47 protein-coding genes (1 of these 47 running past the window's edge) are annotated in these 57,008 nt (G+C 73.0%); 22 read left to right on the top strand and 25 right to left on the bottom strand.

Annotated elements, in window-relative coordinates; all coding sequences use genetic code 11:
• Both ACIQR3_RS24805 and ACIQR3_RS24800 read left to right on the top strand, forming a co-directional pair.
• On the top strand, positions 1-137 hold the end of the coding sequence (locus ACIQR3_RS24805) for an alpha-amylase family glycosyl hydrolase (protein ID WP_403542563.1). Its footprint begins 1,444 nt before the window's first position; only the last 137 of its 1,581 coding nucleotides appear in the window; its start codon lies off the left edge, out of view; its stop codon occupies positions 135-137.
• A 93-nt stretch (positions 138-230) separates the two neighbouring features.
• A complete protein-coding gene (locus tag ACIQR3_RS24800; protein WP_403542562.1) occupies positions 231-2,384 on the top strand; it encodes a discoidin domain-containing protein in 2,154 nt (717 codons plus the stop codon).
• Here the strand turns inward: ACIQR3_RS24800 and ACIQR3_RS24795 are convergent.
• From ACIQR3_RS24795 to ACIQR3_RS24755, 9 genes are all read right to left on the bottom strand, one after another.
• Positions 2,356-3,171, bottom strand: a complete 816-nt coding sequence (locus tag ACIQR3_RS24795) for an ABC transporter ATP-binding protein (protein ID WP_403542561.1) — start codon at positions 3,169-3,171, stop codon at positions 2,356-2,358. The two genes, ACIQR3_RS24800 and ACIQR3_RS24795, sit on opposite strands and share 29 nt — an antisense overlap.
• Before the next feature lie 25 nt (positions 3,172-3,196).
• Positions 3,197-3,973 (bottom strand): ABC transporter permease, encoded by a 777-nt coding sequence (locus ACIQR3_RS24790; RefSeq protein ID WP_403542559.1) that lies wholly within the window; start codon positions 3,971-3,973, stop codon positions 3,197-3,199.
• The gene (locus tag ACIQR3_RS24785) at positions 3,970-4,743 is read right to left on the bottom strand and encodes an ABC transporter permease (protein ID WP_403542558.1); all 774 of its coding nucleotides are present in this window, start codon (positions 4,741-4,743) and stop codon (positions 3,970-3,972) included. Before ACIQR3_RS24785 ends, ACIQR3_RS24790 begins: the two co-directional genes overlap by 4 nt.
• Positions 4,740-5,708, bottom strand: a complete 969-nt coding sequence (locus tag ACIQR3_RS24780; protein WP_403542555.1) for an ABC transporter substrate-binding protein — start codon at positions 5,706-5,708, stop codon at positions 4,740-4,742. Before ACIQR3_RS24780 ends, ACIQR3_RS24785 begins: the two co-directional genes overlap by 4 nt.
• A 135-nt stretch (positions 5,709-5,843) precedes the next feature.
• Positions 5,844-6,779 (bottom strand): PDR/VanB family oxidoreductase, encoded by a 936-nt coding sequence (locus tag ACIQR3_RS24775; protein ID WP_403542552.1) that lies wholly within the window; start codon positions 6,777-6,779, stop codon positions 5,844-5,846.
• The gene (locus ACIQR3_RS24770; RefSeq protein WP_215172189.1) at positions 6,776-6,940 is read right to left on the bottom strand and encodes a hypothetical protein; all 165 of its coding nucleotides are present in this window, start codon (positions 6,938-6,940) and stop codon (positions 6,776-6,778) included. The genes ACIQR3_RS24775 and ACIQR3_RS24770 overlap by 4 nt, the downstream gene beginning before the upstream one ends.
• Positions 6,937-7,989, bottom strand: coding sequence for a Rieske 2Fe-2S domain-containing protein (locus tag ACIQR3_RS24765; RefSeq protein WP_403542549.1), 1,053 nt, complete (start codon positions 7,987-7,989; stop codon positions 6,937-6,939). Before ACIQR3_RS24765 ends, ACIQR3_RS24770 begins: the two co-directional genes overlap by 4 nt.
• Positions 7,990-8,090: 101 nt before the next feature.
• Positions 8,091-8,714: an NAD(P)H-dependent oxidoreductase gene (locus ACIQR3_RS24760; RefSeq protein WP_403542548.1), complete on the bottom strand. Its 624-nt coding sequence runs from the start codon at positions 8,712-8,714 to the stop codon at positions 8,091-8,093.
• A gap of 92 nt (positions 8,715-8,806) precedes the next feature.
• Positions 8,807-9,739 carry an AraC family transcriptional regulator gene (locus tag ACIQR3_RS24755; RefSeq protein WP_403542545.1) on the bottom strand — a complete coding sequence of 311 codons (933 nt, stop codon included), beginning with the start codon at positions 9,737-9,739 and terminating at the stop codon, positions 8,807-8,809.
• A 532-nt stretch (positions 9,740-10,271) separates the two neighbouring features.
• Between ACIQR3_RS24755 and ACIQR3_RS24750 the strand changes: the two genes are divergently transcribed.
• The 6 genes from ACIQR3_RS24750 to ACIQR3_RS24725 all read left to right on the top strand — a co-directional run bounded on the left by ACIQR3_RS24750 (position 10,272) and on the right by ACIQR3_RS24725 (position 15,853).
• Positions 10,272-11,483 carry an LLM class flavin-dependent oxidoreductase gene (locus tag ACIQR3_RS24750; RefSeq protein WP_403542544.1) on the top strand — a complete coding sequence of 404 codons (1,212 nt, stop codon included), beginning with the start codon at positions 10,272-10,274 and terminating at the stop codon, positions 11,481-11,483.
• A 26-nt stretch (positions 11,484-11,509) separates the two neighbouring features.
• On the top strand, positions 11,510-12,883 hold the full coding sequence (locus tag ACIQR3_RS24745; protein ID WP_403542542.1) for an NtaA/DmoA family FMN-dependent monooxygenase: 1,374 nt from the start codon (positions 11,510-11,512) through the stop codon (positions 12,881-12,883).
• A complete protein-coding gene (locus ACIQR3_RS24740; protein WP_403542539.1) occupies positions 12,880-13,971 on the top strand; it encodes an LLM class flavin-dependent oxidoreductase in 1,092 nt (363 codons plus the stop codon). Before ACIQR3_RS24745 ends, ACIQR3_RS24740 begins: the two co-directional genes overlap by 4 nt.
• Before the next feature lie 82 nt (positions 13,972-14,053).
• A complete protein-coding gene (gene ssuE, locus ACIQR3_RS24735) occupies positions 14,054-14,611 on the top strand; it encodes an NADPH-dependent FMN reductase (protein ID WP_403542537.1) in 558 nt (185 codons plus the stop codon).
• Between the two features lie 83 nt (positions 14,612-14,694).
• Positions 14,695-14,850, top strand: a complete 156-nt coding sequence (locus ACIQR3_RS24730) for a putative leader peptide (RefSeq protein ID WP_403542534.1) — start codon at positions 14,695-14,697, stop codon at positions 14,848-14,850.
• 163 nt (positions 14,851-15,013) lie between these two features.
• Complete coding sequence (locus ACIQR3_RS24725; RefSeq protein ID WP_403542532.1) at positions 15,014-15,853, top strand: glutathione S-transferase C-terminal domain-containing protein; 840 nt, start codon at positions 15,014-15,016, stop codon at positions 15,851-15,853.
• A gap of 30 nt (positions 15,854-15,883) precedes the next feature.
• Here the strand turns inward: ACIQR3_RS24725 and ACIQR3_RS24720 are convergent, their stop codons facing one another.
• Positions 15,884-16,297: an arsenate reductase ArsC gene (locus ACIQR3_RS24720; RefSeq protein ID WP_403542530.1), complete on the bottom strand. Its 414-nt coding sequence runs from the start codon at positions 16,295-16,297 to the stop codon at positions 15,884-15,886.
• A 132-nt stretch (positions 16,298-16,429) separates the two neighbouring features.
• Here ACIQR3_RS24720 and ACIQR3_RS24715 point away from each other — a divergent pair, with 132 nt between their 5' ends.
• Entirely contained in the window at positions 16,430-16,738 is a 309-nt protein-coding gene (locus ACIQR3_RS24715; protein ID WP_403542527.1) for an ArsR/SmtB family transcription factor, read from the top strand.
• Positions 16,735-17,823 (top strand): ACR3 family arsenite efflux transporter, encoded by a 1,089-nt coding sequence (gene arsB / locus ACIQR3_RS24710; protein ID WP_403542524.1) that lies wholly within the window; start codon positions 16,735-16,737, stop codon positions 17,821-17,823. The genes ACIQR3_RS24715 and arsB overlap by 4 nt, the downstream gene beginning before the upstream one ends.
• 45 nt (positions 17,824-17,868) lie before the next feature.
• Here arsB and ACIQR3_RS24705 read toward each other — a convergent pair whose 3' ends face one another.
• Positions 17,869-19,248, bottom strand: coding sequence for an NAD(P)-binding domain-containing protein (locus tag ACIQR3_RS24705; protein ID WP_403542522.1), 1,380 nt, complete (start codon positions 19,246-19,248; stop codon positions 17,869-17,871).
• A 195-nt stretch (positions 19,249-19,443) separates the two neighbouring features.
• Between ACIQR3_RS24705 and ACIQR3_RS24700 the strand changes: the two genes are divergently transcribed.
• On the top strand, positions 19,444-19,803 hold the full coding sequence (locus tag ACIQR3_RS24700) for an ArsR/SmtB family transcription factor (RefSeq protein ID WP_403542519.1): 360 nt from the start codon (positions 19,444-19,446) through the stop codon (positions 19,801-19,803).
• Positions 19,804-19,813: 10 nt separating this feature from the next.
• Here the strand turns inward: ACIQR3_RS24700 and ACIQR3_RS24695 are convergent, their stop codons facing one another.
• Positions 19,814-20,674 carry an alpha/beta fold hydrolase gene (locus ACIQR3_RS24695; protein ID WP_403542517.1) on the bottom strand — a complete coding sequence of 287 codons (861 nt, stop codon included), beginning with the start codon at positions 20,672-20,674 and terminating at the stop codon, positions 19,814-19,816.
• Positions 20,675-20,791: 117 nt separating this feature from the next.
• Positions 20,792-22,087, bottom strand: coding sequence for an MFS transporter (locus tag ACIQR3_RS24690; protein WP_403542514.1), 1,296 nt, complete (start codon positions 22,085-22,087; stop codon positions 20,792-20,794).
• A 128-nt stretch (positions 22,088-22,215) separates the two neighbouring features.
• Here ACIQR3_RS24690 and ACIQR3_RS24685 point away from each other — a divergent pair, with 128 nt between their 5' ends.
• A complete protein-coding gene (locus ACIQR3_RS24685) occupies positions 22,216-24,270 on the top strand; it encodes a phosphocholine-specific phospholipase C (RefSeq protein ID WP_403542512.1) in 2,055 nt (684 codons plus the stop codon).
• Positions 24,271-24,295: 25 nt separating this feature from the next.
• On the opposite strand, the gene ACIQR3_RS24680 is transcribed toward ACIQR3_RS24685, so the two are convergent.
• Both ACIQR3_RS24680 and ACIQR3_RS24675 read right to left on the bottom strand, forming a co-directional pair.
• Complete coding sequence (locus tag ACIQR3_RS24680) at positions 24,296-25,471, bottom strand: hypothetical protein (RefSeq protein ID WP_403542511.1); 1,176 nt, start codon at positions 25,469-25,471, stop codon at positions 24,296-24,298.
• The gene (locus tag ACIQR3_RS24675) at positions 25,468-26,277 is read right to left on the bottom strand and encodes a phosphatase PAP2 family protein (RefSeq protein ID WP_403542508.1); all 810 of its coding nucleotides are present in this window, start codon (positions 26,275-26,277) and stop codon (positions 25,468-25,470) included. The genes ACIQR3_RS24680 and ACIQR3_RS24675 overlap by 4 nt, the downstream gene beginning before the upstream one ends.
• 250 nt (positions 26,278-26,527) lie before the next feature.
• On the opposite strand from ACIQR3_RS24675, the gene ACIQR3_RS24670 reads away from it, so the two are divergent.
• Positions 26,528-27,142, top strand: coding sequence for a TetR/AcrR family transcriptional regulator C-terminal ligand-binding domain-containing protein (locus tag ACIQR3_RS24670; RefSeq protein WP_403542505.1), 615 nt, complete (start codon positions 26,528-26,530; stop codon positions 27,140-27,142).
• A 153-nt stretch (positions 27,143-27,295) separates the two neighbouring features.
• On the opposite strand, the gene ACIQR3_RS24665 is transcribed toward ACIQR3_RS24670, so the two are convergent.
• Positions 27,296-28,618 carry a DUF2510 domain-containing protein gene (locus ACIQR3_RS24665; protein ID WP_403542503.1) on the bottom strand — a complete coding sequence of 441 codons (1,323 nt, stop codon included), beginning with the start codon at positions 28,616-28,618 and terminating at the stop codon, positions 27,296-27,298.
• 271 nt (positions 28,619-28,889) lie between these two features.
• On the opposite strand from ACIQR3_RS24665, the gene ACIQR3_RS24660 reads away from it, so the two are divergent.
• The 4 genes from ACIQR3_RS24660 to ACIQR3_RS24645 all read left to right on the top strand — a co-directional run bounded on the left by ACIQR3_RS24660 (position 28,890) and on the right by ACIQR3_RS24645 (position 39,957).
• Positions 28,890-31,568 carry an ATP-binding protein gene (locus ACIQR3_RS24660; protein ID WP_403542500.1) on the top strand — a complete coding sequence of 893 codons (2,679 nt, stop codon included), beginning with the start codon at positions 28,890-28,892 and terminating at the stop codon, positions 31,566-31,568.
• A 219-nt stretch (positions 31,569-31,787) separates the two neighbouring features.
• Complete coding sequence (locus ACIQR3_RS24655) at positions 31,788-37,295, top strand: glutamate synthase-related protein (protein WP_403542498.1); 5,508 nt, start codon at positions 31,788-31,790, stop codon at positions 37,293-37,295.
• On the top strand, positions 37,292-39,049 hold the full coding sequence (locus tag ACIQR3_RS24650) for a sulfite reductase subunit alpha (protein ID WP_403542495.1): 1,758 nt from the start codon (positions 37,292-37,294) through the stop codon (positions 39,047-39,049). The genes ACIQR3_RS24655 and ACIQR3_RS24650 overlap by 4 nt, the downstream gene beginning before the upstream one ends.
• A 2-nt stretch (positions 39,050-39,051) precedes the next feature.
• Complete coding sequence (locus ACIQR3_RS24645; protein ID WP_403542492.1) at positions 39,052-39,957, top strand: hypothetical protein; 906 nt, start codon at positions 39,052-39,054, stop codon at positions 39,955-39,957.
• Between the two features lie 16 nt (positions 39,958-39,973).
• Here ACIQR3_RS24645 and pcaD read toward each other — a convergent pair whose 3' ends face one another.
• Genes pcaD through pcaH form a run of 4 tightly spaced genes read right to left on the bottom strand, consistent with a single transcriptional unit; the run spans position 39,974 to position 43,811 of the window.
• Complete coding sequence (gene pcaD / locus ACIQR3_RS24640) at positions 39,974-41,089, bottom strand: 3-oxoadipate enol-lactonase (protein ID WP_403542490.1); 1,116 nt, start codon at positions 41,087-41,089, stop codon at positions 39,974-39,976.
• Positions 41,086-42,429 carry a 3-carboxy-cis,cis-muconate cycloisomerase gene (gene pcaB / locus ACIQR3_RS24635; RefSeq protein WP_403542487.1) on the bottom strand — a complete coding sequence of 448 codons (1,344 nt, stop codon included), beginning with the start codon at positions 42,427-42,429 and terminating at the stop codon, positions 41,086-41,088. Before pcaB ends, pcaD begins: the two co-directional genes overlap by 4 nt.
• A complete protein-coding gene (pcaG, locus tag ACIQR3_RS24630) occupies positions 42,426-43,031 on the bottom strand; it encodes a protocatechuate 3,4-dioxygenase subunit alpha (RefSeq protein ID WP_403542485.1) in 606 nt (201 codons plus the stop codon). The genes pcaB and pcaG overlap by 4 nt, the downstream gene beginning before the upstream one ends.
• 6 nt (positions 43,032-43,037) lie before the next feature.
• Entirely contained in the window at positions 43,038-43,811 is a 774-nt protein-coding gene (gene pcaH, locus ACIQR3_RS24625; RefSeq protein ID WP_403542481.1) for a protocatechuate 3,4-dioxygenase subunit beta, read from the bottom strand.
• Between the two features lie 196 nt (positions 43,812-44,007).
• Here pcaH and ACIQR3_RS24620 point away from each other — a divergent pair, with 196 nt between their 5' ends.
• Positions 44,008-44,466: a MarR family winged helix-turn-helix transcriptional regulator gene (locus ACIQR3_RS24620; protein WP_403542478.1), complete on the top strand. Its 459-nt coding sequence runs from the start codon at positions 44,008-44,010 to the stop codon at positions 44,464-44,466.
• Between the two features lie 12 nt (positions 44,467-44,478).
• On the opposite strand, the gene ACIQR3_RS24615 is transcribed toward ACIQR3_RS24620, so the two are convergent.
• Positions 44,479-45,558: a DUF3048 domain-containing protein gene (locus tag ACIQR3_RS24615; protein WP_403542475.1), complete on the bottom strand. Its 1,080-nt coding sequence runs from the start codon at positions 45,556-45,558 to the stop codon at positions 44,479-44,481.
• Between the two features lie 193 nt (positions 45,559-45,751).
• Here ACIQR3_RS24615 and ACIQR3_RS24610 point away from each other — a divergent pair, with 193 nt between their 5' ends.
• Positions 45,752-46,942: a zinc-dependent alcohol dehydrogenase gene (locus ACIQR3_RS24610; protein ID WP_403542472.1), complete on the top strand. Its 1,191-nt coding sequence runs from the start codon at positions 45,752-45,754 to the stop codon at positions 46,940-46,942.
• Here the strand turns inward: ACIQR3_RS24610 and arr are convergent, their stop codons facing one another.
• Positions 46,943-47,371, bottom strand: a complete 429-nt coding sequence (gene arr, locus ACIQR3_RS24605) for an NAD(+)--rifampin ADP-ribosyltransferase (RefSeq protein WP_403542469.1) — start codon at positions 47,369-47,371, stop codon at positions 46,943-46,945.
• Between the two features lie 88 nt (positions 47,372-47,459).
• Complete coding sequence (locus ACIQR3_RS24600) at positions 47,460-48,530, bottom strand: ATP-dependent DNA ligase (protein WP_403542466.1); 1,071 nt, start codon at positions 48,528-48,530, stop codon at positions 47,460-47,462.
• Positions 48,531-48,604: 74 nt separating this feature from the next.
• Here ACIQR3_RS24600 and ligD point away from each other — a divergent pair, with 74 nt between their 5' ends.
• The gene (ligD, locus tag ACIQR3_RS24595; RefSeq protein WP_403542465.1) at positions 48,605-49,627 is read left to right on the top strand and encodes a non-homologous end-joining DNA ligase; all 1,023 of its coding nucleotides are present in this window, start codon (positions 48,605-48,607) and stop codon (positions 49,625-49,627) included.
• 86 nt (positions 49,628-49,713) lie between these two features.
• Here ligD and ACIQR3_RS24590 read toward each other — a convergent pair whose 3' ends face one another.
• Together ACIQR3_RS24590 and ACIQR3_RS24585 are read right to left on the bottom strand one after the other, a co-directional pair.
• Positions 49,714-51,897 (bottom strand): OmpL47-type beta-barrel domain-containing protein, encoded by a 2,184-nt coding sequence (locus ACIQR3_RS24590; protein WP_403542771.1) that lies wholly within the window; start codon positions 51,895-51,897, stop codon positions 49,714-49,716.
• 14 nt (positions 51,898-51,911) lie between these two features.
• On the bottom strand, positions 51,912-54,398 hold the full coding sequence (locus ACIQR3_RS24585; RefSeq protein WP_403542463.1) for a ThuA domain-containing protein: 2,487 nt from the start codon (positions 54,396-54,398) through the stop codon (positions 51,912-51,914).
• 236 nt (positions 54,399-54,634) lie between these two features.
• Here ACIQR3_RS24585 and ACIQR3_RS24580 point away from each other — a divergent pair, with 236 nt between their 5' ends.
• Together ACIQR3_RS24580 and ACIQR3_RS24575 are read left to right on the top strand one after the other, a co-directional pair.
• Positions 54,635-55,627 carry a multicopper oxidase domain-containing protein gene (locus ACIQR3_RS24580; RefSeq protein ID WP_403542770.1) on the top strand — a complete coding sequence of 331 codons (993 nt, stop codon included), beginning with the start codon at positions 54,635-54,637 and terminating at the stop codon, positions 55,625-55,627.
• Positions 55,628-55,687: 60 nt separating this feature from the next.
• The gene (locus ACIQR3_RS24575) at positions 55,688-56,749 is read left to right on the top strand and encodes a LacI family DNA-binding transcriptional regulator (protein ID WP_403542461.1); all 1,062 of its coding nucleotides are present in this window, start codon (positions 55,688-55,690) and stop codon (positions 56,747-56,749) included.
• Positions 56,750-57,008: the final 259 nt, after the last annotated feature.

Below are 57,008 nucleotides of genomic sequence, written 5' to 3'. Positions count from 1 at the left end.
GTGGTGACGTCACCGTCGTGGTGAATCTCTCGGACTCGGCCGTCGATCTTCCCGCGCACACCAGTGTCCTGCTGCGCAGCGGGTCCCTGGACCCGGACGGGCGGTTGCCCGAGGACGTGGCCGTGTGGCTGCGCTAGAGGCTCGGCTGCGGACCGGCTGAGGCTGGTCGCGCAGTTCCCCGCGCCCCTGACGGGGCGCTTCCCTGACCCCCACTTGAAAGGGAACCGCACATGCACCTCACCAGATCCGCTCACCTCGGTGTCGCCGTCGCCCTCGCCGCCGGCACCCTCGTCGCCCTGGCCCCCGGTGCCGCTCAGGCCGCCGCCGGGGCCACCCTCCCCTTCACCTCCGTCGAAGCCGAGGCCGCCGCCTCCACCGGCACGAAGACCGGGCCGGACCACACCCAGGGCACCCTCGCCTCCGAGGCGTCCGGGCGGCAGGCTGTACGCCTCACCGCCGGGCAGCGCGTCGAGTTCACCGTGCCCCGCGCCGCCAACGCCGTGAACGTCGCCTACAGCGTCCCCGACGGCCAGTCCGGCTCGATGAACGTCTACGTCAACGGGCAGAAGCTCACCAAGACCCTCCCCGTCACCTCCAAGTACTCCTACGTCGACACCCCCTGGATCGCCGGCTCCAAGACCCACCACCTCTACGACAACGCCCGCCTGTTGCTCGGCCAGGACGTCCAGGCCGGTGACAAGGTCGCCTTCGAGGCGGTGAACACGCAGGTCACCGTGGACGTGGCCGACTTCGAGCAGGTCGCCGCCGCGGCCACGAAGCCCGCCGGTGCCGTCTCCGTCACCGACAGGGGCGCCGACCCCGCAGGCCAGGGCGACTCCACCCAGGCGTTCCGGGACGCCATCGCCGCCGCGCAGGGCGGGACGGTGTGGATACCGCCGGGGGAGTACCGGATCACCTCCTCCCTCAACGGCGTGCAGAACGTCACGATCCAGGGCGCGGGCGCCTGGCACTCCGTCGTGCGCGGCTCCCGCTTCATCGACCAGCAGAGCAGCGCGGGCCGCGTCCACCTCAAGGACTTCGCGGTCATCGGCGAGGTCACCGAACGCGTCGACTCCGCCCCGGACAACTTCGTCAACGGCTCCCTCGGCCCGGACAGCTCCGTCTCCGGCATGTGGCTCCAGCACCTCAAGGTGGGCCTCTGGCTGACCGGCACCAACGACAACCTCGTCGTCGAGGACAACCGCATCCTCGACACCACCGCCGACGGCCTCAACCTCAACGGCAGCGCGCGGGGCGTCAAGGTCAGGAACAACTTCCTGCGCAACCAGGGCGACGACGCGCTCGCCATGTGGTCGCTCAACCAGCCCGACGTCGGCAGCAGCTTCACCGGCAACACCATCACCCAGCCCAACCTCGCCAACGGCATCGCGATCTACGGCGGCACCGACATCACCGTCAGCGGCAACCTGATCTCCGACACCAACGCCCTCGGCAGCGGCATCGCGATCTCCAACCAGAAGTTCCTCGACCCCTTCCACCCCCTCTCCGGGACCATCACCGTCGACGGCAACACCCTCGTGCGCACCGGCGCCATGAACCCCAACTGGAACCACCCGATGGGCGCCCTGCGGGTCGACTCCTACGACAGCGCCATCGAAGCCCAGGTGAAGATCACCGACACGACGGTCACCGACAGCCCGTACAGCGCCTTCGAGTTCGTCTCCGGCAGCGGACGCGGCTTCGCCGCCAAGAACACCACCGTCGACGGGGCGACCGTCAACAAGGTCGGTACGGTCGTCGTCCAGGCCGAGACCCCGGGCGCCGTCACCTTCCGCGACGTCACGGCCACCGGCGTCGGCTCCGCGGGCGTCTACAACTGCCCCTACCCGGCCGGCTCGGGCACCTTCACGCTCACCGACGGCGGCGGCAACTCCGGCTGGGACAGCACCTGGGCCGACTGCTCCACCTGGCCCCAGCCCGGCCAGGGCAACCCCGACCCCGACCCGGACCGCAACCTGGCCGCGGGCCGCCCCGCCACCGCCACCGGCTCCCAGGACGTCTACACGCCCGGCAAGGCGGTCGACGGCGACCCGGACACCTACTGGGAGTCGGCCAACAACGCCTTCCCGCAGTCCCTCACCGTCGACCTCGGCTCCCAGCAGCCCGTACGGCGGCTGGTGCTGAAGTTGCCGCCGTCCGCGGCCTGGGGCGCCCGCACCCAGACCCTGTCCGTGCAGGGCAGCACCGACGGGTCCGCGTACACCACGCTGGTGGGCGCACAGGGCCACCGGTTCGACCCGGCCACCGGCAACACGGTGACCGTGCCGGTGAACGGCGACGTCCGCTACCTGCGGCTGCACGTCACCGGCAACACCGGTTGGCCCGCAGCCCAGTTCAGCGAGGTGGAGGCGTACCTTTCGTGACCTCCGGCCGACCGGCCGCCGCCCCGCGCTTCGCCGCCTGGATCTGCTCGTACACATGGGTCCGCAGTTCGGTGAAGCGCGGGGCGGCGCGGGTGCGCACCTGGTCGCGCTCGGCCGGCAGATCCACCGTGAGCTGCTCACGGACCACGGTGGGGGAGGCGGAGAGGACGACGACCCGTTCGCCGAGGTACACGGCCTCGTCGATGTCGTGGGTGACGAACAGGATGGTGACCCCGCGCTCCCGCCACAGCCGCCGCACCAGGTCCTCCAGGTCGGCGCGGGTCTGCGCGTCCACCGCCGCGAACGGCTCGTCCATCAGCAGCACGTCGGGCTCGTAGGCCAGCGCCCGGGCGATGGCGACCCGCTGCTGCATCCCGCCGGAGAGCTGCCACGGGTAGGCGCCGGCCGCGTCCGCCAGACCCACCGAGGCGAGCGCGTCCGCGACCAGTTCCCGGCGCCGCGCCTTGGCCATGTTCTTCTGCTTCAGGGGAAGTCCGACGTTCTCGCCGACCCGCATCCACGGGAAGAGGCTGCGCCCGTACTCCTGGAAGACGAACGCCATCCCGGGCGGCGGCCCGTGCACCGGCCGCCCGGCCAGCATCACCTCGCCGCCCGTCGGCGCGAGCAGCCCGCCCACGCACTTCAGCAGCGTCGTCTTGCCGCACCCGGAGGGCCCGACCAGACACACCAGTTCACCGGCCTCGACGGTGAACGTCAGATCGCGCACCGCCTCGATCCGGCGCCCGGATCCCTCGTACACCTTCCGCAGGCCGCGTACGTCGAGCATGGACCGCCCTTTCGGGAGCTGGGGCTCAGGGCCGCCGGGAGGCGGCGCGCGAACCGTGGTACCAGCCGAGCACCCGCCGCTCGACCAGCTGGAAGAGGACCGAGAGCACGAAACCCAGCAGACCGAGCAGCAGGATGCCGGTCCACATGTCGGGGATCGCGAACGAACGCTGGAACTGCACGACGGTGAAGCCGAGCCCGTTGCTCGCGGCGAACATCTCGCTGATCACCATCAGGATGATGCCGATCGACAGGGCCTGCCGCAGCCCCGCGAAGATCTGCGGACTCGCCGACGGCAGCACGACGGTACGCAGCCGCGCCACGCCCGAGATGCCGTAGGAACGGGCCGTCTCCGCCATCACCTGGTCGACCGCGCGGACGCCCTCGACCGTGTTGAGCAGGACCGGCCACACCGAACCGGCGGCGATGACGACGATCTTCATGGTGTCGCCGATCCCCGCGAACAGCATGATCACCGGCACCAGCACCGGCGGCGGCACCGCCCGCAGGAACTCCAGGACCGGTTCGCACACCGCCCGCACCCGCCGGTACGACCCGATCAGCGTGCCCAGCGCCACCCCCACCACGGCCGCCAGGGCGTAGCCCGCCAGCAGCCGCAGCACACTGGGCAGCACGTCCCCGCGCCACCGCTCGCCCGTCCACACGTCCGGGAACGCGGTGACGATGGTCCGCAGCGGCGGCCAGTACACGTCCCGGCTGCCGTCCGACGCCACCCACCACACGGCGACCAGCACCGCGGGCAGCGCGAGCGTGAACACCAGCCGCAGCAGCACCGTCCTCACACCGCCACCTCCCCGCGTACCGACTGGTGCCAGGCCAGCGCCCGCCGCTCCACCGACCGGGCACCCACGTTGATCAGCAGCCCCAGCAGACCGGCGACGACGATCAGCGCGTACATCTCCGGCACCGCCTGCGAGGTCTGCGCCACCGCGATCCGCGCGCCCAGCCCCGGTGCGCCGATGACCAGTTCGGCGGTGACGGCGAGGATCAGCGCCACGGCCGCCGCCAGCCGCACCCCGGTCATCACGTACGGCAGCGCGGTCGGCCACAGCACGTGCCGCACCCGCGCCCACGCCCCCAGGCCGTACGACCGTGCCGTCTCCTCCGCCACCGGGTCGACGTCCCGGACGCCGTACAGGGTCTGGATCAGCACCTGCCAGAAGGAGGCGTAGACGACCAGGAGCAGCACCGAGCGCAGTCCGGTGCCGTAGAGCAGGACGGCGAGCGGGATCAGCGCGACGGACGGGATCGGGCGGAGGAACTCGATCGTGGAGGCGGTCGCCTCGCGCAGGTGCGGCACCACGGACAGCAGGACCCCGACGACGATGCCGGCGCCGACCGCGATCGCCAGGCCCAGCGCCCAGCCGGTGAGGGTGTCGCCGAGGGCGGTCCAGAAGGAGCCGTCGGTGACCTCGGTGACGAACGCGTCCGCGATCCGGCTGGTCGGCGGGAAGTACTCCTCCTTCACCAGGCCGAGCCGCGGCACTGCCTCACCGAGGGCGAGGAAGGCCGCGAGCCCGGCCGCGCCCAGCGCGGCGTTCGCCCCCTTCACGGCAGCAGCTCGTCCAGGTCGGGCTCCTGCTCGAACAGGCCGCCCTCCCGGCCCAGTTCGGCCAGCGCCTCGATGGAGGCACGGTTCGCCTCGGCCGGCCACTTCGGCAGGGTGACCTCCGCCAGCACGTCCGGGGGGATCTTGGTGTACGTGGTGACGATCTCGCGGACCTCGTCGGGGTGGGAGTCGGCGTAGGCGAGCGACTCGGCGGTGGCGTCCTGGAACCTCTTCACCACCTCCGGGTTCCGCTGCGCGTACTGGGTGGAGGTGAAGTACATGGCGACGGTCAGGTCGGGGGCGATGTCCACCATCGAGGAGGCGATCTCCCGGCCGCCCTGGCTCTTGATGGTGGCCAGCGCCGGTTCCACCACCATCGCCGCGTCGATCCGCCCGCCGTCCAGCGCGGCCGGCATCTGGTCGAAGGCCAGCTCGACGAAGTCCACCTTGTCCGGGTCGCCGCCCGCCTTGCCGACCGAGGCCCGCACCGCGGTCTCGTTGATGTTCTTCAGCGTGTTGATGGCGACCTTCTTGCCCTCCAGTTCCTTCGCCGACTTGACCGGGCTGTCGCCCTTGACGGTGATCGCGCCGAAGTCCTTGCCCTCCTCACCGGTGGAGGCGATGCCGTTGGCCACCGCCTTCACCGGCACGTTGTTGGACTGGGCGATCAGCAACGACGTGGTGTTGGAGAACCCGAACTGGAACTGACCGCTCGTCACACCCGGCACGATCGCCGCGCCGCCCTGCGCGAGGGTCAGGGACAGCTTCAGGCCGTGCTTCTCGTAGAAGCCCTTCTTCTGCCCCAGATAGAGCGGGGCGACGTCGACGATGGGGATGAGGCCCACCTTGACGGAGGTGGTGGAGCCGGAGGCGCCGGAGCCGTCGGACCCCCCGGAGCCGGACGAGCCGCAGGCCGTCGCGACGACCAGAACGGAAACGGCCGTGAGGCCGACGAGCAGACGACGCATGACTCCCCCTGTGAGAGTGTGTGCGCGAACAGCACGAACGTGCTGAGCGGGAACGTAGGGCCCAGGGGAAGTGACGGTCAATGCCCGTGCACTCACTAAGTGTTGACAGCTTTGTTGACAGTGGCTGGGGGCAGATCACAGATCCAGGACGAGCCGCCTTCCCCGGCAGCGGGAGACGCAGATGAGCATCGTCTCCCCGGCCGCCCGCTCCTCCTCGGTGAGCACCGAGTCCCGGTGGTCGGGGACGCCTTCGACCACGTCCGTCTCACAGGTGCCGCAGGTGCCCTCCGCGCAGGAGTACAGCACCTCGGCGCCGGCCGCGCGCACGGCGTCGAGGACGGAGACGTCCGGCGGGACGGCGACGGTGCGGCCACTGCGGGCGAGGACGACCTCGAACGCGCCGTCTGCCGAAGGGAGTTGCTCCTTGGGCCGGAACCGCTCGGTGCGCAGGACGCGCGGCGGGCACCACTCCTCCACCGCGTCGAGCAGCGGACCGGGACCGCAGCAGTAGACGAGGGTGCCGTCCGGTACGCCGTCCAGCACGGAGGCGAGGTCCAGCAGCCCGGTCTCGTCCTCGGGGGCGAGGGTGACCCGGTCGCCGTAGCGCGCCAGTTCCCCCGTGAACGCCATGGAGCGGCGGCTGCGTCCGCCGTACAGCAACGACCAGTCGGCGCCCGCCCGTTCGGCGGCGGCCAGCATCGGCAGGAGGGGGGTGATGCCGATGCCGCCGGCGATGAACCGGTAGCGGGCGGCGGGCTCCAGCCGGAAGTGGTTGCGCGGCCCGCGCACCCGCACCGTGCCGCCCCGGCCCAGGTGCTCGTGCACGTACGCCGATCCGCCCCGCCCGGCGCCCTCCCGCAGCACGGCGATCCGCCACGCCTCCCGGTCGGCCGGGTCGCCGCACAGCGAGTACTGCCGCTCCAGCCCCGGGCCGAGGAGGACGTCGATGTGCGCGCCGGGCTCCCAGGCGGGCAGCGGTCCGCCGAGCGAGTGGCGCAGGCTGAGGGCCAGCACGCCGTCGGCCGCCGGCCGGACGTCCGCGACGACGAGTTCGCTTTCGTACAGGGTCATGAACCGTTTCCTCGGGGATCGTGTCCGTCCGGGTGGGCGAGCATCCACTCCCACATCGCGACCGGGTCCTCGGCGGTGTGCTCGGCGCCGCAGTGACAGGTGCCGTGCAGGACGTCGGTGCCGGGCAGCCAGTCGACGCGGTACACCTCACCGGTGGTCACGCGTCACCCTCCTCGGCCAGCCGGGCCAGGATGCGGCGGGCGGCCAGGCCGCCGGTGTCGATGTTGATGCTCAGCTCCTGGTAGCCGGCCCGCTCGGCGCCCAGCGCGCGCTGGAGCAGGTTGAGCGCGTCGACGTCCTGCATCACGACGGTGTGGTTGTTCTTCCGCAGGAACTCGGTGACCTCCGCGTCGTCCGTCGCCCAGTCCCGGGAGACCGCCCAGAAGTCGTACACCTCGCCGTCGCCCGACGGGGTGATGGCATACGTGATCTCGGTGTGGAAGGCGTGCGGATCGCTGCCGTCGGCCTCCGGCCGCACGCCCACCGGGGCGACGCGGCTGTGCAGCAGATACAGACAGGGCGCGTGGTACTCGATGTCCTGCCACCGGTCGATCCGGCCGCGGACGCCGGTCGACTTGGCGTAGAACGGCGGGCACTCGGCGTCGTCCATGTGCCGGCTGACCCGGACGATCCCGGCGCCCTCGTCGACCTCCGTGGTGATCGGCGTCTCGGCGACCTCGGGGGTGCCGATGTAACCGCCGTGCAGATACGTCTCGTGGGACAGGTCGAGGAGGTTGTCGACCAGCAGCCCGTAGTCGCAGTGGATCGGCTCCATGCCGCGGACCGTGACCCAGCCGGGGGAGTCCAGGTGCCGGGCGCGCGGCACGGCCCCGGGGTCGGCGAGCGCCGGGTCGCCGATCCACACCCACACCAGCGAGTCGCGTTCGGCCACCGGGTAGGAGGCGACGCGTGCGGTGCGCGGCACCCGTTTCTGCCCCGGCACGTACACGCAGGTGCCGGTGGTGTCGTACGTGAACCCGTGGTAGCCGCACACGATCCGGTCGCCGTCGAGCCGGGTCGGGGCCTCGGAGAGCGGGTAGCGGCGGTGCACGCAGCGGTCGTGCAGGGCGACCGGCGTGCCGTCCTCCGCGGTCCGGTACAGCACGAGCGGCTCCCCGAGCACGGTCCGGCCGAGCAGCTCACGCCCGACCTCGTGGGCGTAGGCGGCGACGTACCACTGGTTCCTGGCGAAGGCGGTGGTGTGAGGCATCGTTGCGGCTCCCGTCCGTCTGCTGTGATGGCATCGTCCGGAAGCGCGCTGCCGCGCCGCAACACGTCTTCCGCCTCACGGAAGGAGGACCGGAGACATCGCTACGTGGGGGCGGGAGCCCGGACAGCCGCGCTGATCATGCTCACCGCGCGCTCGACCTTCTCCGCCGTGGCCGCGGGGGAAGGCAGTTCGGATTCGTAGACGAAGGCGGTGGCGCCGCGGCGGCTTCCGCAGTAGTCGACGATGCCGTGCTCGATCTGCGTCCGCAGGGCCTTCTCGTATCCGTGCCGCTCCAACAGGCCAGGATCGCTGCCCGCGACGGGCAGCAGATGGATCGTGAGCTGCTGCAGCTTGGGGCGCAGCCCTGAGTCCGCCGAATACTCGAAGGCCCAGCCGTTGACGAAGACCCGGTCGATCCACCCCTTCAGCAGCGCCGGCATCGACCACCAGTACACGGGGAAGACCAGAACGACGTCGGTGACCCGCTCCAGACGACGGTGTTCACGGACGACGTCGGACGGGTGGTCGCCGCCCTCCTGGTACGCACGGCGGTCCGCCGGGCCGTACCTGGGGTCGAACTGCTCCTGGTGCAGGTCGGCCACTTCGACCGGCAGGGGGTGCAGGGCCGACGCGAGTCTGGCCGACACATGATGCGTCAAGGACCGGGGGTCCGGGTTCGCGGTGATCAGCAAGGTTCGCGGCGTGCGACGGGTGTTCTCGCTCATGACCTCCAGGCAACCTGACCGGGCCGTACGATCCCATGGGCAAGGAGCCGAAGAACCTGTCCGTTCGTCTACCGCGTGCCGGTCGACAGGCCCTAGACGAGTTCACGCCGGAACTCCGTCGGGTTGACGCCGCGGACCCGTTTGAACGCGGCACTGAAGCCGAAGGCGTCCGAGTAACCGACCTCGTGGGCGATCTCCGCGAGGGTCGCCGTCCTCCGTTCCCGCATGAGGTCGGCCGCGATCATCATGCGCCGGCGGGTGAGGAAAGTCAGCGGCGGCTCGCCCACCAGGTCGGCGAAGCGTTTCGCGAAGGTGGCGCGTGACACCCCAGCCCTTCTGGCCAGGGAGGAGACCGTCCACGGCGCGGCCGGTTGCTCGTGCAGCAGCTTCAGCGCGTGGCCGACGACCGGGTCACGGTGTGCGGTGTACCAGGCTGGGGGGTTGCCGCCGGGCCGGTCGAACCAGTCGCGCAGGGAGCACACCAGCATCCAGTCCAGCAGCCGGTCGAGCACGATCTGCTGGCCCGGAGCATCGACGGCGACCTCTGCGGCCAAGAGGGCCCGCACGGCGTCGACCGTGCCGTCGCCCGCGATGCGCAGGACATCGGGCACCGCGTCGAGCAGTTGCCGACCGATCTCGCCGCGGACCGGGTAAGCGCCGGTGACCAGCGTCGTCGCGTGTTCCGAGTCGCCGGGAGCGGCGTCGTGCCAGCCCAGCCGGTGGCGGGTTCCGCCCTGATCGGGCGTCGCGCAGCTCTCCCCGCACTCGATCGGTTCGGCGGCGGTGCCGATCTCGTCGACGAAGGAGAACGGTGCGGGGCCGCGCAGGATCAGCGTCTCACCGGCGGTGAGGTGCTCGGGCGGGAGCCCCTCCGGAAGGATCCACCCAGATCCTTCGAGGACGGTGCACAGCGTCAGCGGTGCGCCGTCGACGAACCGCAACGCCCAGGGAGCGGTGACGGTCGAGCTGCCGAACAACGACCCCTGCGCCCGCACGCTACGGAACATGTCTCCGAAGACATCCATGGGGCGATGTTAGACGTTGGCGCAGGCGTATCGCCTTTTGCCCTGCGTGATCGTCCCGCCCGCCGTTCCGGTGCGGGCGTCGTGCGCGGCAGCGCCACCCCTTCTCCCGCTCTCGCCCCCGACCAGCCGGCCACCCGCGGGGGCACGCTGCGACGAGCGGGCGCGGTTCCGGTATCCGGGCGCTCCTTGACGAACAGCGGGACGTACTGCTGAATTGACGACATGACTGCCCAGCGGCGCTTGGTCTCGCGCGATCACATCGACTTCGGTCGGGTGTGGTCGGCCGCGTGTTGCGCCTGACCCGGCAGCGGGCCCTCTGACCGGCCCCTTTCTCCTTCAGTGACCCCGTCGCGGGTCGGTTCCGTCTTCGCGCGCCGCCGCCCGGCGCCGTCACACCCGCAGCAGGTCGTCCCGTACGCGCTGTCGCGGCGGGTGCCCGGCGCGCTCTGCCGTTCCTGACCCGTTCCCTCACCGCCGTGCCGCCCCCGGGCGAGGGCGTTCTCGTCATGGTCTTCCAGGAAGGCGCACACTCGTGTCCTCAACACCCCCTTCTCCCCCTTCTCTCCTGCACCTCGCCGTCGCCCTGGACGGCACCGGCTGGCATCCCGCCTCCTGGCGTGAGGCGGTGGCCCGCCCCCGGGACCTGTTCACCGCCGCCTACTGGGCCGACCTGGTCGCGGAGGCCGAGCGCGGGCTCCTCGACTTCGTGACCATCGAGGACGGCCTTGGCCTCCAGTCGTCCCACTTCCTCGACCCGGACCACCGCACCGACCAGGTACGCGGTCGCCTGGACGCCGTCCTCATCGCCTCCCGCGTCGCACCGCTGACCCGGCACATCGGCCTGGTGCCGACGGTGATCGCCACCCACACGGAGCCGTTCCACATCTCCAAGGCGATCGCCACCCTCGACTACGTCAGCACCGGCCGGGCCGGCCTGCGCGTGCAGATCACCGCCCGGCCGAACGAGGCCGCGCACTTCGGCCGCCGTACGATCCCGCGCATCGACTCCTACGACGCCCCGGACGCCCAGGAGTTGGTCACCGACCTCTTCGACGAGGCCGCCGACCACGTGGAGGTGGTGCGCCGCCTCTGGGACAGCTGGGAGGACGACGCCGAGATCCGGGACGCCGCCACCGGCCGCTTCATCGACCGGGACAAGCTGCACTACATCGACTTCGAGGGCAGGCACTTCAGCGTCAGGGGCCCCTCCATCACGCCCCGTCCGCCGCAGGGCCAGCCGGTCGTCACCGCCCTCGCGCACGACACCGTCCCGTACCGGCTCGTGGCCCGCGCCGCCGACATCGGCTACGTCACGCCGCACGACGCCGACGAGGCCCGCGCGATCGTCGCCCGGATCCGCGCCGAGCAGGACGCGGCCGGACGGGCCGCCGAGCCGCTGCACGTCTTCGGCGACCTCGTGGTCTTCCTCGACGACGACCCGGCCACCGCGCGGGCACGCCGGGAACGGCTCGACGCGCTCGCGGGACAGCCGTACACGAGCGACGCCCTGGTCTTCACCGGGACACCGTCCCAACTGGCGGATCTGCTCCTGGAGTTGCGCGGCGCCGGGCTGTCCGGCTTCCGGCTGCGGCCCGCCGTCGCCGGGCACGACCTCCCGGCGATCACCCGCGGGCTGGTCCCCGAACTCCAGCGACGCGGCGTCTTCCGCCGCGCCTACGAGGCCGGCACCCTGCGCGGCCTGCTGGGCCTGCCCCGCCCCGCCAACCGTCACGCGGCAGCCTGAGCCGCCGGAAGGAAGACCGCAGCGCCATGACCAAGCCCCTGAAGCAGATCCACCTGGCCGCCCACTTCCCCGGCGTCAACAACACCACCGTGTGGAGCGACCCGAGGGCCGGCAGCCACATCGAGTTCAGCTCCTTCGCGCACTTCGCCCGGACCGCCGAACGCGCCAAGTTCGACTTCCTCTTCCTGGCCGAGGGGCTCCGGCTCCGCGAACAGGGCGGGCACATATACGACCTGGACGTCGTCGGCCGCCCCGACACCTTCACCGTCCTGGCCGCGCTCGCCGCCGTCACCGAACACCTCGGACTGACCGGCACCATCAACTCGACCTTCAACGAGCCGTACGAGGTGGCCCGCCAGTTCGCCAGCCTCGACCACCTCTCCGGCGGACGGTCCGCCTGGAACGTCGTCACCTCCTGGGACGCCTTCACCGGCGAGAACTTCCGCCGCGGCGGCTTCCTGCCGCAGGAGGAGCGCTACTCCCGCGCCAAGGAGTTCCTGGCCACGGCGCACGAGCTCTTCGACTCCTGGCACGGCGACGAGATCCTCGCCGACCGGACCACCGGCACCTTCCTGCGGGACGCCGACGCGGGCGCCTTCGCCCACACCGGACAGCACTTCGACATCCACGGGCGGTTCAACGTCCCGCGCTCCCCGCAGGGCCGCCCGGTGATCTTCCAGGCCGGGGACTCCGAGGAGGGCCGCGAGTTCGCCGCCGCGGAGGCGGACGCCGTCTTCAGCCGGCACGGCACCCTGGAGGCGGGCCGGGCCTTCTACACGGACGTGAAGTCCCGCCTGGCCAGGTACGGCCGCCGCCCCGACCAGCTGCTCATCCTGCCCGCCGCGACCTTCGTCCTCGCCGACACCGACGCGGACGCCGAGGAACTCGCCCGCGAGGTGCGCCGGCAGCAGGTCAGCGGGGCCACCGCCATCAGACACCTGGAGTTCGTCTGGAACCGGGACCTGTCGGCGTACGACCCGGAAGGGCCCCTGCCCGACATCGACCCGGACGTCGGCGGCCGGCACATCTCCCAGGGCCGCGCCCAGGTCCGCATGTACCGGGACCCCCTGGCCACCGCCCGTGAGTGGCGCGAACTGGCCGCCGCCCACGGCTGGTCCATCCGCGACCTGGTCATCAACACCGGCAACCGGCAGAACTTCGTCGGCTCCCCGGCCACCGTCGCGCGCACCATCGACGAACTCGTCCAGGCCGACGCGAGCGACGGCTTCATCCTCGTCCCGCACATCACCCCGGGCGGGCTGGACGAGTTCGCCGACAAGGTGGTCCCGCTGCTCCAGGAACGGGGCGTGTTCCGCACGGAGTACGAGGGCACGACCCTGCGCGACCACCTGGGCCTGGCGCACCCGGCCGACGTCCGCGGTGAGCGGGTGGCGTCGTGAGGTTCATCGCCATCACCCTGATCGCGCACCGCCCGGACCCGGTCACCGGCGTACGGAAATCGACCCACGAGCGTTTCCGCGAGGTCCTCGGCGACGCCGTGCTCGCCGAGGAGCTGGGCTTCGACGGCTTCGGAGTGGGGGAGCGGCACGAACGGCCGTTCATCTCCTCCTCGCCGACCGTGGTACTGAGCCATGTGGCGGCGCTGACGAAACGCATCCGCCTGTTCACCGCGGTGACGACCCTGAGCCTGCTCGACCCGGTCCGCGCCTACGAGGACTACGCCACCCTCGACCACCTCTCCGAGGGCCGGCTCGACCTGATCATCGGCAAGGGCAACGGCACCGCCCAGCGCGAGCTGTTCCACGTCACCCCCGAGGACCAGTGGGAGCGCAACGCCGAGAGCTACGAGGTCTTCCGGCGGATCTGGCGCCAGGACAAGGTCACCGCGCGAACCCGCTTCCGTCCGCCGCTGACGGACGCCGAGGTGTGGCCCCGGCCCTTCCAGCGGCCCGTCCGCGTCTGGCACGGCAGCGCCACCAGCAAGGAGTCGGTCGACCTGGCCGCCCGCCACGGCGACCCGCTGTTCTCCGCCAACGTCACCCACCCCGTCGAGCCCTACGCCGAGCTGGTCCGCCACTACCGCGAGCGCTGGGAGCACTACGGCCACGACCCGGCCGGCATCGCGATCGGCGCCGGCACGGCGGGCGTCCACGTGGCGCCCACCTCCCAGGAGGCGCTGGCCGCCTACCGGCCGGTCTTCGAGGCCGGTCTGGCCTTCTCCCGGCAGGCGGGGCTGCCCGTCGTCTTCGAGACCCTGGAGGACTTCGCCGAACGCAGCTCCGCCCTGATCGGCAGCCCCCAGCAGGTCATCGACAAGGTGCACCGCTACCACGAGCGGCTCGGCCACACCGTGCTCCACCTGCACGCCGACGCGGGCGGGCTGCCGGCCGCCCGGCACCGCGCCTCCCTGGAGCTGTTCCAGTCCCAGGTCGCCCCCGTACTGCGCCGCGAGATCCCGGACCCGCCGTTCCCGTGGGGGCCCGTGCCGCCGGCGCCACCGCTCACCGAGGAGTCCGCCCGCCGCTGACCTTCCCGACGGCGGCCGCGGCCACGCGTGACCGCCACCCGCACCCGAGTCGCACCCGAGCCGACGAAGCGAAAGGTCCCCCATGGCCACCATCCTGTCCGTCTCCGGCAGCCCCTCCGCCACCTCCCGCACCGCACGCCTCCTGCGCCACCTCGACGCCCGGCTCACCGCGCAGGGACACGACGTGATCCCGCTCGACGTGCGCACCCTCCCCGCCGAGGCCCTGCTGCACGCCGACTTCGCCCACCCGGCGATCACCGAGGCCACCGCCCTGTTCGGACAGGCCGACGGCGTGGTGATCGGCACGCCCGTCTACAAGGCCGCCTACTCCGGCCTGCTGAAGTCACTCCTCGACCTGCTGCCCCAGTACGCGCTGACCGGCAAGACCGTCCTCCCGCTCGCGACCGGCGGCACCACCGCCCACGTCCTGGCCCTCGACTACGCCCTGCGCCCCGTCCTCAACTCCATGGGCCCCGCCCACATCACCCCCGGCTGGTTCACCCTGGACAAGGACATCACGGTCGGCGACGACGGCACGCTCACCGTCGCACCCGGCTCCGCCGAGGCGCTGGCACAGGTCACCGACGCGTTCTCCGCCGCGCTGGGCGGCCGTACGACGCTCCTGGCGGCCGCCGGATGAGCGGGGCGAGCCGGCCCTCTTGACGGAGCCTGGACATGGCCCGAGACTCCACTACAGGAATCCTAGTGAACTGGTAGGGAATCATGGGCCGTGCTGCGCTGGACCTCGGTGGCGACGCCGTCCGTGTCGCCACCCGGCGACTGCCCCTGCTGACGTCCCGCCGCCACATCGACCTCGTGCGGGTGTGCGGCGCGGCGAGTTCCCCGCGCGAGGGCGGTCCGGCCGCCCCTCGCGCCTGACCTCACCGCCGCGAGCGCCTCTCCCGGCCGCGCCGAAGCCGCCGCGTGCCGTCGCCTCCGTATGCCCGTGGTCCGTTCGCCCGCAGTCCCGTTCGCTCGTGGTCCGTTCGCCCGTACGTCTGTTCGTCCGTATGCCCGTGACCGAGCACTCTCAGGGAGACGCATGTCCGCCACATCCCCGACCGCCGTGCCGTCCTTCCGGAGCAGGATCGGCTGCGACGCGCGCAGCGGCTACTACGCCGCTCCGCACCGCTACCGGCTCCACCTGTCGCTGTCCTGTCCGCACGGCTTGCAGATCGCCGTCACGCACAGCCTGCTCGGCCTCGACGACGTCCTCCCGGTGACGCTGCTGCCCGCCGTGCCCGACGCCCCCGGCGGCGGACACCGGGCCCTGCGCCCGCTGTACGAGGCCAGTTCGCACCAGCACCCCGGTCCGGCCGTGGCGCCGGTCCTCAGCGACAACTGGACCGGGCGGATCGTCAGCACCCACACCCCCGACATCCTGCGGGACATGGCCCGGCGGTTCGGCGGCCATGGTCCCGATCTCCTCCCGCGCGGTGCCGAGGAGGCGATCGAGGACATGGCCCGGCTCTGCGAGCAGGGCATCACCGCGACGGCCCAGCGCGCCGGGCAGTACGGCGGCGACCCGGCGGCACGCGACACCGCGCTGGCCGCCCTGCTGCGCGCGCTGGACCTGCTGGAGCGGCGGCTCGCCTCCCGGCAGCACGTACTGGGCGACGAACTCACCCTCGCCGACGTGCGGCTGTGGGTGACGCTGGTGCAGCTCGACACCGTGCACCGGCACCACCTGGACGCCGCCGCGGTGCACCGGATCACCGGCCACCCCCGTCTGTGGGCGTACGCGCGACGGCTGGCCGCGCACCCCGCCTTCGGTCCTCACCTGGACCTCGACGGCATCGCCCGCAGGCACCACGCCCACTGCCGGGGCGCCGAGGCCGCAGGCGCGGCGGTGGGGATCGTGGACTGGACCGCGGTGCGGTGAGGACGCCGTCGCGGCCGTCCCCGGCGCGGCTCACGCCCCCGGGAGCGGGGCGATCTCCTCGATCAGGCCCTCGATCAGCACCTTGATCTCGTCGCGGATCGGGCGGACGGCCTCGACGCCCTGGCCGGCCGGGTCGTCGAGCCGCCAGTCCAGGTACCGCTTGCCGGGGAAGACCGGGCAGGTGTCGCCGCAGCCCATGGTGACGCAGACGTCGGACTCCTGGACCGCGTCCACGGTCAGCAGCTTCGGCACCTCCGCGGAGATGTCCACGCCGACCTCGCGCATCGCCTCGACGGCGGCCGGGTTGACGGCGGCGCCCGGGGCGGAGCCGGCGGAACGGACCTCGACGCGGTCGCCGGCCAGGTGGGTCAGCCACGCGGCGGCCATCTGGGAACGGCCGGCGTTGTGGACACAGACGAACAGCACGGAGGGCTTGTCGGACATCAGGGGGTCTCTCTCTCGTCTCGCGACGGCATCCTCGTCCCGTGACGGCATCCTCGTCCCGTGACGGCATCAGGTGCGCATGACCTCATCACCCGGTGACGTCAGCCGCCACTGATGTGAGAGTATCAGCGCATGATGACGTCAGTCGACACTGATCTGATCCGGGTGCTGGCGGACCCGCTCAGGCTGCGGATCGTGACCCTGCTCGCCGAAGAGACGCTGTGCACCACCCACCTCGTGGAGGAGACCGGGGCCCGGCAGACCAACCTCTCCAACCACCTGAGGGTGCTGCGCGAGGCCGGTGTCGTCGAGACGGAGCCGTGCGGCCGGTACACGTACTACAAGCTCAGGCCGGACGTCATCGCCTCGCTCGCCGGCCGGTTCGCCGACCTGGCCGAGTCCGCCCGCAACGCCGCCCAGAACAAGAGGGCCTGCCCGTGACCCGCACCGACACCCCCGCGCCGGCCGCCGAGGAGTCCTCCGTCGTCGCGAAGCTGTCGAGCCTCGACCGCTTCCTGGCAGTCTGGATCCTGCTCGCCATGGCCGTCGGCCTCGGCCTGGGCCGCCTGATCCCCGGCATGGACGACGGCCTTGCCCACCTGGAGGTCGGCGGCATCTCCCTGCCGATCGCGCTCGGCCTGCTGGTCATGATGTACCCGGTCCTGGCCAAGGTCCGCTACGACAAGCTCGACGCCGTGACCGGTGACCAGAGGCTGATGGTCTCGTCCCTGGTCATCAACTGGCTGGTCGGCCCGGCCGTGATGTTCGCGCTGGCCTGGATCTTCCTGCCGGACCTGCCCGAGTACCGCACCGGCCTGATCATCGTCGGCCTGGCCCGCTGCATCGCCATGGTCATCATCTGGAACGACCTCGCCTGCGGCGACCGCGAGGCGGCGGCCGTGCTCGTCGCGCTGAACTCGGTCTTCCAGGTCATCGCGTTCGGCCTGCTCGGCTGGTTCTACCTGGACCTGCTGCCCCAGTGGCTCGGCCTCGGCGACGGACAGGGCCTGGACGTCCCCGTCTGGAAGATCGCGCTCAACGTCGTGGTGTTCCTCGGCGTCCCGCTCCTCGCCGGATTCCTCACCCGCCGTATCGGCGAGAAGAAGATGGGCCGGGAGGGCTATGAGCGAGAGTTCCTCCCGAAGATCGGCCCCTGGGCGCTGTACGGCCTGCTCTTCACGATCGTCGTCCTGTTCGCCCTCCAGGGGAAGACCATCACCTCCCAGCCCCTGGACGTCGTGCGCATCGCGCTGCCGCTGCTGGTGTACTTCGCCGTGATGTGGGCCGGCACCTTCCTGCTCGGCAAGGCGATCGGCCTCGCCTACGACCGCACCGCCACGCTCGCCTTCACCGCCGCCGGCAACAACTTCGAGCTGGCCATCGCCGTCGCCATCGCCACCTTCGGCGTCACCTCCGGCCAGGCCCTCTCCGGCGTCGTGGGCCCGCTGATCGAGGTGCCGGTCCTGATCGGACTCGTCTACGTGTCCCTGGCCTGGCGCAAGAGGTTCGTCCCGGCCGCACGCTGATCAGTGCGATCAGTGCGATCAGTGCGATCAGTGCGATCAGTGCGATCACTGCGATCGGCGCCCGGTCGGTGAGACGGAGAGCAGCGGAGCAGCGGGCGCGCAGCAGCCGTCCGTGCCGGCGCCGGAGGTCCCGGTGGCGGCGGTCTCGGTGGCGGCGGAGTCGAAGAGGCCCGAGCCGCCGCACACGCCGGTCTCCGGCAGGACCAGTTCCACCCGGTCGGCGGCGTCGGTGTCGCCCGCCAGCGCCGCCGCCACCGACCGGACCTGCTCGTAGCCGGTCATGGCCAGGAACGTGGGGGCGCGGCCGTAGCTCTTCATGCCGACGAGGTGGATGCCGGAGTCCGGGTGGGACAGCTCCCGGTGGCCGTGCGGGTAGACCGTGCCGCACGAGTGCTGGTTGGGGTCGATCAGCGGGGCGAGTGCCACGGGCGCCTGGAGGCGTTCGTCCAGGCGCAGACGTACCTCGGAGAGGAACGACAGATCGGGACGGAACCCGGTCAGGACGATGACCTCGTCCACCGGATCGAGCCGTCGGCCGTCCTCGGCGGCGAGGACCAGCCGGCCGTCGGCGGCGCGTTCGAATGCTTCGGTCCGGAAGCCGGTGACCGCCTCGGCGTGGCCGTCGTCGACGGCGGCCTTGGCCGCGAGGCCCAGTGCTCCGCGCGCGGGCAGCTGGTCCGCCGCTCCGCCGCCGAAGGTGGAACCCGAGATGCCGCGTCGCAGTACCCACACCGCCTTCGTCCGGGTCCCGTCCTGGGAGCGGGCCAGCTCGGCGAGTGCGGCCAGCGCGGTGAACGCGGAGGCGCCGGCGCCGATGACGGCGGTGCGCCGGCCGGCGTGACGGGCCCGCACGGCGGGGTCCGAGAAGTCGGGGACGCGGTAGGTGACGCGGTCGGCCGCCGCACGCTCGCCCAGGGCGGGCAGGCCGCTGCCACCGGCGGGGGAGGGCAGCGCCCAGGTGCCGGAGGCGTCGATCACAGCGGTGGCGAGCAGCCTCTCCTCCCGGCCGTCGGAGTGCTCGACGTGCACGACGAACGGCTGCGCGTCGCGGTCGGCGTCCACGACGCGGTCGCGGCCGGCCTTCGAGACGCCGGTCACCCGGGCGCCGTAGCGCACCCGGTCCCGGAGCGCGTCGGCGAGCGGCCGCAGGTAGTGCTCGACCCAGTCGCCGCCGGTCGGGTAGCCGGCGGCATCGGGCCTGGTCCAGCCCGTCTGGGCCAGGATCTTCTCGGCGGCCGGGTCCACGACCTCGCCCCAGCTGGAGAACAGGCGTACGTGCGCCCATGCGCGCACGGCGGCACCGGCGGTGCTGCCCGCTTCGAGAACGAGGGGAGTCAGGCCGCGCTCGGTCAGGTGGGCCGCGGCGGCCAGGCCGACCGGGCCGGCGCCGATGACGATCACGGGGAGAACAGGGGCGGTGGACATGATGGCGACGACTCCTCGGCTGTTGATTCGACGTTTGTCGATGTCACTCAGCATGACCCCTGGAATCGATGTGCGTCAACATAGAAGTTCATCGAATTCATGGGCGGGTCCCTCTTGGGTCCCTTGAGTCCCTTGAGCCCCTTCCGCCCCTTGCGTCCTCTTGGTCAATGCTTCGACGTCTGTCAATATGGAGACATGTCGAATCTGGCCGTTGACCCCACCGGTCCGGACGCCACCGCCTCCTGGTGCTGCCGGCCGCTGGGCAAGGAGGAACTGTCCGCCGCGGACGCGGAGCGGATCGCCGTCATGTTCAAGGCGCTCTCCGACCCCGTGCGGCTGCGGCTGTTCTCGAAGATCGCCGCCCAGCCGGCCGGAGAGGCCTGTGTCTGCGACATCCAGGACGTGGGGGTCTCCCAGCCCACGGTCAGCCACCACCTGCGCAAGCTGCGGGAGGCCGGGCTGCTTGAGTCGGAGCGCCGTGCCAGCTGGGTGTACTACAGGGTCGCGCCCGGGGTGCTGGCGGCCATGGCCGGCCTGTTGTCGCCGACCGGCTGAACGGCCGGCTTCAGCTGTCCGCGGTGAGCGCGGAGAGGTCCGCCAGGACCCGGGCCGCCGGTGCCGGGTGGATCAGCCAGCGCAGGTGGCTGCCCTCCAGGGTGCGGACGTCGGACGGGTTGTCCGGCGTCAGCGCGTCGCTCTCGCGGATCAGCCGGTCCTGCATGGCCAGGGGCATGCCGGCGTCGCCGGTCAGGCGTACGAACGTCCTCGGCACACGGCCCCAGGTCGCGGCCCGCGCCCGGTCGGCCGAGGTGCCGACGTCGAGGTTCTCGTCGGGCTGGAAGGTGTTCAGGAAGGCCAGGAACTCCGCGTCGGTGCCGTCGGCGAGGAAGGCCGCCTTGAGTGCCGCGAGGGCGTCCGGGTCGGCGGTGCGGAAGTTGACGCGCAGCAGGCCGAGCTCGGCCGGGTTCCCGGCCGCAGCCAGGGCCAGTGAGGCGGTGTCGACCGTGGCCATCTCCGGCTCGGCGTAGTAGTCGCCGACGGCCAGGTCGACCGGGCACCAGGCGGCGACGTAGACGAGGCGGTCGATCAGCTCCGGCCGGGCGTTGGCCGCGGCGGTGGCCGTGATGCCGCCACGGCTGTGCGCGACGAGGATCACCGGGCCGTTCTCCTTGGCCCGCTCCAGTACGCCGGTCAGGTGGGCGACGTTGTCGGCGAGCGTGACCCCTTTGATCGCGCCGGGCGCGGTGGCGAGACCTTCCGGGTCCTGCGGTGCCTGGTAGGCGCGCGGAAACGTCGCACCGAAGCCGTGGCCGGGCAGGTCGACGGCGACCGAACGGTGCCCGAGGAGGCCGAGTTCGGCCTGGAGCGGCGCGAAGGAGAAGGAGTTCGCGAACGCGCCGTGCACCAGTACGAACGTCGGCTGCATCTGCCGGCTCACTCTCTGCTGTCGGTACGGAGGCCGGCCCCACTGTACGTCCCGGCCGGGCGGGACAGGGGCGGTCAACACGGCCGAACGATCGGCGTGTTGGGCGGGCCCGGGGGGTCAGCGCGCCAGCTCCCGGTGGGCGGTCTCCGGCAGCCGCAGGTACACCAGCGAGGAGAGCAGGCACAGGGCGGCGACGTACCACGGGAAGATCCCGGCGTGCCCCAGCTCCTTGAAGAGCGTGCCGACGTACGGGGCCGTGCCGCCGAACAGCGCGACCGTCAGCGAGTAGGGGAAGCCGATGCCGGCCGCCCGCACCCGGGGCGGGAAGATCTCGGCGTTGACGGCCGCGCTGATCGAGGTGAAGCCGGTGAGCAGGACCATCCCGGCGCACTGCACCAGCAGCAGGACGGCGAACGAGTCCCGCAGGGCGTGCAGCAGGGGCACGCTGAGCAGGGCGAAGCCGAGGCCGAAGAAGAGGAGGAGGGGCCGGCGTCCGAAGCGGTCCGACAGCATCCCGCCGACCGGCTGGAGCAGGGCGAAGAAGGCCAGCGAGAGGGTGCCGGCCAGCAGCGCGTCGGACTTGGTGACGCCGGCGTTGAGTTCGGCGTACGTCGGCAGGTACGAGGTCCAGGTGTAGTAGGCGAGGGTGCCGCCCGCGGTGATGCCGCCGATGAGGAGGGACTCGCGCGGATGGCGGCGCAGCGCCTCGAACAGCCCTGGGCGCGGCGCCCGCGCCTGCTCCGCGCTCCGCGTCTCCTCGGCGCCCCGCCGGATCCAGAACCCGGCCAGGCTGAACACGGCCCCGAGGACGAACGGGACGCGCCAGCCCCAGCCGTCCATGCTCGCCTCGCCGAGGGTGCTCACCAGCAGGGCCGAGATCCCGGAGGCGAGGAGCTGCCCGGCCGTCGTCGAGACGTACTGGAAACTGGAGAACAGGCCCCGGCGTCCCGGCCCCGCCGACTCCACCAGGAAGGTGGTCGACGCCGCGAACTCGCCGCCCACCGACAGGCCCTGGAGCAGCCGGGCCAGGACCAGGACCACCGGGGCCAGCACGCCCGCCGCCGCGTACGTCGGGGTCAGCCCGACCAGCAGGCTGCTGCCGCCCATCAGCAGGATGGTGACCGTCAGGGCCGCCCGGCGGCCGTGCCGGTCGGCCACGGCGCCCATCAGCAGCCCGCCGACGGGCCGCATGAAGAAGCCCACCGCGAACACCGCGAACGTCGACAGCAGCGGCACCAGCGAACTGTCCGCGCCCTTGGGGAAGATCTGGCCGGCGATGTAGGTGGCGAGGAAGGTGTAGGCGTACCAGTCGTACCACTCCACCGCGTTGCCCACGGAGGCGGCGAGGAGCTGGCGCAGGGGCCGACGGGTCGGCGGGGGGACCGTGTGCATGCCTGTCATGATCGCGACCATCCCCGCCGGAACCGCCCCGCACACCTCGGGTACCGGCGACCTTCACATGAACGCCATCCGACCCTTCCCTGACGTTCGGTGCCCCTGACACACTCCGAACGTTCCCGAGGCGAGAGGCTCACCACCCCATGGCCGAAGTCAACCGGCGTCGATTCCTCCAGATCGCGGGCGCCACCACGGCGTTCAGCGCGCTCTCCGCGAGCATCCAGCGGGCCGCCGCGCTCCCGGCCAACCACCGGACCGGATCGATCGAGGACGTCGAGCACATCGTCGTCCTGATGCAGGAGAACCGCTCCTTCGACCACTACTTCGGCAGCCTGCGCGGCGTCCGCGGCTTCGGCGACCCGCACCCCGTCACCCTGGACAGCGGCAAGTCGGTGTGGCACCAGACCAAGGCCGACGGCACCGAGGTGCTGCCCTTCCGCCCGGACGCCGACGACCTCGGCATGCAGTTCCTGGAGGGCCTGCCGCACAGCTGGCCCGACGGCCAGGAGGCGTACCGCGACGGCAAGTACGACCGCTGGGTGCCCGCCAAGGGCACGACCACGATGGCGTACCTGACCCGCGAGGACATCCCCTTCCACTACGCCCTCGCCGACGCGTTCACCGTCTGCGACGCCTACCACTGCTCGTTCATCGGCTCCACCGACCCCAACCGCTACTACATGTGGTCGGGCCACACCGGCAACGACGGCAAGGGCGGCGGCCCGGTCCTCGGCAACGACGAACTCGGCTACGACTGGACGACGTACCCCGAGCGCCTGGAGGCGGCCGGGATCTCCTGGAAGGTCTACCAGGACATCGGCGACGGCCTGGACGCCGCCGGTTCCTGGGGCTGGATCTCCGACGCCTACCGCGGCAACTACGGCGACAACTCCCTGCTGTACTTCAACAAGTACCGCGACGCGAAGCCGGGCGACCCCTGGTACGACAAGGCCCGCACCGGCACCGACGCGGCCAACGGCGACGGCTACTTCGACCTGCTGCGCGCCGACGTGAAGGCGGACAAGCTGCCGCAGATCTCCTGGATCGCCGCGCCCGAGGCCTTCTCCGAGCACTCCAACTGGCCCTCGAACTACGGCGCCTGGTACATCTCCCAGGTCCTGGACGCGCTCACCTCCAACCCCGAGGTGTGGGCGAAGACGGCCCTGTTCATCACCTATGACGAGAACGACGGCTTCTTCGACCACCTGGTACCGCCGCTGCCGCCGAGGTCCGACGCGCAGGGCCGCTCGACGGCCGACGTCTCGCTGGACGTCTTCCCGGGCAGCTCGCGCTACGCCGAGGGCTTCTACGGGCTCGGCCCGCGCGTCCCGATGCTGGTCGTCTCGCCCTGGAGCAAGGGCGGTTACGTCTGCTCCGAGACGCTCGACCACACCTCGATCCTGCGCTTCATGGAGCGCCGGTTCGGGGTGCGCGAGCCGCAGATCTCCCCGTGGCGGCGCGCGATCTGCGGCGACCTGACCTCGGCCTTCGACTTCTCCCGCAAGGACAGCCGCCCCGCCCGCCTGCCCGACACCGACGCCTATGAGCCGCAGGACCGCGACCGGCACCCCGACTACCGTCCCACGCCCCCGGCGGAACCCGGCATGCCCCGGCAGGAGCGCGGTCTGCGTCCCGCCCGCCCGCTGCGGTACGCCCCGCTGGTGGACGCCTCGGCCGACCCGGTCGCCGGCACCCTCAGCCTCACCTTCGCCTCCGGTGCCCAGGCGGGCGCCGCCTTCCTCGTCACCTCCGGCAACCGCACCGACGGTCCCTGGACGTACACCACCGAGGCCGGCAAGCGTGTCTCCGACACCTGGGACGGGGCGTACTCGGGCGGTGTCCACGACCTGACCGTGCACGGCCCCAACGGCTTCCTGCGCGTCTTCCGGCAGCCGGCCGGGACCGCCGGCCCCGAGGTCACGGCGCGTCACGTCCGGGACGACATCGAGCTGACCCTCACCAACCGGGGCTCCGGAACGGTCCGGCTGAAGCTGGCCAACGCCTACGGCGGGCGCGGCCGGACCCTCACCGTGCGCCCCGGCGCCACCGTCCGGCACACCGTCGACCTCACCGCCGGCCGCCGCTGGTACGACCTGACGGTCACCTCCGAGTCCGACCCGGCGTTCCTGCGCCGCTTCGCCGGCCACGTCGAGAACGGCCGGGCGGGCGTGAGCGACCCGGCGCTCGGCGGCGAGTAGCCCGTCCGGGACCCAGGCCGGCCGGCTACAGGGGCGTGAGCTGCCCGGCGTCCGGACGCTGCCCCGGCGGCGCCTGCCCCGGCGGCGCCTGTCGGGACGGCGCCTGTCGGGACGGCGCCTGTCGGGACGGCGCCTGGCGTGGCGCCGCCTGTCGGGACGGCGCCTGGCGTGGCGCCGCCTGGCGGGGCGGTGTCTGGCGATGCGGTGTCGCGGCGACGGGGGTCGGCTGGATTCGCACCGGGTCCGGGCCGTCCGGCGCCGGGAGAGGGGTGGCCGGGCCGGCTGCCGGGGACGGTTCGGGGTCCGTTCGCAGGGTTGCCGGGGCTGGTTCGGAGTCCGTTCGCAGGGCTGCCGGGGACGGTTCCGGGGCCGCTCGCAGCGGGCCCGGCGCGGCCCGGGTCAGGACAAGGACGCCCCAGGCGGCCAGGGCCGCTCCGGTCAGGGCCAGCAGGACGCCGGCCGGGCCGCCCCGCAGGCGCTCGCCGAGGAGGGCCACGCCGATCGCCGCGGCGGCCACCGGGTTGGCCAGGGTCACCACCGCCAGCGGAGCGCCCAGGCCGCCCCGGTATGCCGTCTGCGACAGCAGCAGGCCACCGGTCGCGAAGGCCGCGACCAGGACCGCCACGCCGATCACCTGGACGCCGAGCAGCGGTCCGGTGCCGTCCGTGGCGGCGACCGTGACGGTCTGGGTCAGCGCCGAGGCGACCCCGGAGGCGACGCCGGACGCGCCCGCGTGCCGCAGGCCGGGCCGAGCGCCGGGCCTGGCCAGCGCTCCGATCAGCACCGCCGTCACGCCCGCCACCGCCACCGCCTCCGGCACGCTCAGCACATCGTCGGGGGCCGGGCCGGACGCCGTGACCAGCAGCGCGCCGAGCCCGAGCAGGGTCAGCCCGGTGCCCCGCCACTCGGCCGCGCCGACCCGCCGTCCCGCCAGCCGCGCCCCCAGGGGCACCGCCGCGACCAGGGTGAGCGCGCCCAGCGGCTGGACGACGGTGAGCGGGCCGTACCGCAGAGCGCCGACGTGCAGCAGCGCGGCCGACGCGTTCAGCGTCACCGACCACCACCACGCCCCGCTGCCCAGCAGCCGCAGTACGCCCGTGCCCGGACGGCGGGTGGCCAGCCGTTCCTGGGCGACGGCCGCGGCCGCGTAGGCGACGGCGGAGACCAGGGACAGGACGACGGCGACGAGGGCGGCGCTCATCGGCCCGCCCCCACCAGTCGGCGCCGTTCGACCGGCTGCGGACGAACCCGCAACCGGGGCCGTCCGCCCGTCGTCCCGGCCGGCCGGCGGTGCGGCAGGCGGATCACCGCGAGGGCCAGCCCGAGCAGCGCCGACGCCACCATCACGTCCAGCCAGTAGTGGTTCGCGGTGCCCACGATCACCAGCAGTGTCAGCAGCGGATGCAGCAGCCACAGCCACCGCCAGCGGGACCGGGTGGCGGCGATCAGCCCGATCGCCACCATCAACGCCCAGCCGAAGTGCAGCGACGGCATCGCCGCGAACTGGTTCGACAGCGTGTCGGTGCGCGGCGGGCCGTACACCGACGGTCCGTAGACCCGCGCCGTGTCCACCAGACCGGCGATCCCCAGCATCCGCGGCGGCGCGAGGGGGAACGTCAGGTGCAGCACCAGTGCCGCGCCGGTCAGCGCGGCCAGTACCCGGCGGGCCCACACGTAGTGCCGGGGCCGGCGCAGGTAGAGCCACAGGAGGAACGCGGCGGTGGCCGGGAAGTGCACGGTCGCGTAGTAGGTGTTCGCCACCCGCACGAGGGCGTCGCCGTGCAGCAGCAGCGACTGGACGCCGCCCTCGCCGGGCAGGTGCAGCCACCGCTCCAGGTGCCACACGTGGTGGGCGTTGCGGAACGCCTCGCCGGTGTGGCCGGTCGCCAGTTGCCGGCCGAGTTTGTAGACGAGGAAGAGTCCGGCCACGAGCAGGAGTTCCCGGACCAGGGGTGGCCTGGCCGGTGCGTCCGGCTCCGCTTCTGCAGGCTCGCTGCGGGCGTTCATCCCCCGGCCCCTTCGCTGACGGTGGTGCGTGCGGTGTTCTGGCGGCCCGTACCGCCACGGATGTGCGGCGCCGGGTGGGTACGCCTCATCGACACGGGTTCGTTGGATCGATACGGGTTCGTTCCGATACGCCAGTGTACCGATACGATCGAGTATCGGTACGATCGGGTACCGGTACACTGGCGTATCGGTACGCTGGGGTGCGGAACCCCGGACCGGACGCCGGAGACAGCACAAGAGGAGCAGCACCATGACGTCGCAGGCCGCGGACCGACCGGAGACGGTCGGCACCTCGCGCCGCTCCAAACTCACGCCCGAGCGCGAGCAGGAGTTCCTCGACGCCGTCCTCGACCGGATCCGTGAGTGCGGCTACGACGCCGTGACCATGGAGGGCATCGCCACCAGCACCCGGTGCAGCAAGTCCACGCTCTACCGGCAGTGGAAGACCAAGCCGCAGTTCGTCGCGGCGGCCCTGCGGTCGCGCCGGCGGGTGCGCTTCGAGGGTATCGACACCGGTTCGCTCGCCGAGGACCTGCGGCTGGCGGCCCGGGCGGCGGGCGCGTGGTCCGGCGAGGACACCCAGCTGCTCCAGGCGCTCGGCCACGCCGTGGTGGAGGACCCGGAACTCAAACTGGCCCTGCGCGAGGCGCTGGTCGAACCGGAGATCGCCGCGCTGCGCGAGATCCTGCGCCGCGGGGTCGAACGGGGCGAGGTGGCCGCCGGCCACCCCGCGCTGGAGTTCGTGCCGGTGCAGATGTTCGGCGTGCTGCGCGTCCGGCCGGTGATGGAAGGGGAGTACGCCGACGCGGAGTACCTCGTCCGCTTCGTGGAGGCCGCGGTGCTCCCCGTGCTGGGCCTGACCTGAGACCCAGGTCACCGTCCGTGGGATGACTGGACGGTGGCCTGCTCGCGCCGCACCGTGGGGACGGGGGCGGCGCGCACCCCCCGGCCGGGTGGGGCGCCCTTTGAGCGGAAGGGCGTTCCACCCGGCCGACAGCTTCCCGGGGCGGCGCGGCGGTCAGACGTCCTGGCCGCTGCCCGTGCCGCCCGACGTCGACACCTCGATGCCCTCGACGATCTCGTCGATGACGGACTGCTCCTCGCTGACGTCGACACCGAACCGCACGACGACGATCTGCTGCGGGTTGGCCGGCGAGGGGAAGGCCAGCGACTGGACGTAGCCGTCGGAGCCCTTGCTGGTGACGGCCTTCCAGCGGACCTGGTACCCCTTCTGCCCGGCCACGGTGACCGCCTTCGAGGACAGCACGTCGTGGGAGGTGATCGAGCCGTAGCTGTCGCCGCCGTAGGACTCCTCCGCGTTGGCCGAGATGTCCGCCTTCGCGACCTCCTCGGCGGTGGAGCCCTCGGTGCCCAGCACCATCGCCGGTGCCGAGTAGGCGCCGCCCTTGGTGCAGGAGGAGGCGCTGTTGCCGGGGCACTCGTAGGACTCGTTCGAGGAGACCTGGGCGCCGACCGTCAGTTCCTGCCCGTACCAGCCGTCCGGGACGGGCAGGCTGATCCCGCTGACCGCGTCCGGCACCGAGCCGCTCTCGATCCGGGGGGCCTCGGAGCCCTGCGGCGCGGGCGACTCGCCGTCGCCGCCGCCGGAGCCGCCGCCCGAATCGCCGAACGGGTTGTCCGGCAGGCCCTCGCCGTCCTGGCCGCCCGGGCTCCGCTGCTGCGAGACGGCGCGGTCGTCACCGTTCCCGTCGCCGTCACCGGCCAGCGCGTACACGCCGACGCCGATGCTCGCCAGTACGGCCGCCGTGACGGCCACGGCTATCCCCGTCCGCAGACCGCTCCGCCGCGGGGGCGGCGGCTGCGCCGGATACCCCGGGTGCGGGGGGTACGCCGCGTAGGCCGGCGGCGCCGGATGGCCGGGGAGGGGACCGGGCACGGGCGGCTGCCCCGGCACGGTCCCGGTCCCGGCCACGGGCGGCTGCCCGGGCCCGGCGTCGGCTGCCGTCGGCTGTCCGGGGCCGGGTTCTGCGGAGGCGGATTCTGCGGTGCCGGATTCTGCGGTGCCGGGTTCTGCGGAGGCGGGTTCTCCGGGGGCGGAGGCGGATGCGGCGGCGTCCGGCTGCCCGGCGACCGCGTCCCCCGCCACCGAAGGCTTCGCCGGCCCCGCTGCTCCCGCTGCTCCAGCCGATCCAGCCGATCCCGCCGGTCCCTCCGGCTCTGCCGCCTGCTGCGCGCCGTCCGCCGGCGGCTGTTCCGGGGGACCCCCCGCGGGACGGATCCGGTCCGTCCACGCCTTGCCGTCCCACCAGCGCTCGGTGGCGGGGCCGTCATTTGTCTGCCCGGGGTCCGGATACCACCCGGGAGGAGTCTCCTGCGTCATGTCCCCACCGTATGAGGCGTCGGTGAAAGTCGTATGAGAGGGAGGGGGACATTTCCCGCCGCCCTCCCCGCGCCCGGCGCCGCCCTCCCCGTGCCGCGTGAAATCCCCAGCGTACGGCGGCGATCGACGGCCCGGGACCCACCGTGATGCCTCTCCGGTACACGAAGTCGCCCGGTAGGGCAAGACCCGTAACGACCATACGGCGCCGTGCGGTTCGGGCGGCTAGGCTCGGAGTCGGTACGTCATTCGGGCGACTCGGGGAGGTAGCGGGATGACGGAGGCAAGGCCCACGGCAGGCGCCCCGGCCGGCCTGTGGGAGCGCGACGAGGAAGTCGCCGCCGTCGCACGGGCGGTCGACGCCCTGTGCGCGGACCGTTCGCCCTCCGGAGCCCTGCTGGTCTTCCGCGGCGAGGCCGGCCTCGGCAAGACCGCCCTGCTGGCCACCGCCCGCCGCCTCGCCGAGGCCCGCGGCTGCGCCGTCCAGCACGCGCGCGGCGGCGAGACCCTGCGGTCGGTCCCGTACAACGTCGTACGGCAGTTGCTCCAGCCCGCGCTCCTGTCGCTCCACCCCGACGAGGCCCGCGACCTCCTCGGCGACTGGTACGACATCGTCGGCCCCGCCCTCGGCACCGCCGACCCGGGCGAGCGGCAGGCCGACCCGCGGGGCGTGTGCGACGGGCTGGTCGAGACCGTACGGCGGCTGGCCGACGGCGAACCACCGCTGGTCCTGCTCATCGACGACCTGCACTGGGCCGACCAGGAGACCCTGCGCTGGCTCGCCGCGTTCGCCGAACACCTCGGCGACCTGCCCGTCCTGGTGGTGACCGCCTTCCGCTCCGGCGACGCCACCGGCGACAGCGCCCGGTACCTGGACACGGTCGCCGCTCTCGCGCACGCCCCCGTCACCACCCTGAGCCTGCTCACCCACGAGGCCGCGGCCGGGCTCACCCGCGCCACCCTGGGCGCCGGCGCCGACGACCCGTTCTGCCACGAGGTGTGGACCGTCACCCGCGGCAACCCCTACGACACCGTGGAGCTCCTCGCCAAGGTCCGCGACAGCGGCCTCGAACCCGTCGCCGCCAACGCCGCCGAACTGCGCGCCCTGAACGAGGCCGGCCGCGGCGTCGGCCTCATCGCCCGTCTGGAGGAACTCGGCGTCGACGCCCACCGGTTCGCCTGGGCCGCGGCCGTCCTGGGCACCGGCATCACCGTCTCCCTGTGCGCCGCGCTCACCACCATGAGCCGCGACGAGGCCGTACGCTGCGCCGGGCTCCTGCGGGACGACCGCATCCTCGTCGCGTCCGGCCCCGGCGACGACGCCCTGGAGTTCCGCCACCCGCTGATAGCCACCGCCGTCTACGAGTCCATCCCGGACGGGCTGCGCCGGGCCATGCACGGCATCGCCGCCCAGCTCGTCACCGACCTGGGCCTGGGCGCGGCGGCGGCCTCCCGGCACCTCCTCCAGGTCCACCCGGACGACGACGAGGAACTGGTCGAGCAGCTCCGCGAGGCCGCCCGCGAACACCTCGCCGTCGGCGCCCCCGACGCCGCCCGCCGCTGCCTGGAGCGCGCCCTTGAGGAGCCCCCGCCGCCCGAGACCCACGCGCGCGTGCTCTACGAACTCGGCTGCGCCACCCTGCTGACCTCGCCCGCCACCACCGTCGGCCACCTCCGCGAGGCCCTCGGCATGCCCGGCCTGCACGGCGACGAACGGGTGGACGCCGTCGTCCGCCTCTCCCAGGCGCTGCTCCACAACGACCAGCTGGAGGAGGCGGTCCGCACCGTCGAGACCGAGGCCGCCCGGCACCCCGACGGCCCCGCCCGCCTGCGGCTCCAGGCCGTCCAGTACATGTGGGAGGGCATCCACGCCGGCGAGTCCGTCGTACCCGGCCGCTCCGAGCGGCTGGCCGCCCTCGCCGCCACCTGCACCGGCCGGGACAACGCCGAGCGCGCTCTGCTCATCCTGCGCGCCTTCGACGCCATGACCCGCGGGGAGAGCGCCGAGGAGATCGCCGCGCTGTGCGACCGCGCCCTGGTCGACGGCCGCCTCGCCCCCGGACTCGGCTGGACCGACACCGAGTGGGGCCTGGAACTGCTGATGATGCTGGCCAGCGCCTACGCCTGCACCGACCGCCTGGACCGTGCCGACGCCCTCTTCGGCGAGGCCCTGCGCGCCTACGAGACCGCCGGCTGGAGCGGCGGCCACCTCGCCCTCGCCCACGCCTACGTCGGTCTCGGCCACCGCAGGCGCGGCCGGCTGCCCGAGGCCGAGGCGTCCCTGCGCGAGTCGCTGCGGCTGGCCGAGCGGGTCGGCCGCGGCCTGCCGCTGTACTGGTCGGCGACGTGCAACCTGGTCGACACCCTGCTCGCCCGCGGCCATGTCGACGAGGCGTGGCAGATCGCCGAGCAGTACGACTTCGCGCCGCCGTACCCGTCCACGATCGTGCTGCCCGACCCGCGCTCGGTCCGCGGCCGCCTGCTGCTCGCGGTCGGCCGCACCGAGGACGGCGTCAACGAACTGGAGGCCGCCGAGAAGGCCACCGCGGCCCGCGGCCACCACAACCCGGTGATGGTCCCCTGGGCGGTCGACCTGGCCCGCGCGCTGGCCGGCGAGGATCCCGCCCGCGCCGCCCGGCTGGCCGACGAGGCCCGCCGGCAGGCCGAGCGGTTCGGCACGGACACCGCCGTCGGGGAGGCCCTGCGCTGCGCCGCCGCGCTGGAGACGGGACGGCGCGCGGTCGGCCTCGCCGCCCAGGCCGCCGCCCGCCTGGCGGCCTCGCCCTGCCGCTACGAGCACGCCGCCGCCCAGGTCGAGTACGGCATCGCCGCCCGCTCCCCGGCCGAACTGGAACGGGGCCTGGCCCTGGCCCGCGACTGCGGCGCGGACGGCCTGGCCCGGCGCGCGGAACGGGCCCTGCGCGACGCCACCGGGCCGGACCGGACCCCCTGAAACCCCCGGACACGCCGAGCCGCCCGGAAAAACCGCAGGCCACACACTTGCGGTAGGGGTTAGGCACGCCTTACCGTGCAGACGTACCACTCAGGGACCCGGCCGTCGTGCCGGTCCGCCCGCGGCGAGCGCTCCACCGACGCAGCCTGGCCGTTCCTCCCCAGCGCCCCGAGGGCCCGGGAGGCACCCCCAAGCCGGCACTCGCTCACAGGACCGCTCTTGAACCACACCGCCACCGGTCTGTACGACCCTGCCCGCGACCACAGCGACTGCGGCGTCGGCTTCCTCACCCGTCTCGACGGCACCCCGAGCCACGACGTCATCCTGAAGGGCGACGAGGCGCTCCGCGCCATCCCGCACCGCGGCGGCACCTCCGCCGAGGGCGTCGGCGACGGCGCGGGCGTGAGCGTCGACCTGTCGGTCGAGTTCTTCGCCGCGCTCACCGGCACGGCCCTGCGCGCCGGGCACTTCGGCGTCGCCAACTGCTTCGTGCCCACCGACGCCGGCCGCCGCGCCGCCGCCACCGACCTCGTCGCCCGGAGCATCGCCGAGCAGGGCTTCGAGCTGCTGCTGGTCCGGGACGTCCCCGTGGACCACAGCGTCGCGCGGCCCGCCGCCGAGCAGTACCAGCTGCCCCTGGTGCAGTGGGTGTTCCGCGCCCCCGAGCAGTGGGAGCGCCCCGAGGTCGACGCCGCCGCCCACCGCGCCCTGCTCGCGATCGAGGCCGTCGCCTACGCCGACGACACCTGCGCGGGGCTCTACCCGCTGTCGCTGAGCGCGCGGACCCAGGTGCTCAAGGGACGCCTCAACTCCGGCGAGGTCATCGGCTACTTCCGCGACCTGTGCGACCCGCGGCACTCCGTGCGCTCCCTGTACTTCCACACCCGGTTCTCCACCAACACCGAACCGCACCCGACGATGGCCCAGCCGTTCCGCCTCATGGCGCACAACGGCGAGCTGAACACCGACCGCAAGAACCGCCTGACCGACGAGGCCCTCGCCCGCGCCCGCACCCGCTCCATCGTCCGCCCGCCGGGGCAGTCCGACTCCAGCCGCCTCGACCAGACCCTGCAGAGCCGGGTCTTCGACGACGGCCTGGACCTCGTCGAGGCCGTCGTCACCCTCATGCCGCCGGCCTGGGAGAACGACCGCACCCTGCCCGCCGCCGTCCGCGACATGCTGGAGTACTTCTCGCTGTACGAGGAGAAGAACGACGGTCCGGCGGCCGTCATCTTCAGCGACGGGGACGTGATCGGCGCCCGCCTGGACCGGCTGGGCCTGCGCCCGCTGCGCACCGTGGAGACCGCCGAGTACCTGATGGTGGCCTCGGAGGCCGGCCAGGTCGCCTTCCCCGACGACGAGGTCGTGCACCGGGGCCGCATCGAGGCGGGCGGCATGCTCGTCGTGGACCACCGCGCCGGCCGCGTCCTGCGCACCCGGGAGGTGCTCGACGCCCTCGCCGCGCGCCGGCCCTACAGCGAGCTGCTGGACGCGGCCCGCGTCAACCTCGACGACCTGCCCGCGCCCGACTACTACCGCGGCACGACCACGCTCGGCTACGACGGCGACCTGTCCCTGGCCGGCCGGTACGTGGCCTGGTCGCTGAACCAGGAGAGCTTCCGGTTCATGCTCGACCCGATGCTCGCCGACGGGTCGGAGCGGATCTCCGCGATGGGCTACGGCAACGCCATCAACGCGCTCAGCGACACCGAGGGCGGCATGGCGAAGTACTTCTCGCAGCGCTTCGCCCAGGTGACCAACCCGCCGCTGGACAGCATCCGCGAGGCCGACGGCATGAGCATGCGGGTCGCGCTCGGCCCGAAGCCCGACGGCACCGGCGAGTCGGTCGGGACCGCCGGGCGCCAGCTCGTGGTCTCCTCGCCCGTGCTCGGCCACCTCGACATGGTCCGGCTGCGCGACCAGCGGATCGTCCCGCTGGAACGTTTCGCCATGCTCTACGAGCCGGTGCCCGGGGACGCCACCGCCAACGCGGACGCGCTGCGGTCGGCCCTGGAACGGCTCTGCGACGACGTCGAGCGGTTCGCCGCCGAGCAGGGCGGCATCGCCCTCCTCACCGACCGGGCGGTCTCCTCGACGCGGGCGCCGCTGCCGGTCGTCCTCGCCGTCGCGGCGGTCAACCAGCGCCTGATCGAGACCGGGCTGCGGCTGCGGGCCTCGCTCGTCGTGGAGAGCGGCCAGCTGGCCTCCTCGCACCACGTCGCCACCGCGCTCGGCTTCGGCGCCTCGGCGGTCTACAGCCTCAGCGCCCGGCTGCGCGCCGAGGAGCGGTACCCGAGCGCACCGGCGCCCGCCGGCGAGATCACCGAGACCGACCGGGCCCTGGCCAAGTTCCGCAAGGCGGCCGAGAAGTCCCTCGCCAAGACCATGGGCCGGGTCGGGCTGTGCACCGCCGAGAGCTACATCGGCGGCGAGTTCTTCGAGCCCAACTACCTCGACACCCGCGACGACGTCTTCGCGCGGATCTTCCCGCACCTGGAGTCACCGGTCGGCGGCGTCGGGTTCGCCCGGATCGCGCAGGCCGCGACGGACTGGCACGAGCGGGCCCGGACCGTGGCGAGCGAGCAGCAGATCCCGCTGCTCGGACTGTTCAAGGAGCGGTCGGACGGGGCCGGGCACTCCTTCGGCGTCAACGCCGTACGCGGCTTCGGCGGCATGACCGAGGAACCGCCCGCCTTCGGGCGCGAGGACGACCCGGACGCCCTGCGGCTGCTCACCCTCGGCCAGCTCGACGACGCGTTCGGCATCACCGACGCCGCCTACCGCAACACCGGGTACGACGCGCTCAGCGACGCCGAGATCGACGCGTTCCGGATCACCCCCGGGTACCGCGCCTTCCTGCGCACCACCCACGAGGAACGCTCCCGGCGCCCGTCCGCGCTCCGCGACGTCCTCGCGCTGCCCGCCGACGTCACCGGGCTGCGTACGGCGGAGGACTTCGCCCGCGAGCTGGGACGCTTCTCGACCGACGGCAACGCCGGCGTCACCGCCCGCGGGGTGACCGTGACCGCCACCGGCCCCGGCACCTTCCGGCTGCGCCTCACCGACCCGGGCACCGACCGCCACACCGCCCTCGCCGAAGGGCTCGCGCACCTGGGAGCGGCCGAGACCCTCGACGTGACCGACGACGGCGTCACGGTCGCCGCCACCGGCCCCGTCGCCCGCCTCCTCGCCCTGCTCGACGAGGCACCCGGGAGCGTGCCGCTCGACGAGGTGCAGCCCGCGCACGAGATCACCCGGTCCCTCGCCTCCGGCGCCATGAGCCACGGCGCGCTGGTGGCGACCGCCCACGAGGCCGTCGCGCACGGCGCGAACATGGTCGGCGCGCTGTCCAACAGCGGCGAGGGCGGCGAGCACCACTCCCGGTACGGCACCGTCCGCGGCTCCCGCATCAAGCAGTTCGCGTCCGGCCGGTTCGGCATCTGGGCGGGCTACCTCGCCGACCCGATGCTGGAGGAACTGGAGATCAAGATCGGCCAGGGCGCCAAGCCCGGCGAGGGCGGCCAGCTGCCCGCCCCCAAGGTCACCGTCGACATCGCCGCGGCGCGCGGCGGCACCCCCGGCATCGAGCTGATCTCGCCGCCCCCGCACCACGACACGTACTCGATCGAGGACCTCGCGCAGCTCATCCACGACTGCAAGGCCGCCCGGGTCCGGGTGATCGTGAAGCTGGTCTCCTCGGAGGGCATCGGCACCATCGCGGTCGGCGTCGCCAAGGCCGGCGCGGACGTCATCAACGTCGCCGGCAACACCGGCGGCACCGGCGCCGCGGCCGTCACCAGCCTCAAGTACGCGGGGCGGTCGGCGGAGATCGGCGTCGCCGAGGTGCACCAGGCGCTGCTCGCCAACGGCCTGCGGGAGAAGGTCGTCCTGCGCTGCTCCGGCGCGCACCAGACCGGCGGCGACGTCGTCACCTCGGCGCTGCTCGGCGCCGACAGCTTCGAGTTCGGCACGACCGCGCTGATGATGCTCGGCTGCGTCATGGCGAAGAACTGCAACGTGAAGTGCCCGGCCGGGCTCACCACCAACGCCGAGGCGTTCGAGGGCGACCCGCGCGCGCTGGCGCAGTACCTGCTCAACATCGCCCACGACGTCCGGCAGATCCTCGCCCGCCTCGGGCTGCGGTCCCTGCGCGAGGCCCGGGGCCGCACCGACCTGCTCCAGCTCCTCGACCACCCGGCGAGCGTCGGCCGCCTCGACGTGCGCCGGCTGCTGGCCCGCGTCCCCGAGAAGACCGTGCCGGACCCGGAGTACCTGGAGAAGGACTTCACCACCGACGACGCCCTCGTCGAGCGCGTCCGGACCGCCCTGTTCGACCGGCGCGAGCCGTCCCTGCTCGTCGACGGCGTCCGGCTGCGCAACAGCGACAAGTCGGTCGGCGGGCAGCTCTCCATCGACGTGGAGCGGCTGCTCAACCACCAGCTCGCCGTGGACGCCCCCGCCGTCACCACCGACGACCGGGGCCGCCGCCGCCTCGCCGACGGCGCCGTCCACGTCCGCACCACCGGCTCCGCCGGACAGTCGTACGGCGTCTTCTGCAACGACGGCATCACCCTCGAACACACCGGCACCGCCAACGACGGCGTCGGCAAGAGCCAGAGCGGCGGCCGGATCGTCGTCCGCGCCCCCGGCGGCGGCAGCGCGGAGCGCGGCGGCAACGTCCTGGTCGGCAACTTCGCCCTGTTCGGCGCGACCGGCGGCCGGACCTTCGTGCAGGGCGAGGCCGGCGACCGGTTCGCCGTGCGCAACTCCGGCGCCACCGCCGTCGTCGAGGGCCTCGGCGACTTCGGCTGCGAGTACATGACCGGCGGCACCGTCCTCAACCTCGGCGGCTTCGGCAAGGGCCTCGGCAACGGCATGAGCGGCGGCTTCCTCTACCAGTACGACCCCACGGGCGAACTGCCCGGCCGGGTCAGCGCCGACTCGCTGCTCGTCTTCCCGGTGACCGACACCGCGCACGGCGCCTTCCACGAGGCGGCCGTACGGCTGCTGCTGGCCTGGCACGTGGAAGCCACCGGCTCCCCGCTCGCCGCCCGGCTGCTGGCCGACTGGGACGGCGAACGCGAGCACGTGTACTGCGGGATGCCCCGCGCGCTGCTCCTCTACCAGGACGCCGGCGAGATCCTCGCCGCCGCGACCCGGGGCGAGCTGCTGGACGAGCTGGCGACCTCGATCGCGACGGACAAGCTCCGCGCGTTCAAGGTCGACTACCGCGACCGCCGCACCGTGCTCGGCGGCCGGGCCCCGGCCTTCGGCGACCAGGGCAGCGACGACATGTTCTCGCTGCTGTCGTCGTACACCGTGCTCGGCGTCGCCCAGGACCTCGCGCTCCAGCGGGTGCCGGGAGCCACCGGCCCGGACGATCCGCGGGTCGCCGAGGCCGTCCGCAACCTGGTGCTCACCGAGGACTTCTTCGTCAAGCAGCGCGTCGTGAAGTACCTGCGCGGCACGCTGGAGCGGTTCGGCGACGACGAACTCGCCACCCTCGTCGCGACCAAGCGCCTCGACGACTACAAGTGCGCGCTCAGCCTGCGCAACAACCTCAGCATGGATGCCCCCGGCACCTACGGCTGGATCATCCACCAGACCCTGAAGAACGCCGGCCGGCTCCGCGCCGCCCGGTTCGACGAACTGCTCGCGGGCGCGGCACTGGACGACCTCGCCGCCCGCCACGCCCCGCAGCCCCCCACCGAGGCGGTGACCGCGTGACCTTCCTGCCCCCCACCGGCACCCTCATCCCGGCCGACGCGCCGTTCTCCGCCCAGCAGGAGTCCTGGCTCGCCGGGTTCCTCGCGGGCATCGCGGCGGCCGGCCGCCGGGACGCCGCGGCGGCCGACACCCCGGCGGTCACCGTCGACGTCCTGTTCGGTACCCAGACCGGCAACGCCGAGTTCCTCGCCGGCGAACTCGTCGCCGGGGCCCGCGCCCGCGGCCTCGGCGGGAAGGCGGTGGCCCTGGACGCGGTCACGCCCGAGCGGCTCGCCGCCATGTCCCACGTCCTCGTCGTCACCTCCACGTACGGCGAGGGCGAGATGCCCGACAACGCCGCACTGTTCTGGGAGGCGCTCCAGGCCGACACCGCCCCGCGCCTGGAGGCGCTGCGCTACGCGGTGCTCGGGCTCGGCGACCGCGGCTACGACGACTTCTGCCAGGCCGCCAAGGTCATCGACACCCGCCTGGAACAGCTCGGGGCCACCCGGCTGCACGACCGCGTCGACTGCGACGTCGACTTCGAGGAACCCGCGGCGGCGTGGACGGCCGCCGTCCTGGACCGCGTCGCCGCGGAGACCGGCGCGACCGGCGCGACCGGCGCGGCGGCGCCCGCCCCCGCACCGGCCGGCCCGGCCCGCTCCGCCTGGAACAAGCGCAACCCGTACCCCGCCCGCCTCGCCGTCAACCGGCTGCTGTCCGCACCGGGCAGCGCCAAGGAGATCCGGCACTACGAGTTCGACCTCGGCGACAGCGGCATCACCTACCAGGCCGGCGACGCGCTCGCCGTCGTCCCCGTCAACGACGACGTGCTCGTCGGCACCCTCCTGGAGCACCTCGGGGCCACCGGCGACGAGGACGCCGACGGACGGCCGCTCGCCGAGGTGCTGCGCACCGAACGCGAGATCCGCACCCCGTCCAGGGACCTCGTCGCCCACCTCGCCGAACGCGCGCCGACCAGCGACCTCGCCGCCGTCGTCGCCCACGGCGACCGCGCCGACCTCGACTCCTGGCTCTGGGGCCGGGACGTCCTCGACCTGCTCCGGGACGCCGGGGCCGCCGCGCCCGGCCTCGACGAACTCCTGCCGTTCCTGCGGCCCTTGCAGCCACGGCAGTACTCGATCTCGTCGAGCCCGCTCGCCCACCCCGGCAGCGTCCACCTCACCGTCGCCTCCGTCCGCTACGCCACGCCGCTGCGCCGGTACGAGGGCGTCGCGTCGACCTACCTCGCGGGCCGTGCCGACGAGACCACCCCCGTCGGCGTCTTCGTCCAGCCGAACGCCTCCTTCGGCGTCCCGGCCGACGACGACGCCCCGATGGTCATGATCGGCCCCGGCACGGGCATCGCGCCGTTCCGCGGCTTCCTGCACGAGCGCGCCGCCCGCGGCGCCGCCGGACGCAACTGGCTGTTCTTCGGCGACCAGCACCGCGCCACCGACTTCGTCTACGAGGACGAGCTGACCGGCCTGCGCGAGCGCGGCGTGCTCACCGAACTGGACCTCGCCTTCTCCCGCGACCAGGCCGAGAAGGTGTACGTGCAGACCCGGATGCGTCAGCGGTCGCGCGAGCTGTACGCGTGGCTGGAGGACGGCGCCCACGTGTACGTCTGCGGCGACGCCTCCCGCATGGCGAAGGACGTCGAGGCGGCCCTGCTGGACGTCATCGCCGAGCAGCGCGGCCGCGGCGAGGACGACGCGGCGGCGTACCTCGCCGACCTGCGGCGGGCGAAGCGCTACGTACGGGACGTGTACTGAGCATGCCGGAGCCGGAACCCCACGACGGCTGCGCCTTCCACGCGCACTGCGCCCGGCGCACCAGCAGCGTCCGGCTGATCGACGCGCGGATGCCGGAGCTGGCCCGGTGCCTGACGCTGTTCCAGTACGTGCAGGCGGTCACCGGAGGGCCGGTCGCGCGGATCGAGCAGGCCGGCAGCTACGCGGTACCGAGCCGGCGCGGCGACGCGTTCGCCGTCCGTCCCGGCTCGATCGCGCTGCGCCTGGACGGCGACCACGTGGCCTCGGCCGTGCTCGCGCGGGACAGGGAGGGCGGCACGGTCGTCCTGCGGCTGTCCGACGCGGCCGGGCGCACGGTGCACGAGGGGCGGCTGCTCTCCGAGGGCGACCGGCTGCTGGCCCAGCTCGCCGGCCCGGTGGAGGCGGGGACGACGGCGACCGGCCGGTCCGCGCCGCCCCAGGTGCCGGCCTGGGAGGACGGCGACCAGCTCGCCCAGCTCGACGCGATCCTCACGGACGGGGGCGTCGCCCGGCGCGCGGCGTTCGCCCGGTACCGGGGCGCACACCGGGCCGTCGACGCCGGCGTCGTACCCGCCGTGCTCGACCACGTCTGTTCCGTCGGACTGCCGGTCGGCGTCGCGGTGTTCGGCCCGTCGGCGATGCAGGCGTGCGGCGGACGCGTGCACGTCACCGACCGGACCGTCGGCGGCCGGGTGTTCGCGGCGATCGAGGACAGCTCGGTGGAGATCGACCTCGCGGGCGTCGCGGCTTGCCGCCTGGTGCGCGCCACGGCGGCGCACGGCCCGACCTCGGCCCTCGAACTCGACGACGAGGACGGGCGGTGCGTCGCGGTGATCACACAGTTCGGGATGGTCGGGGAGCAGGTGCACACGGCGTGGGAGCACCTGGCGGCATCCCTTCCTGACTAGGGAGGACTAGGGAGGACTAGGGAGCTTCCTCCTCCGCCAGCACCCGCTGGGCGGTGGCGAACGCCGAGTTGGCCGCGGGCACCCCGCAGTACACGGCCGTCTGGAGCAGCACCGCGCCGATCTCGTCCGGGGTCAGCCCGTTGCGCCGCGCCGCCCGGACGTGCATGGCCAGCTCCTCGTAGTGGCCGTGCGCCACCAGCGCGGTCATGGTGATCATGCTGCGCTCACGGCGCGAGAGGGTCTCGTCGGTCCAGATCTCGCCCCAGGCGTAGCGCGAGATGAAGTCCTGGAACCGGGCCGTGAACGGCGTCTGCCGGGACTGCGCCCGGTCCACGTGCGCGTCGCCGAGCACCTCCCGCCGCACCGCCATGCCCCGCCTGGCACCCCCGTCGAGGTGCCCGCGCAGCGCGGTCAGCACCGCTTCCGGCTGCTCGGCGGGTGCCAGGTGCGAGGCGCCCGGGATCTCCACCAGCGCCGACCCCGCCACCGCGTCGGCGATCTCCCGCAGATGGGCGGGCGGCGTCGCCGGGTCGTCGCGCCCGGCGATCAGCAGGGTGGGCACGGTGATCTCCGCCAGCCGGTCCCGGATGTCGAACGCGGCCAGCGCGTCGCAGCAGGCCGCGTACGCCGCCGGATCGGCCTCCCGGTGGTCCCGTACCAGCTCCGGCACGGTGAACCCGGGCGTGAACCACCGCGCGTCCGCGCCCGCGGCGAGCTTCGCCAGCCCCTCCCGGCGGACCGTCGCCGCCCGCTCTTCCCACGGCTTGGCGCCGTTGAAGTGCGCCGACGAGCAGATCACGGCCAGCGACGTGAGCCGCTCGGGGTGGTGCACGGCCAGGTGCAGCCCGACCGCGCCGCCCAGCGACACCCCCGCGTACGCGAACCGCTGCACGCCGAGCGAGTCGGCGAGCGCCAGCACCAGCGCGGCCAGGTCCCCGACACTCGCCCCGGCGGAGATCAGGTCCGCGGCCGAGCCGCCGTGCCCCGGCAGGTCCCAGCGGATCACCCGGTGAGCGATGGACAGCTCGGGGGCCACCTGGTCCCACAGGGCGTACGAGGTGCCGAGCGAGGGCCCGAGCAGCAGCGGGGGAGCGGTGGCGGGGCCTTCGGTGCGGTGATTGAGCAGGGTCAACGTCGCTCCAGTGCGCGGTCGGTGAGGGCAGCGGCGCTGCCGGTGTAACGGGCGGGATCGGTCAGGGCGGCGAGGTCGATGTCCTTCAACTCCGGTACGTCCGCCAGGAGTTCACCCAGGCTGCGGCCTTCGGCGTAGGTACGCCTGGCCACTTCGGTGAGCAGGGCCTTCGCCCGGGACCGGCCCAGCACCGGCGCCAGTTCGGCGGAGAGCCGCTCGGAGACGATCAGCCCGTGGGTCAGGTCGAGGTGGGCGCGCATGGCCGCCGGGTCCACCCGCAGCCCCTCGGTGAGTTCGGCGGCGTCCCGGGCGGCGCCGCCGGTCAGCCGCAGCAGGTCGCGCAGCGGCTCCCACTCGGCGTGCCAGGCCCCGGCGGGCCGCTCGTCCTCGGCGGCGAGCGAGCCGTACAGCACCGCCGCGAGCTGCGGCGCGCGCCGGGCCGCCGCCGCGATCAGCGTGGCGCGCACCGGGTTGGCCTTGTGCGGCATCGCGGAGGACCCGCCGCCGCTGCCCTCGGCCACCTCGCCGGTCTCGGTCCGGCCGAGGACCAGCACGTCCGCGGCGAGCTTGCCCAGCGCCCCGGCGGCCGTCGCCAGGCACCCGGCGAGATCGGCGACCGGCGTACGCAGCGTGTGCCACGGCAGCGCGGGCTCGGCCAGGCCCAGTTCACGGGCGTACGCGCCCGGCAGCGCGAGCGGGTCCCCGGCGCCGTACGCGGCGAAGGCGGCCAGCGTCCCGGCGGCGCCGCCGAGCTGGACGGGCAGCGCCGCGCGCACGGCCGTGATCCGGTCCCGCGCGTCCAGCACCAGCGACCGCCACCCGGCCGCCTTCAGCCCGAACGTCGTCGGCACGGCGTGCTGGGTGAGCGTCCGCCCCGGCAGCGGGGTGTCCCGGTGCTCGGCGGCGAGCCGCGCCAGCGCCCGTTCGGTGCGGGCGAGGTCGGTCAGGACCAGGTCCAGGGTGCGGGCGGCGACCAGCATCGCCGCCGTGTCCAGGATGTCCTGGCTGGTGGCGCCCCGGTGCACGTACGGGCCGTACTCCTGGCCGACCGCCTTCGTCAGATCCGCGACCAGGGGGATGACCGGGTTGCCGCCGCCGCGGGCCCGCTCCGCGATCGACGCCAGGTCGAAACGCCCGCTGTCCGCCGCGTCCGTCACCGCCGTCGCCGCCCCGTCCGGGGCGAGGCCCAGCGCGGCCTGGGCGCGGGTCAGGGCGGCCTCCGCGTCGAGCAGCGCCCGCAGGTACGCCCGGTCGCCCGTCGCGTCGGCGGCCGGGGAGCCGGCCCACCCGGGGGCGAGCAGGCCGGTGTCGGTGTGGGTCGCGGTGTCGGCAGAGGTCACTTGTACTCCAGGAAGACCGTCTCGCCCTCGCCCTGAAGGCGGATGTCGAAACGGTACGTGCCCGCCCGCTCCTCGGCCGCGACCAGCGTGCCGCGACGGTCCTCGGGCACCCGGGACAGCAGCGGGTCGGCGGCGAGCGCGGCCTCGTCACCCGGCAGGTAGATCCGCGTGAACAGGTGCACCAGCAGACCCCGCGCGAAGACGCACACGCTCAGGTACGGCGCGTTCCGCCCGCGCGTCCCCGGCCGCAGCGTCCGCGCGTACCAGTGCCCGTCGGCGTCGGTCTGGATGCGGCCCCAGCCGGTGAACTCCACGCCGTTGCGGCCGAGGTACGTCCCGGTCGCCGGGTCCCGGCGCATCGAGCCGTCGGCCGTCGGGACGTTGCCGTCCGGGTCGGCGCCCCAGACCTCCACGAGCGCGTCCGGCAGCGGGTTGCCCTCGCCGTCCAGGACGTAGCCGTGCACGGTGATGGTGTCCGGGTGGCCGAGCGGGGCGATGTCCTCGCCGCCGCGGAACGGCAGCGAGTAGCCGTAGAACGGGCCGACGGTGTGCGACGGCGTGGGCAGCACGTTCTCGGGGCTGCTGGTGTCGATCTTCGTCATGGCAGGTCAGCGCCCTTCTTCGATCCAGGTGGCACACGGGCCGTCGAGCACGATGTCCCAGTGGTAGCCGAGCGAGAACTCCGGCACGGACAGGCTGTGGTCGTACGTCGCCACCAGCCGCTGCCGGGCGGCGTCGTCCGTGACGGACTGGAGGATCGGGTCGTACGGGAACAGCGGGTCGTTCGGGAAGTACATCTGCGTCACCAGCCGCTGGGTGAACGCCGACCCGAAGAGCGAGAAGTGGATGTGCGCCGGGCGCCAGGCGTTGACGTGGTTGCGCCACGGGTACGGGCCGGGCTGGATGGTGGTGAAGCGGTAGCAGCCGTCGTCGTCGGTGATCGTGCGGCCGGTGCCGGTGAAGTTCGGGTCGAGCGGCGCGTCGTGCTGCTCGCGCTGGTGGGCGTAGCGGCCGGCCGAGTTGGCCTGCCAGATCTCGACGAGCTGGCCGCGGACCGGGCGCCCGTCCCGGTCCAGCAGCCGGCCGGAGACGGTGATGCGCTCGCCGACCGGCTCACCCGGGTGCTGGATGGTGAGGTCGTTGTCGATGGCGGTCAGGTCGCGCTCGCCGAAGGCCGGGGAGGACAGCTCCACCAGCTCCGGGTCCTTCGTGACGTCGATGGCGATCGGCGGCTGTTCGGGGTGGCGCAGCAGCGAGGACCGGTACGGGGCGTAGTCGCGGCGCGGGTGGTGCTCGACCGGTCCGCCGTCGGCGAGCCGCTTCTCGTACGCGGCGCGCTCGGCGGCCATCTCCGCGTCTATGTCGTGCTGGGTGAGCGTCATGGAAGACCGTCCCTGTCAGGCGCCCGGGGTGATGAATTAGTCAGGGCACTGAGTATTTCGGCAAGGTTCCCCACACGCTGCCACCGGTCGCGGAAACCGTCAAGACCCAGTTCACAGCCTGTTTGTGTGACGTACGCGGAGACGGGTGGGGGAGGTATCGTTCAGTGCACCGACAAACACGATCACGGGAGATCACATGGCCGCGGTGGATCTGGCCACCCATCCCGGGCATCTGGCCCGGCGGCTCCAGCAGGCGCACTACCTGCTGTGGAACGCGATGGTCTCCGAGGAGATCACCTCGCCGCAGTTCGCGGTCCTCAACGCGCTGGTCGCTCAGCCGGGCCTGGACCAGCGCACGGTGGGGGAGCGGGTGGGGCTCGACCGGTCCACCATCGCCGAGGTGATCAGCCGGCTCGGCCGCCGAGGGCTGATCGACAAGGTGCGCGACCCGCAGGACGGCCGCCGCGCCCTGCTCCGCCCCACGGACGAGGGGACGCGCACCCACCGCAAGCTCACCGTGCGCACGGCCCGGATGAACCAGGTGTTCCTGGCCCCGCTCTCGGCCGAGGAGCAGGGCCTCTTCTTCGACCTCATCCAGCGGGTCGCGGACGCCGCCGAGGGCTTGCGCAACCCGGCCGAGCCGGTGACGGGCTGACGGCGGCGTCCCTCAGCCGGCCTGCGCGAACACCACCCACACCGGCCCCTCGGCGAACCGCAGCGGCGAACCGTCCGCCGTGCTGAACGCCGTACCGTCCGTGGCCGAACCCCGGCGCCAGGCCGCCTCGTACGCCTTCCCGTCGCGCAGTACGTCGGCCCGGCCGGACCCCACCGTCTCCACGTACGGCGAGTGGTTGCCCCGTGAGTCGTGCAGCTCGGACTCCCGTACCTTCACGTACTGCACGACGACCGTCGCGGGCGCCGGCCGCTTGCCGCCGGACGCGACGGCCGGGGCGCCGTCCATGTCGATCAGCCAGCGGTCGCGCTCCTTCGACCAGGTGAACGTGAAGCGCGCCGCCGGGTAGCGCACCGTGCGCGCGCTCTCGGGCCGGCCGCCCGAGGGGGCGGCGCCGTACCGGAAACCGGTGGTCAGGGCCGCCTCGCCCGGGGCCGAGGACATCAGGCGGCCGGGGCGCAGATAGAGGTTGTGCGGGGCCGGCCGGCCGAGGTCGCGGACCCAGGCGCCGGGCGTCCTGCCGGGCTGCTCCGCCCGCAGGGGCGCGCTGTCGATGCGGGGCAGCAGTTTGCGCTGGGCGCCGGAGAAGGCGAGCGTCGGCCGGTCGAACTGGCGCAGCAGCTCCAGGTCGGACTCGCGGGCACTGCGCACGGGGCCGACGGTCGACGGCAGCTTCGTCGCGTACAGGGCCATCAGCCGGCTCAGTCCGCCTTCGACCGGCTCCACGTAGACGACGTCCGCCGCCTCCAGTCCCGTGTGGGGGCGGGCGGCGCGCACGTTGTCGATCTTCACGGCCAGTGGGGAGGCCGCTTTCACCGCCTGCGGCGAGGCCGGCTTCACGGCCGGCGGGGAGGCCGTCCGCACGGCCGGCGGGGAGGACGTGGCGGCCTCGGCGCTCCGTGACGGTTGCAGCGCGGATCCGCGCCCGTCGTCGTCCGGTGTCGGCCCCGGCCCGGCCGCGCAGCCCGCCGCCAGCAGCGCCGCCGCCACCGCCGCGGTCAGTGTGGCCCGCGGCGCACCGCCCCGCGCCCGCGCCCCGCGCTGCCCCGTCCCTCGTCGTCTGCCTCGTCGCACCCCGACCACCCGTCCGCCCTTCTACGTCACCGATTGTGCGCCTCTTGACGCTTTTGTTGCCATACCCGACTTCTTATGACAATGCGCTTTCAATCGGCTGATCGGACCAGCGTGGCGGTTCGGAAGAGGGGCCCCGGGTACCCGGGCGCCACCGTACGAGTGAGCAGTCGGGTGACGGAGGGAGCGCGGGACGATGAAGGCAGTGACCTGGCAGGGCAAGCGGGAGGTGCGCGTGGAGGAGGTGCCGGACCCGAAGATCCAGGAACCCACGGACGCGGTCATCCGCGTCACCTCCACCGGACTGTGCGGCTCCGACCTGCACCTCTACGAAGTGCTCACCCCGTTCATGACTCCGGGCGACATCCTCGGACACGAGCCGATGGGCATCGTCGAGGAGGTCGGCCCCGAGGTGCCGGACCTGAAGCCGGGCGACCGGGTCGTGGTGCCGTTCCAGATCGCCTGCGGCCACTGCTACATGTGCGACACCGGCCTGCCCACCCAGTGCGAGACCACCCAGGTCACCGGCGAGGGCATGGGCGCCGCCCTGTTCGGCTACACCCGCCTGTACGGCGCGGTCCCCGGCGGCCAGGCCGAGTACCTGCGCGTCCCGCAGGCCCAGTACGGCCCGATCAAGGTGCCCGAGGGGCCGCCGGACGACCGTTTCGTCTACCTCTCCGACGTGCTGCCCACCGCCTGGCAGGCCGTCGCCTACGCCGGCGTCCCCCAGGGCGGCACCGTCGCCGTGCTCGGCCTCGGCCCCATCGGCGACATGGCCTGCCGGGTCGCGCAGGTCAAGGGCGCCGGGCGGGTGTTCGGCGTGGACCTCGTCCCCGAGCGGCTGCGCCGGGCGCGCGAGCGGGGCGTGGAGACGTACGACCTGCGCTCCTTCGACAGCGAGAAGGAACTCGTCGCCGCCATCCGGGACGAGACCGGCGGGCGCGGCCCGGACGCCGTGATCGACGCCGTGGGCACGGAGGCGCACGGCAGCGCGATCGCCAAGCTGGTGCAGCAGGGCGCCGCGATCATGCCCCGCAAGCTCAGCGGTCCCATGGCGGAACGCCTCAGCGTCGACCGCCTCGCCGCCCTCTACACCGCCATCGACCTGGTACGCCGCGGCGGCACCCTTTCCCTGGTCGGCGTCTACGGCGGCATGGCCGACCCGATGCCGATGCTCACCCTGTTCGACAAGCAGATCCAGATGCGGATGGGGCAGGCCAACGTACGCCGCTGGAGCGACGACATCCTCACCTACCTCACCGACGAGGACCCGCTCGGCGTCCAGGACTTCGCCACCCACCGGGTGCCGCTCGCCGACGCCCCGCACGCCTACGAGATGTTCCAGAAGAAGCGGGACGGCGCGGTCAAGGTGCTGATGCGGCCCTGATCAGTCGAGAATCTCGGCGCTGCCCCGGCGGCGCAGATCGGCCAGCCCGCTCAGCATGGCCTCGATCCGCTCGGGGGAATGACCGACCCAGCCTTCGAGCTCCGACACGACGCGTACGGGTTCGCGGGTGCGATAGGAGCGGGTGGGGTTGCCCGGGAACCTCTTGTCGGTGACGTTGGGGTCGTCCTCCAGAGCACCGGTCGGCTCCACCACGTAGATCCGCCCCGGCCCGTCACCGGCCGCCAGTTCGGCGCCCCAGGCGGCGGCGTCCATGGTCTCGGTGACGTAGACGTGGCGGGAGGTGCGCCCCGCCTCGAAGTTGGACGCGCGCCCAGGGGTCAGCAGATCTCCCGGAGCGAGGTCGGCCTTCGTGCCGTGCAGGTAGGTTCCCGCCTCGTACACCTGGAAGGGGACAGGGGCGTCGGCCATGCGCTCTCCTCCGGCCCGGCTCGGGACAACGGCCCACAGCAAACCACGCGGCCCGGCCGTCGCGACAGCTGTCGTCGGGGAACCGCCCTCAGGCCGGCGGGGCGAGGATCTCCGCCAGGTCGAAGCGGACCGGCTCCTGGAGCTGGGCGAAGGTGCAGCTGTCCGGGGTGCGGTCCGGCCGCCAGCGGCGGAACCGCGCGGTGTGCCGGAACCGCGCCCCGTTCTCCATGTGGTCGTACGCCACCTCGGCCACCCGCTCCGGCCTGAGCGGCACCCAGGACAGGTCCTTCTTGCCCGACCAGCGGCTCGGCGCCCCCGGCAGCCGCGCCGACTCGTGCGCGGCCTCGTCCGCCCAGGCCGCCCACGGATGCCCGGACACGTCCGCCATCCGCAGCGGCTCCAGCTCCGCCACCAGCTCCGCCCGCCGCTTCATGGTGAACGCCGCGCACACGCCGACGTGCTGGAGGGCGCCCCGGTCGTCGTACAGGCCGAGCAGCAGCGAGCCGACCACCGGGCCGCTCTTGTGGAAGCGGTAACCGGCCACCACCACGTCCGCCGTCCGCTCGTGCTTGACCTTGAACATCGCCCGCTCGTCCGGCCGGTAGAGCAGATCGAGCGGCTTGGCCACCACCCCGTCCAGACCCGCCCCCTCGTACTGCTCGAACCAGCGCCGCGCCACCTCGATGTCCGTCGTCGCCGGCGCCACGTGCACGGGCGCGGTGACCCCAGCCAGCGCCCGCAGCAGCAGCGCCCGGCGGTCGGACAGCCCCACGTCCAGCAGCGACTCGCCGTCCAGCGCCAGCAGGTCGAAGGCGACCAGGGACGCCGGGGTCCGCTCGGCCAGCGTCCGCACCCGCGAGTCCGCCGGGTGGATGCGCTCGGTCAGCGCGTCGAAGTCCAGCCGCCCCTGACGGGCGATGACGATCTCCCCGTCGACCACGCACCGCTCGGGCAACCGCTCCCGCACCGCCGCCACCAGCTCGGGAAAGTACCTGGTCAGCGGCTTGCCCGTGCGGCTGCCGAACTCCACCTCGGCCCCGTCCCGGAAGACGATCGCCCGGAACCCGTCCCACTTCGCCTCGTACTGCATCCCCGGCGGGATCGTCGCCACGGACTTGGCGAGCATCGGCTTCACGGGCGGCATCACGGGCAGGTCCATGCACCGATTCTCGCCGGGAACGACCGCTGTCGCCTGATGGGCGAGGCATGCCCGATACGCCTACCGTGGCGAGCATGGCGCGCAAGGGCGAAGCGGTGGAGCTGGAGACGGGCGGCCGGACCGTACGGCTGACCAGCCCGGACAAGATCTTCTTCCCGGAGCGCGGCTACACCAAGCTGGACCTGGCCCGCTACTACCAGGCCGTCGCCCCCGGCATCCTGCGCGCCCTGCGCCGCCGCCCCACCACCCTGGAGCGCTACCCGGACGGCGTCACCGGCGAGTGGTTCTACCAGAAACGTGCCCCCAAGGGCATGCCCGGCTGGATCCCCACCGCCCACATCACCTTCCCCAGCGGACGCAGCGCCGACGAGATGTGCCCCACCGAGGAGGCCGCGGTGGTGTGGGCCGCCCAGTACGGCACCCTCACCTTCCACCCCTGGCCGGTCCGGGCCGACGACGTCGACCACCCCGACGAACTCCGCATCGACCTCGACCCCCAGCCCGGCACCGACTACGACGACGCGGTCCGCGCCGCCCACGAACTACGGGCCGTACTGGACGAGTTCGGCGGCCTGCGCGGCTGGCCCAAGACCTCCGGCGGCCGGGGCCTGCACGTCTTCGTGCCGATCGAGCCCCGCTGGACGTTCACCCAGGTACGCCGCGCCGCCATCGCCGTCGGCCGGGAACTGGAGCGCCGGATGCCCGAGCAGGTCACCATCAAGTGGTGGAAGGAGGAACGCGGGGAGCGCATCTTCGTCGACTACAACCAGACGGCCCGCGACCGCACCATCGCCTCCGCCTACTCGGTGCGCCCCCGCCCGCACGCCCCCGTCTCCGCGCCCCTGCGCTGGGAGGAGGTCGGCGTCGCCCACCCCGCCGACTTCGACCTCACGACCATGCCCGCGCGCTTCGCCGAACTCGGCGACGTGCACGCGGACATGGACGGTCACGCCCACTCCCTCGACGCCCTGCTGGAGCTGGCGGCGAAGGACGAGCGCGACCACGGCCTGGGCGATCTGCCGTACCCGCCCGAGTATCCGAAGATGCCGGGGGAGCCCAGACGGGTACAGCCGAGCCGAGCGAAGAAACACCCGTGAATCCGTGACCTACGCAATCTGTGACCTACAGAATCCGTGACCACAGAATCCGTGACCACAGAATCCGTGACCACAGAATCCGTGACCTACAGATCCATGATCCGTACGTCCCGGTAGGACACCACGTCCGTCGTGCCGTGCACCTGGAGCCCGATGTACCCGGCGGCGTACCGCCGCCCGTCGGTGCCCGGGTCGTCCGAGCGCGGGGGCTCGAACTCCTGGCCGCCGGTGTTGTCGAACTCGTTGATCAGCACGCCGTTGCGGTAGACCGAGTAGTGCTGGTCGACCACCCGGATCTCGTAGTCGTTCCAGGTGCCCTTCTGCGTCACCCCGGCCCCGGCGAGCCCCACCCGGTCGAAGCCGTAGACCGAGCCGGTCTTGTACATGTCGCCGCTGGGGCTGTCGAACACCTGGATCTCATGGCCGAACTTGATCGCGGCCCACTCCGGACGTGACTCCTCCGGATGGTCGTGGAGCCACGGGAAGCGCACGAACACACCGGAGTTGGCGTTGCCCGTGCCCGGCGCGTCGTCCCGCCACTGGAGCTTCAGCGAGAAGTCGCCGTAGGTGCGCTCCGGGAACCACAGCATGCCCAGGCCGGACCTGGTGGTGCCGGAGGTGATCGACCCGTCCCCGTTGGCCGCGAACGAACCGCCGCCCACCTGCTCCCACTTGGCCAGCGACTCCGCCGTACCGTCCATGATCGTGCGGTAGCCCTCGGTCTGGCCGGGCGTGCCGATGCCGGACTCCCGGGCTGCGGCCCGCACCGCCTTCAGCTCCCGCTGGTCGATGACGCCCTCGGCCAGCAGTCGCGCCGTCACCTCGCGCACGTGCTTGAGGAACAGGGCGTGGGACGTCCACTCCCGCTCGTCCTCGATCAGCTCGTTGATCCGGCACCGGTTGTTCGTCACCCGGTTGGGCACGCCCGAGTCGACGGTGCCGACGATCACCGTGAGCCGTTCGTCGTACTCCGGGCAGGGCGGCGCCGGTACCCCGCCGCCGGTGACGACGGTGAAGCTCACGCTCAGCGGCTGGGAGACGTTGCCCGCCTTGTCGCTCGCGCGGTACGCCACGGTGTGGGTACCGGCGCGGTCGACGAGGACGGGCGCGGTGTACGCCAGGTAGGGCCCGCCGTCGAGGGAGTACTCGATCCCCGCGACGCCCGACCCGCCCGCGTCGCTGGCGCTGACCGTCACCTTCGCGCCGCCGACGTACGCCCCGTTGGCGTTGCGCGTGCCCTCCACGGTCGCGCCGGTCACCGGCGCGGTGGTGTCCTGCGGCGGAGCGGCGACGACCATGAACTGCACGCTCTTCTCCGCCGCCGCGTTGCCCGCCTTGTCGGTGGCCCGGTAGCGGACCGTGTGGGTGCCGGCCTGGTGCACCATCACCGGCATGGTGTACGGCTGCCAGGCGCCGTCACCGACCGCGTACTCGATGGTGTTGACGCCGGAACCGGTGTCGGAGGCGCTGACGGTCACCGTCGCCATGTCGAGGTAGGCGCCGTCCGCGTTCCGCTCGCCGTCGACCGTCGCCGAGGTGTCCGGCGGTGTGGTGTCGTCGGTCCCCGGGGCGACGACCGTGAACTGCACGCTCTTCTCGGCCGCCGCGTTGCCCGCCTTGTCGAAGGCGCGGTAGCGGACCGTGTGGTCACCGACCTCGTCGATCACCACCGGGGTGGTGTACGGCTGCCAGGCGCCGTCCGCGCCGATCGCGTACTCGACCCGGTCGACGCCCGAGCCGCCCGCGTCGGTGGCGCCGATCGCCACGCTCGCCGCACCGACGTACTGCCCCTCGGCGTTCTGCGTCCCCTGCACGTCCGCGCTGGTCTCGGGTGCCGTGGTGTCCTCGCCGCCGCCCTCGGTGACCACCAGGACGCCCTTCATCTCCGTATGGCCCTGGACGGTGCAGTGGTAGAGGTAGCGGCCGGGGGAGAGGGTGACCTCGGCGGTGTGCCGGCCGCCCTGCGCGTCGAACGGGGAGGCCAGGATGTTCAGTTGCACATCGTTGTTGTACTCGGGGTCGCTGGTGAGGAACGTCAGCGTGTGCGGCATGCCGGTGGTGTTGCCGGTCGCCTCGCTGTTCTCGAAGACGATCGTCGCCGGGCCCGCCACCGCCGTCTCGGGCGCGGAGGTGTACTTGGTGATGTCGTCGCCCGCGGTCCAGGTGAGGACCTGCTGCGCGGCGGGCGCGGCGGCCGGCTCGTCCTCGCCGGCGGCAGCGGTCTGGAGCCCCAGCACCATCAGCAGGCCGGCCAGCAGCGCCGCCCACACTCTTCGTCGCCGTGTCACTGTGTCCCCCTCGCCAGCTGTCCCGCGGCCGGCGTCGGCCCGCCGCCCGTATAGGTGACCCGCCACAGGGCCGACTTGGCGTCCGAGGTGAAGAAGCCCCGGCCGTAGTCGAGGACGTACAGCGCGCCGTCCGGACCGAACTTCCAGTCCATCAGGTTCTTGATGCCGTCCGCGCCGACCGGGACGATCTTCTTCAGTGACTCGGAGTGCACCGGCAGACCGCCGTCCCCTTGTGTCTTCGGGTCCATCAGCACCGCGTTGCGCGGCTGCCCGGCGTCGTAGAAGTCGCCGACGAACCACTTGCCGTCCCAGTAGGCGGGCCACTTGGTGGTGCTGTCGCTCGTCGCGTCGTAGCGGTAGACCGGTCCGGTCATCGCCGCCTGGCTGCCGCCGGTGAGCCACGGGAGCAGGTAGGTGCTCTCGTCCTGCTCGTAGGACGGGACGCCGTTCTCGTCGCGCGGGAAGTCCGGGCCGCCGCCCTGCGGCGAGTACCAGATGTTGTTGCCGGTCACCGGCGGCAGGCTGACCAGGCCGTCGTTGTTCGGCGACTCGTTCTTCGGGTGGTCGCAGTCGTACCAGCCCAGCGGCTGCGACGGGTCCGGCAGGTTCCGGTCCCGGTAGGGCTGCTTGTTGCCCATGCAGTACGGCCAGCCCCGGTTGCTCGCCTCGGTGATCGCCGCGAAGGTGTCGTACTTCGCCGGCCCCCAGGTCGGGGACGGGCTGGAGGCGTCCGGGCCGACCCAGCCCGCGTACAGGGTGTCGGTCGACTTGTCGACGGAGATGCGGGACGGGTTGCGTACGCCCATCACATAGATCTCGCCGCGCGTCTTGCCGCCGCCCTCGGCGGTCTCCTCGCCGGTGAACAGGTTGCCCTCGGGGAGGGTGTACGTGCCGTCCGGCTCGGGGTGGATGCGCAGGATCTTGCCGTTGAGGTTGTTCGTGTTGCCGGCGGTGCGGCGGGCGTCGGCGAAGGAGACGCCCTTGAAGTTCGGCTCCGGGTTGTTGCCCGAGTAACCGCCGCTGAAGCCGCTGGAGTTGTTGTCGCCGGTGGCGATGTACAGGTTGTCCTTCGAGTCCCAGGCCATGCCGCCGCCCGCGTGGCAGCAGCTGTGGATCTGCACCGGCCAGTGCAGCAGCACCTTCTCGCTGTCCAGGTCCAGCTTGTTCGTGGCCTGGTCGAGGGTGAAGCGGGAGACGCGCCGCTCGGCCATGTGCGTGTCCCGGTCGATCTCCGAGTGCGGTGTGTAGTGCAGGTACACCCAGCCGTTGTCCTCGAAGTCGGGGTCGAGTTCGATGCCGAGCAGGCCCTCCTCGACCTTGACCAGTTCCTCGCCGCCGCCCTTGTTGCCGAAGACGGTCAGCTCGCCGGCAAGGGTGACCTTCTTCGTCTCCGGGTCGTAGACGTGGATCTCGCCCGTGCCCTTGCCGATGTCCGGGTCGTTCCAGTCGGTGACCACCGGCCGGGAGGCGTCCGCGCCGCCCCGGCCGATGTAGAAGACCCGGCCGTCGGGCGCGGTGACCAGGCCGTGCGGCTCGCCGATCTGGTCGTTCTGTCCGGGCTGGTTGGGCTGGGTCAGCCGCTCCGCCGTGTAGTTGCCGGTGATGGCGGCCTTGCAGTCGGCCCGGACCAGCCGGGTCGTCCACAGCAGGGCGCCGCGCAGATGGGTGCGGAAGTCGGTCTCGTCGTAGGAGGAGGCCGTGCCGCCCATGCCGGTGTAGAAGGAGCGTCCGCCGTCGTAGTCACGGCACCAGCTCACCGGGTGGTCCCAGCCGTTGGCGTCCGCCCCCGGCGTGTACGTCGACTCGCGCACCCGTGCCACGGTGTGCACCTCGCCGGACGGGTTCTTCGCCCAGTTCAGCCACTTGTCGGGGCGTTTCCACCGCACCGGCAGGTCCTTGGTGGCCGGGTGCAGCCGGTCGCCGACCTCCACGGTGGCGCGCTGGACGGCCGGCGCGGCACCGGGGGCGGGGCGGGCGCCGATCAGACCGGTGAACCAGTCCGAGTACGGCTCCGCGCGCGCCGCGTCATGGACGCCGAGGAAGCCGCCGCCGGCCTCCATGTACGCCTCCAGACCCGCCTCCTGCTCGGGGTCCAGCACGTCCCCGCCGCCGGTCAGGAACACCACCGCGTTGAAGCGGCCGAGCCGTTTCTCGTTGGTGAACACCGACGCGTCGCCCGTGGCCGTGACCGTGAAGCGCTGGTCCGTGGGCCCGGCCAGGCCGATCCGCTCGATCGCCGCGATACCGGCGTTGACGACCGGCGACTCCTCGCCGGCCGCGGCCGAGCCGTAGAAGACCAGCACCCGGACATCGGCGCTGCCCGGCGGCGACTTGATCGACATCGTTGTCAGGGGCGGTTCCGGCGCGGGGAACGCGCCGGCCGCGGGGGCGGACAGCAACCCCGCGGTCAGGAACCCGGCGGTCAGCGCCGCCGCCCGGACCCGTCTTCTCTTTCCCGTGGCGCTCAACCCTCGTAAGTGCATGGGCCTGTGTGGTGTCGAGAACCGCACGTGGTCACCCACCCCTCCTCGGTCGCGGCAACAGCGCCAAGGAAGCTAGACCTCTTTGCCCGACTCGCCAATAGGTATGACCGGGATACGTCGAACTTTGTCCTGAGTGTGGATAAACGGTGGAGTGGCCGGTACCGTCGCACAGGTTCATCACAGCTACGTCCCGTCAATCCCGTGACCAGATGGGGGAGTTCGGCATGGACCTCGGCATGGACAGACGCGGCTTCAACCGGCGGGTGCTGCTGGGCGGCGCGGCCGTCGCGACCTCGTTGACCGTGGCGGCGTCGGAGTCGTCCGGCGCCCCCGCATCCGCCGCCGCGGTGAGGACGGCTCCGGCCGGGGGCGCGGTCCGGCACCTCAAGCTCTACGCGGAGCGACTGTCCGGCGGGCAGATGGGATACGGCCTGGAGAAGGGGAAGGCGACGGTCCCCGGCCCGCTGATCGAGCTGAACGAGGGCGACACGCTCCACGTCGAGTTCGAGAACACCATGGACATCCCGGTCAGCCTCCACGTCCACGGCCTGGACTACGAGATCACCAGCGACGGCACCACGATGAACAAGAGCGACGTCCCGCCCGGCGGCACCCGCACCTACACCTGGCGCACCCACAAGCCCGGCCGACGGGCCGACGGCACCTGGCGGCCCGGCAGCGCCGGCTACTGGCACTACCACGACCACGTCGTCGGCACCGAGCACGGCACCGGGGGCATCCGGAACGGGCTGTACGGCCCGGTGATCGTGCGCCGCGCGGGCGACGTGCTGCCGGACGCCACGCACACCATCGTCTTCAACGACATGACCATCAACAACCAGTCCGTGGGCCCGGACTTCGAGGCGACGGTGGGCGACCGCGTCGAGTTCGTGAGCATCACGCACGGCGAGTATTACCACACCTTCCACGTGCACGGTCACCGCTGGGCGGACAACCGCACCGGCCTGCTCACCGGCCCCGACGACCCCAGCCGGGTCATCGACAACAAGATCACCGGCCCGGCCGACTCCTTCGGCTTCCAGGTGATCGCCGGGGAGGGCGTGGGCGCGGGGGCGTGGATGTACCACTGCCATGTGCAGAGCCACTCCGACATGGGCATGGTGGGGCTGTTCCTGGTGAAGAAGGCGGACGGGACGATCCCGGGCTACGAGCCGCACGAGCACGGGACGGAGCAGGCGCCGGAGCAGAATCCGGAGCACCACCACTGACGGTGTCCCCCCGGTGGCGCGCGGCTATCCTGATCCGCAGCCGCCGAGGAGGAGCCCCCCGTGACCGACACAGTGCCGCGTCCCACGCTGGAGGCGGTGGCCGCCCGGGCCGGGGTCTCCCGGGCCACCGTCTCCCGGGTGGTCAACGGCGCGGCAGGGGTCCGCGAGGCGCTCGCCGCACGGGTGAGGCGCGCGGTGGAGGAACTCGGCTACGTGCCCAACCAGGCCGCCCGTTCCCTGGTGACCCGGCGGCACGACGCCGTCGCCGTGGTCGTCGCCGAACCGGAGGCACGGGTCTTCGCCGACCCCTTCTTCGCCCTCCAGCTGCGCGGCATCGGCAAGGAGCTGACCGCCCACGACAACCAGCTCGTCCTGCTGCTCACCGAGGGCCGCGAGGACCACGCCCGGGTCGGCCGCTACCTCGCGGGCGGACACGTCGACGGCGCGCTGGTCTTCTCCCTGCACCTCGACGACCCGCTGCCGGGACTGATCCAGCGCGCCGGGGTGCCGACCGTGTTCGGCGGACGCCCCGGCTGGAGCGACGGCCGCGGCGACGTGGTGTACGTCGACAGCGACAACCGCGGCGGCGCCCGGGACGCCGTACGCCACCTCGCCGCCCTCGGCCGCACCCGGATCGCGCACATCACCGGCCCGCCGGACCAGACCTCCGCCGCCGACCGGCTCGCCGGCTACCGCGACGTCGTGGGCGACGCCGACCCCGCGCTGGTCGTCCGGGGCGACTTCACCCCGGGCGGCGGTGAACACGCGATGCGGGAACTGCTCGGCCGGTGCCCGGACCTGGACGCCGTGTTCGCGGCCAACGACCTGATGGCGGCGGGCGCCCTGCGGGTGCTGCGCGCGCACGGGCGGCGCGTCCCCGAGGACGTGGCCGTGGTCGGCTTCGACGACATGCTGTCGGTCGCCGAGCAGACCGAGCCCGCGCTGACCACGGTCCGTCAGGACATCGAGGAGATGGGCCGCCTGATGGCCCGGCTCCTGCTGCGCGGCCTGGACGGCGGCCTGGACGGCGGCCCGGCCGGGGACCCGGCCCCGGGGCCGCCCGGGGCGGCCCCGTCGGGCGTGATCCTGCCGACCACCCTGGTGCGCCGCGCCTCGGCGTGACCGTCGGGACGGCGCCGCAGAGCGGGCGACCGCGGGCGACCGCACGCGATCAGTGCCGGTACCGGCGCACGACGGCCGGCCTGGCCGCCGAGTACCGGCGGGGCCGCCGCTCTCCCGTAACGCTCCCGGTCAGTCCGCCCCGGCGGCGGCCGGCGCCGGCCGGAGCACCGCGAACCGGGCCCCGTACGGATCGGCCAGCCGGGCCAGACGGCCCGCGCCCCCGACGTCCGTGGCGGGCAGGCGGACCTCGCCGCCCAGC

Source organism: Streptomyces sp. NPDC090994, from assembly GCF_044768905.1.
In the GTDB taxonomy this organism is placed as follows: domain Bacteria; phylum Actinomycetota; class Actinomycetes; order Streptomycetales; family Streptomycetaceae; genus Streptomyces.
Note: the sequence above shows the minus strand (reverse complement) of the source record. Positions and strands in the feature narration are given on the sequence as shown.

What these genes read in the sequence shown, in the direction of transcription:
- ACIQR3_RS24800 (WP_403542562.1), top strand. Translation starts at nt 231, where the DNA reads ATGCACCTCACCAGATCCGCTCACCTCGGTGTCGCCGTCGCCCTCGCC.
- ACIQR3_RS24795 (WP_403542561.1), bottom strand. Translation starts at nt 3,171, where the DNA reads ATGCTCGACGTACGCGGCCTGCGGAAGGTGTACGAGGGATCCGGGCGC.
- ACIQR3_RS24780 (WP_403542555.1), bottom strand. Translation starts at nt 5,708, where the DNA reads ATGCGTCGTCTGCTCGTCGGCCTCACGGCCGTTTCCGTTCTGGTCGTC.
- ACIQR3_RS24775 (WP_403542552.1), bottom strand. Translation starts at nt 6,779, where the DNA reads ATGACCCTGTACGAAAGCGAACTCGTCGTCGCGGACGTCCGGCCGGCG.
- ACIQR3_RS24765 (WP_403542549.1), bottom strand. Translation starts at nt 7,989, where the DNA reads ATGCCTCACACCACCGCCTTCGCCAGGAACCAGTGGTACGTCGCCGCC.
- ACIQR3_RS24760 (WP_403542548.1), bottom strand. Translation starts at nt 8,714, where the DNA reads ATGAGCGAGAACACCCGTCGCACGCCGCGAACCTTGCTGATCACCGCG.
- ACIQR3_RS24755 (WP_403542545.1), bottom strand. Translation starts at nt 9,739, where the DNA reads ATGGATGTCTTCGGAGACATGTTCCGTAGCGTGCGGGCGCAGGGGTCG.
- ACIQR3_RS24745 (WP_403542542.1), top strand. Translation starts at nt 11,510, where the DNA reads ATGACCAAGCCCCTGAAGCAGATCCACCTGGCCGCCCACTTCCCCGGC.
- ssuE (WP_403542537.1), top strand. Translation starts at nt 14,054, where the DNA reads ATGGCCACCATCCTGTCCGTCTCCGGCAGCCCCTCCGCCACCTCCCGC.
- ACIQR3_RS24730 (WP_403542534.1), top strand. Translation starts at nt 14,695, where the DNA reads ATGGGCCGTGCTGCGCTGGACCTCGGTGGCGACGCCGTCCGTGTCGCC.
- ACIQR3_RS24725 (WP_403542532.1), top strand. Translation starts at nt 15,014, where the DNA reads ATGTCCGCCACATCCCCGACCGCCGTGCCGTCCTTCCGGAGCAGGATC.
- ACIQR3_RS24720 (WP_403542530.1), bottom strand. Translation starts at nt 16,297, where the DNA reads ATGTCCGACAAGCCCTCCGTGCTGTTCGTCTGTGTCCACAACGCCGGC.
- ACIQR3_RS24715 (WP_403542527.1), top strand. Translation starts at nt 16,430, where the DNA reads ATGATGACGTCAGTCGACACTGATCTGATCCGGGTGCTGGCGGACCCG.
- ACIQR3_RS24705 (WP_403542522.1), bottom strand. Translation starts at nt 19,248, where the DNA reads ATGTCCACCGCCCCTGTTCTCCCCGTGATCGTCATCGGCGCCGGCCCG.
- ACIQR3_RS24700 (WP_403542519.1), top strand. Translation starts at nt 19,444, where the DNA reads ATGTCGAATCTGGCCGTTGACCCCACCGGTCCGGACGCCACCGCCTCC.
- ACIQR3_RS24695 (WP_403542517.1), bottom strand. Translation starts at nt 20,674, where the DNA reads ATGCAGCCGACGTTCGTACTGGTGCACGGCGCGTTCGCGAACTCCTTC.
- ACIQR3_RS24690 (WP_403542514.1), bottom strand. Translation starts at nt 22,087, where the DNA reads ATGGTCGCGATCATGACAGGCATGCACACGGTCCCCCCGCCGACCCGT.
- ACIQR3_RS24685 (WP_403542512.1), top strand. Translation starts at nt 22,216, where the DNA reads ATGGCCGAAGTCAACCGGCGTCGATTCCTCCAGATCGCGGGCGCCACC.
- ACIQR3_RS24680 (WP_403542511.1), bottom strand. Translation starts at nt 25,471, where the DNA reads ATGAGCGCCGCCCTCGTCGCCGTCGTCCTGTCCCTGGTCTCCGCCGTC.
- ACIQR3_RS24675 (WP_403542508.1), bottom strand. Translation starts at nt 26,277, where the DNA reads ATGAACGCCCGCAGCGAGCCTGCAGAAGCGGAGCCGGACGCACCGGCC.
- ACIQR3_RS24670 (WP_403542505.1), top strand. Translation starts at nt 26,528, where the DNA reads ATGACGTCGCAGGCCGCGGACCGACCGGAGACGGTCGGCACCTCGCGC.
- ACIQR3_RS24665 (WP_403542503.1), bottom strand. Translation starts at nt 28,618, where the DNA reads ATGACGCAGGAGACTCCTCCCGGGTGGTATCCGGACCCCGGGCAGACA.
- ACIQR3_RS24660 (WP_403542500.1), top strand. Translation starts at nt 28,890, where the DNA reads ATGACGGAGGCAAGGCCCACGGCAGGCGCCCCGGCCGGCCTGTGGGAG.
- ACIQR3_RS24645 (WP_403542492.1), top strand. Translation starts at nt 39,052, where the DNA reads ATGCCGGAGCCGGAACCCCACGACGGCTGCGCCTTCCACGCGCACTGC.
- pcaG (WP_403542485.1), bottom strand. Translation starts at nt 43,031, where the DNA reads ATGACGAAGATCGACACCAGCAGCCCCGAGAACGTGCTGCCCACGCCG.
- pcaH (WP_403542481.1), bottom strand. Translation starts at nt 43,811, where the DNA reads ATGACGCTCACCCAGCACGACATAGACGCGGAGATGGCCGCCGAGCGC.
- ACIQR3_RS24620 (WP_403542478.1), top strand. Translation starts at nt 44,008, where the DNA reads ATGGCCGCGGTGGATCTGGCCACCCATCCCGGGCATCTGGCCCGGCGG.
- ACIQR3_RS24610 (WP_403542472.1), top strand. Translation starts at nt 45,752, where the DNA reads ATGAAGGCAGTGACCTGGCAGGGCAAGCGGGAGGTGCGCGTGGAGGAG.
- arr (WP_403542469.1), bottom strand. Translation starts at nt 47,371, where the DNA reads ATGGCCGACGCCCCTGTCCCCTTCCAGGTGTACGAGGCGGGAACCTAC.
- ACIQR3_RS24600 (WP_403542466.1), bottom strand. Translation starts at nt 48,530, where the DNA reads ATGGACCTGCCCGTGATGCCGCCCGTGAAGCCGATGCTCGCCAAGTCC.
- ligD (WP_403542465.1), top strand. Translation starts at nt 48,605, where the DNA reads ATGGCGCGCAAGGGCGAAGCGGTGGAGCTGGAGACGGGCGGCCGGACC.
- ACIQR3_RS24585 (WP_403542463.1), bottom strand. Translation starts at nt 54,398, where the DNA reads ATGCACTTACGAGGGTTGAGCGCCACGGGAAAGAGAAGACGGGTCCGG.
- ACIQR3_RS24580 (WP_403542770.1), top strand. Translation starts at nt 54,635, where the DNA reads ATGGACAGACGCGGCTTCAACCGGCGGGTGCTGCTGGGCGGCGCGGCC.